This window comes from Faecalibacterium tardum (genome assembly GCF_040096515.1).
GTDB classification, from domain to species: Bacteria; Bacillota; Clostridia; order Oscillospirales; family Ruminococcaceae; genus Faecalibacterium; species Faecalibacterium tardum.
Map to the genome: position 1 here is coordinate 1 of NZ_JBBMEO010000006.1, position 57671 is coordinate 57671.

At 60.0% G+C, this 57671-nt stretch carries 45 protein-coding genes and 1 tRNA gene (1 of these 46 running past the window's edge); 21 read left to right on the forward strand and 25 right to left on the reverse strand.

Going from position 1 to position 57671, the window contains the following annotated elements; genetic code table 11:
• Positions 1-118: 118 nt before the first annotated feature.
• The 10 genes from WMO44_RS05890 to rpmH all read right to left on the reverse strand — a co-directional run bounded on the left by WMO44_RS05890 (position 119) and on the right by rpmH (position 10746).
• On the reverse strand, positions 119-913 hold the full coding sequence (locus WMO44_RS05890; RefSeq protein WP_113991691.1) for a ParB/RepB/Spo0J family partition protein: 795 nt from the start codon (positions 911-913) through the stop codon (positions 119-121).
• A 154-nt stretch (positions 914-1067) separates the two neighbouring features.
• Positions 1068-1775 carry a 16S rRNA (guanine(527)-N(7))-methyltransferase RsmG gene (rsmG, locus tag WMO44_RS05895; RefSeq protein ID WP_005924286.1) on the reverse strand — a complete coding sequence of 236 codons (708 nt, stop codon included), beginning with the start codon at positions 1773-1775 and terminating at the stop codon, positions 1068-1070.
• Between the two features lie 63 nt (positions 1776-1838).
• The gene (gene mnmG / locus WMO44_RS05900; RefSeq protein WP_316538000.1) at positions 1839-3713 is read right to left on the reverse strand and encodes a tRNA uridine-5-carboxymethylaminomethyl(34) synthesis enzyme MnmG; all 1875 of its coding nucleotides are present in this window, start codon (positions 3711-3713) and stop codon (positions 1839-1841) included.
• Between the two features lie 35 nt (positions 3714-3748).
• Positions 3749-5119: a tRNA uridine-5-carboxymethylaminomethyl(34) synthesis GTPase MnmE gene (gene mnmE / locus WMO44_RS05905; RefSeq protein ID WP_349152052.1), complete on the reverse strand. Its 1371-nt coding sequence runs from the start codon at positions 5117-5119 to the stop codon at positions 3749-3751.
• A 220-nt stretch (positions 5120-5339) separates the two neighbouring features.
• Positions 5340-7151 (reverse strand): 5'-nucleotidase C-terminal domain-containing protein, encoded by a 1812-nt coding sequence (locus WMO44_RS05910; protein ID WP_242651875.1) that lies wholly within the window; start codon positions 7149-7151, stop codon positions 5340-5342.
• Positions 7152-7375: 224 nt separating this feature from the next.
• Positions 7376-8521 carry an RNA-binding cell elongation regulator Jag/EloR gene (jag, locus tag WMO44_RS05915; protein WP_349152053.1) on the reverse strand — a complete coding sequence of 382 codons (1146 nt, stop codon included), beginning with the start codon at positions 8519-8521 and terminating at the stop codon, positions 7376-7378.
• Between the two features lie 19 nt (positions 8522-8540).
• Positions 8541-9602 carry a YidC/Oxa1 family membrane protein insertase gene (locus WMO44_RS05920; protein WP_242958507.1) on the reverse strand — a complete coding sequence of 354 codons (1062 nt, stop codon included), beginning with the start codon at positions 9600-9602 and terminating at the stop codon, positions 8541-8543.
• Between the two features lie 99 nt (positions 9603-9701).
• On the reverse strand, positions 9702-10004 hold the full coding sequence (yidD, locus tag WMO44_RS05925) for a membrane protein insertion efficiency factor YidD (protein ID WP_316545081.1): 303 nt from the start codon (positions 10002-10004) through the stop codon (positions 9702-9704).
• Positions 10001-10408 (reverse strand): ribonuclease P protein component, encoded by a 408-nt coding sequence (gene rnpA / locus WMO44_RS05930; RefSeq protein WP_055186809.1) that lies wholly within the window; start codon positions 10406-10408, stop codon positions 10001-10003. Before rnpA ends, yidD begins: the two co-directional genes overlap by 4 nt.
• A 203-nt stretch (positions 10409-10611) precedes the next feature.
• Positions 10612-10746 carry a 50S ribosomal protein L34 gene (rpmH, locus tag WMO44_RS05935; protein WP_005924258.1) on the reverse strand — a complete coding sequence of 45 codons (135 nt, stop codon included), beginning with the start codon at positions 10744-10746 and terminating at the stop codon, positions 10612-10614.
• Positions 10747-11121: 375 nt separating this feature from the next.
• On the opposite strand from rpmH, the gene dnaA reads away from it, so the two are divergent.
• From dnaA to WMO44_RS05975, 8 genes are all read left to right on the forward strand, one after another.
• Positions 11122-12444 (forward strand): chromosomal replication initiator protein DnaA, encoded by a 1323-nt coding sequence (gene dnaA / locus WMO44_RS05940; protein ID WP_005924255.1) that lies wholly within the window; start codon positions 11122-11124, stop codon positions 12442-12444.
• Positions 12445-12841: 397 nt separating this feature from the next.
• Complete coding sequence (gene dnaN / locus WMO44_RS05945) at positions 12842-13948, forward strand: DNA polymerase III subunit beta (protein WP_055186810.1); 1107 nt, start codon at positions 12842-12844, stop codon at positions 13946-13948.
• Between the two features lie 12 nt (positions 13949-13960).
• Positions 13961-14176 carry an RNA-binding S4 domain-containing protein gene (locus tag WMO44_RS05950; RefSeq protein ID WP_015537089.1) on the forward strand — a complete coding sequence of 72 codons (216 nt, stop codon included), beginning with the start codon at positions 13961-13963 and terminating at the stop codon, positions 14174-14176.
• Positions 14177-15298: a DNA replication/repair protein RecF gene (gene recF, locus WMO44_RS05955; RefSeq protein WP_349152054.1), complete on the forward strand. Its 1122-nt coding sequence runs from the start codon at positions 14177-14179 to the stop codon at positions 15296-15298.
• 90 nt (positions 15299-15388) lie between these two features.
• Positions 15389-15646, forward strand: coding sequence for an extracellular matrix regulator RemB (remB, locus tag WMO44_RS05960; RefSeq protein ID WP_118658649.1), 258 nt, complete (start codon positions 15389-15391; stop codon positions 15644-15646).
• A gap of 219 nt (positions 15647-15865) precedes the next feature.
• Complete coding sequence (gene gyrB / locus WMO44_RS05965; protein WP_055186813.1) at positions 15866-17860, forward strand: DNA topoisomerase (ATP-hydrolyzing) subunit B; 1995 nt, start codon at positions 15866-15868, stop codon at positions 17858-17860.
• Positions 17861-18019: 159 nt separating this feature from the next.
• Positions 18020-20602: a DNA gyrase subunit A gene (gene gyrA, locus WMO44_RS05970; RefSeq protein WP_349152055.1), complete on the forward strand. Its 2583-nt coding sequence runs from the start codon at positions 18020-18022 to the stop codon at positions 20600-20602.
• 618 nt (positions 20603-21220) lie between these two features.
• Positions 21221-21802: a manganese efflux pump MntP gene (locus WMO44_RS05975; RefSeq protein ID WP_349152056.1), complete on the forward strand. Its 582-nt coding sequence runs from the start codon at positions 21221-21223 to the stop codon at positions 21800-21802.
• 75 nt (positions 21803-21877) lie between these two features.
• Here the strand turns inward: WMO44_RS05975 and WMO44_RS05980 are convergent, their stop codons facing one another.
• The 9 genes from WMO44_RS05980 to glgB all read right to left on the reverse strand — a co-directional run bounded on the left by WMO44_RS05980 (position 21878) and on the right by glgB (position 33006).
• A complete protein-coding gene (locus tag WMO44_RS05980) occupies positions 21878-22564 on the reverse strand; it encodes a GntR family transcriptional regulator (RefSeq protein ID WP_349152057.1) in 687 nt (228 codons plus the stop codon).
• Between the two features lie 10 nt (positions 22565-22574).
• Complete coding sequence (locus WMO44_RS05985) at positions 22575-23261, reverse strand: RluA family pseudouridine synthase (protein WP_349152058.1); 687 nt, start codon at positions 23259-23261, stop codon at positions 22575-22577.
• Entirely contained in the window at positions 23258-23812 is a 555-nt protein-coding gene (locus WMO44_RS05990) for an NUDIX domain-containing protein (RefSeq protein WP_349152059.1), read from the reverse strand. Before WMO44_RS05990 ends, WMO44_RS05985 begins: the two co-directional genes overlap by 4 nt.
• Before the next feature lie 569 nt (positions 23813-24381).
• On the reverse strand, positions 24382-26409 hold the full coding sequence (locus WMO44_RS05995) for an ABC transporter substrate-binding protein (RefSeq protein WP_349152060.1): 2028 nt from the start codon (positions 26407-26409) through the stop codon (positions 24382-24384).
• A 277-nt stretch (positions 26410-26686) separates the two neighbouring features.
• The gene (locus tag WMO44_RS06000) at positions 26687-27997 is read right to left on the reverse strand and encodes a 4Fe-4S dicluster domain-containing protein (RefSeq protein WP_349152061.1); all 1311 of its coding nucleotides are present in this window, start codon (positions 27995-27997) and stop codon (positions 26687-26689) included.
• Between the two features lie 4 nt (positions 27998-28001).
• Positions 28002-28571 (reverse strand): trigger factor, encoded by a 570-nt coding sequence (locus tag WMO44_RS06005; protein WP_349152062.1) that lies wholly within the window; start codon positions 28569-28571, stop codon positions 28002-28004.
• A 16-nt stretch (positions 28572-28587) separates the two neighbouring features.
• Positions 28588-28959, reverse strand: coding sequence for an FKBP-type peptidyl-prolyl cis-trans isomerase (locus tag WMO44_RS06010; RefSeq protein ID WP_349152063.1), 372 nt, complete (start codon positions 28957-28959; stop codon positions 28588-28590).
• Between the two features lie 33 nt (positions 28960-28992).
• Positions 28993-30915 (reverse strand): hypothetical protein, encoded by a 1923-nt coding sequence (locus WMO44_RS06015; RefSeq protein ID WP_349152064.1) that lies wholly within the window; start codon positions 30913-30915, stop codon positions 28993-28995.
• Positions 30916-31050: 135 nt separating this feature from the next.
• Positions 31051-33006 (reverse strand): 1,4-alpha-glucan branching protein GlgB, encoded by a 1956-nt coding sequence (gene glgB, locus WMO44_RS06020; protein WP_349152065.1) that lies wholly within the window; start codon positions 33004-33006, stop codon positions 31051-31053.
• A 230-nt stretch (positions 33007-33236) separates the two neighbouring features.
• On the opposite strand from glgB, the gene WMO44_RS06025 reads away from it, so the two are divergent.
• The 8 genes from WMO44_RS06025 (at position 33237) to WMO44_RS06060 (ending at position 43990) form a co-directional block, all read left to right on the forward strand.
• A complete protein-coding gene (locus WMO44_RS06025) occupies positions 33237-34598 on the forward strand; it encodes an alpha-amylase family glycosyl hydrolase (protein WP_349152066.1) in 1362 nt (453 codons plus the stop codon).
• 177 nt (positions 34599-34775) lie between these two features.
• Positions 34776-35294: a transcription repressor NadR gene (locus WMO44_RS06030; protein WP_349152067.1), complete on the forward strand. Its 519-nt coding sequence runs from the start codon at positions 34776-34778 to the stop codon at positions 35292-35294.
• Between the two features lie 96 nt (positions 35295-35390).
• Positions 35391-35942, forward strand: coding sequence for a TetR/AcrR family transcriptional regulator (locus tag WMO44_RS06035; RefSeq protein ID WP_055186714.1), 552 nt, complete (start codon positions 35391-35393; stop codon positions 35940-35942).
• A 365-nt stretch (positions 35943-36307) separates the two neighbouring features.
• Entirely contained in the window at positions 36308-37723 is a 1416-nt protein-coding gene (locus WMO44_RS06040) for an extracellular solute-binding protein (RefSeq protein ID WP_349152068.1), read from the forward strand.
• A 34-nt stretch (positions 37724-37757) separates the two neighbouring features.
• Positions 37758-40793: an EAL domain-containing protein gene (locus WMO44_RS06045; RefSeq protein WP_349152069.1), complete on the forward strand. Its 3036-nt coding sequence runs from the start codon at positions 37758-37760 to the stop codon at positions 40791-40793.
• A gap of 61 nt (positions 40794-40854) precedes the next feature.
• The gene (locus WMO44_RS06050; RefSeq protein WP_349152070.1) at positions 40855-41793 is read left to right on the forward strand and encodes a GTP-binding protein; all 939 of its coding nucleotides are present in this window, start codon (positions 40855-40857) and stop codon (positions 41791-41793) included.
• Between the two features lie 54 nt (positions 41794-41847).
• Positions 41848-42972, forward strand: a complete 1125-nt coding sequence (locus tag WMO44_RS06055; RefSeq protein ID WP_349152071.1) for a Gfo/Idh/MocA family protein — start codon at positions 41848-41850, stop codon at positions 42970-42972.
• Positions 42965-43990, forward strand: coding sequence for a Gfo/Idh/MocA family protein (locus tag WMO44_RS06060; protein ID WP_349152072.1), 1026 nt, complete (start codon positions 42965-42967; stop codon positions 43988-43990). Before WMO44_RS06055 ends, WMO44_RS06060 begins: the two co-directional genes overlap by 8 nt.
• 224 nt (positions 43991-44214) lie before the next feature.
• On the opposite strand, the gene WMO44_RS06065 is transcribed toward WMO44_RS06060, so the two are convergent.
• Complete coding sequence (locus WMO44_RS06065; protein ID WP_349152073.1) at positions 44215-45237, reverse strand: threonine aldolase family protein; 1023 nt, start codon at positions 45235-45237, stop codon at positions 44215-44217.
• 296 nt (positions 45238-45533) lie between these two features.
• Here WMO44_RS06065 and WMO44_RS06070 point away from each other — a divergent pair.
• Positions 45534-45620, forward strand: a tRNA-Leu gene (locus WMO44_RS06070).
• Between the two features lie 134 nt (positions 45621-45754).
• On the opposite strand, the gene WMO44_RS06075 is transcribed toward WMO44_RS06070, so the two are convergent.
• The 5 genes from WMO44_RS06075 to WMO44_RS06095 are packed head-to-tail and all read right to left on the reverse strand — an operon-like array spanning position 45755 to position 52831.
• Entirely contained in the window at positions 45755-47158 is a 1404-nt protein-coding gene (locus WMO44_RS06075) for a hypothetical protein (RefSeq protein WP_349152074.1), read from the reverse strand.
• A gap of 1 nt (position 47159) precedes the next feature.
• Positions 47160-47954 (reverse strand): carbohydrate-binding protein, encoded by a 795-nt coding sequence (locus tag WMO44_RS06080; RefSeq protein ID WP_349152075.1) that lies wholly within the window; start codon positions 47952-47954, stop codon positions 47160-47162.
• 11 nt (positions 47955-47965) lie between these two features.
• On the reverse strand, positions 47966-49762 hold the full coding sequence (locus WMO44_RS06085) for a heparinase II/III domain-containing protein (protein ID WP_349152076.1): 1797 nt from the start codon (positions 49760-49762) through the stop codon (positions 47966-47968).
• Positions 49763-49776: 14 nt separating this feature from the next.
• Positions 49777-51039: a response regulator transcription factor gene (locus WMO44_RS06090; RefSeq protein ID WP_349152077.1), complete on the reverse strand. Its 1263-nt coding sequence runs from the start codon at positions 51037-51039 to the stop codon at positions 49777-49779.
• Positions 51014-52831: a sensor histidine kinase gene (locus WMO44_RS06095; protein WP_349152078.1), complete on the reverse strand. Its 1818-nt coding sequence runs from the start codon at positions 52829-52831 to the stop codon at positions 51014-51016. Before WMO44_RS06095 ends, WMO44_RS06090 begins: the two co-directional genes overlap by 26 nt.
• Before the next feature lie 344 nt (positions 52832-53175).
• Between WMO44_RS06095 and WMO44_RS06100 the strand changes: the two genes are divergently transcribed.
• From WMO44_RS06100 to uidA, 4 genes are all read left to right on the forward strand, one after another.
• Complete coding sequence (locus WMO44_RS06100) at positions 53176-54495, forward strand: ABC transporter substrate-binding protein (protein ID WP_097783700.1); 1320 nt, start codon at positions 53176-53178, stop codon at positions 54493-54495.
• 177 nt (positions 54496-54672) lie between these two features.
• The gene (locus tag WMO44_RS06105; protein WP_349152079.1) at positions 54673-55599 is read left to right on the forward strand and encodes a carbohydrate ABC transporter permease; all 927 of its coding nucleotides are present in this window, start codon (positions 54673-54675) and stop codon (positions 55597-55599) included.
• Positions 55600-55615: 16 nt separating this feature from the next.
• A complete protein-coding gene (locus WMO44_RS06110) occupies positions 55616-56476 on the forward strand; it encodes a carbohydrate ABC transporter permease (RefSeq protein ID WP_005920167.1) in 861 nt (286 codons plus the stop codon).
• 73 nt (positions 56477-56549) lie between these two features.
• Positions 56550-57671 carry the 5' portion of a beta-glucuronidase gene (gene uidA, locus WMO44_RS06115; protein ID WP_349152080.1) on the forward strand. Its footprint extends 675 nt past the window's final position, so 1122 of the gene's 1797 nt are visible here — the first part of the coding sequence; its start codon is at positions 56550-56552; its stop codon lies beyond the right edge, outside the window.

Sequence of the window (57671 nt, forward strand, 5' to 3'; positions counted from 1 at the left end):
ATCCGTGGCTCCAGCGCGTCGAAATCGCTGGTGGTTTTCTGGTTCTCTTTTGCCACCAAAAGAGAACATCCCTCGGCTACCACCTCCTACCCCGCAGCGCTGTTCCACATGGAACAATTCACTTCTCCGCAGCGGCGGTGGGGATGCGCACGGTGTACTCGATGTAGCCGTCCTTCTCTTCCCGGTGGGCGGTGGCGGGCACGCCGTTGTCGGTCATCAGGCGGATGGCGTGGTCGATGGTGTTGACAAAGATGCGCACGTCCCGCACCATGGAGATGCGGTGCCCGGCCTTGGGCGGGCTGTTCAGCAGCTGCTCGATGTAGCTGTCGGTCTGACGTGCGTTCAGGCGGCGCTTGGCGATGGTGATGAGCGCTTCGCTGCGGCGGTTCTCCGGCAGGCGCAGCACCGCGCGGGCGTGTCGTTCGGTGAGGTTGTTGTCCAGCACAAACTGCCGCTGATCTGCCGTCAGCTGCAACAACCGCAGCTTGTTGGCAAAGGTGGGCTGCGCCATGCCCAGACGCTTGGCGGCTTCGGCTTGGGTGCAGTCCCACAGCACCATCACATCCCGCAGCCCCTGCGCCTGTTCAAAGGGGTTCAGGTCGGCGCGCTGGATGTTTTCCAGCAGACCCAGCGCAGCGGTGCGGTCGTCGGCGTAGCTGCACAGGATGGCGGGGATGGTGGTCATCTTTGCCAGCTGGCAGGCGCGCAGCCGCCGCTCCCCTGCCACCAGCTCGTAGCCTTCTGCCGCCTTGCGCACCGTGACCGGCTGGAGCAGACCGTTCTCCCGGATGCTCTGCGCCAGCGCCGTCAGCTCCTGCTCGTCAAAGCTTTTTCGCGCCTGAAAGGGCGACGGGTGGATCTGGTCGATGGGCAGAGAGAGTAATTTCCCGGACGGTTTCTTGCGTTCAAACATGATGCTGCCCCTTTCCTGTGAAATAAACCTTCGGTTTTTCCACATTTCTCCGGGAAATCGTGGAAAACCTGTTCAGCCTCAGTGTAGCACACAAAGAAAGACCCCGCCAGAAATTTCGTTCGGCAGGGTCTTACAGGTTGCGTCAAATTATGCGTTATTTCAGCGGGCTTTTTGCAATTTTACCGCCGTTTCTGGGATATGCTGTCGGAGTTTGCGAAATCTTTTTGCACAAAATCAGCGTGCGGGTGTCGCCGCCGGGCAGGTGCAAAGTGCGGGTCTCGCGGTACTCGCCGCCCAGCTTTTTGATGGCCCCCCGGGCGGCGGTCAGCTCCTCTTCCCCGGAAGCACCCTTCATGGCAAGGAAGTTGCCGCCCACCTTTACCAGCGGCAGGCAGTATTCTGCCAGCATGGGCAGGGCTGCCACGGCGCGGGCAGAAGCCAGATCAAACTGCTCCCGCCACACCTTGCGGGCAGCTTCCTCGGCGCGCTCCTTGGCAAACTCCACCCCGGTCAAACCCAGCTGGGCACAGGCGTACTTCAAAAACTCCACCCGCTTGCCGGTGGGCTCCATGAGGGTCAGTTCCAATTCCGGCTTGAAGATCTTGGTCACGATGCCCGGAAAGCCTGCCCCGGCGCCCACGTCTACCATGCGCCCGGCTACTTCCGGCTGGCTGGCAAACAGCAGGCTGTCGAGGAAATGCTTGTCCTCGATGCCCTCCGGGTCGGTAATGGCGGTCAGGTTGACCTTCTGGTTGTAGTCTACAAGGATCTGGGCAAAGGCATCCAACTGATCCAGCTGGGTGCCGGTGAGGGCAATGTTCCATGTGGAACACTTTTCCTCCAACCGCTGTTTGTCGATCATAGTGTTGTCCTTTCTGTCAGGTGGTCGGGGTAGCACAATTGTTTATTTTATCGCAATTTCGTATTATTTTTGTTGTTTCCCTGCCAGTGCGATGCTCAGCTGCGCCACATCGGAGGGTGAAACGCCGGGGATGCGCCCCGCCTGCCCCAGATTGCGGGGACGGATGCGGGCAAGCTTTTCCCGGGCTTCCAGCGTCAGGCCGGTCAGGGCGGCATACTCGAAATCCTCCGGGATGAGGGTCTTTTCGTGGCGTGCCACCTCCCGGATCATCCTGTCCTGTCGGGCGATGTAACCGGCGTACTTGATCTCCGTTTCCAGCCGCTCCGCCAGCATGGGGGTGATCTCCTCGCCCCAGCCGATGATGCCCGCCACCAGCGGGTAGCTGATCTCCGGGCGGCGCAGCAGCTCCTCGGCAATGCCGCCCTCGGCGGCAGGGGCAAGACCGGCGGCTTCCATGGCGGCACGCAGGTCTGCGGTGCGCAGGTGTGCTTCGTGCAGGCGGCGGCGCTCGGCTTCCAAGATCTGCTGGGTGTGCTGGTACTTTGCCCAGCGGTCATCCTGCACAAGGCCGTATTCCCTGCCGATGGGGGTCAGGCGCTGGTCGGCGTTGTCCTGCCGCAGGGTCAGCCGGTACTCGCTGCGGCTGGTCATCATGCGGTAGGGGTCCATGACGCCCTTGGTCACAAGGTCGTCCACCAGCGTGCCCAGATAGCTGGTGTGCCGGGGCAGCACCAGCTGCTCTAAGCCCAGCGCGTTGCGGGCGGCGTTCAGACCCGCCAGCAGACCCTGCGCGGCGGCTTCCTCGTAGCCGGAGGTGCCGTTGAACTGCCCTGCTCCGTACAGACCCCGCACCACCTTGCTTTCCAGCGTGGCTTCCAGACTGGTGGGGTCTACGCAGTCGTACTCGATGGCGTAGGCGGGGCGCATGATCTCCAGATGCTCAAAGCCTTTGATGCTGTGGTAGAAGGCGTTCTGCACGTCCTCCGGCAGGCTGCTGGACGCGCCCTGCAAATACATTTCCTCGGTGTTCTCGCCGCAGGGCTCGACGAACAGCGGGTGACGGTCCTTGCCGGAGAAGCGCACCACCTTATCCTCGATGGAGGGGCAGTAGCGCGGGCCGACGCCCTCGATCATGCCGCCGTACAGCGGGCTGCGCTGGATGTTATCCAGAATGATCTTGTGGGTCTCCGGGTTCGTGTAGGCGATCCAACATTCCACCTTGTTGTGCATGGGGGCATCGGTCAGAAAGCTGAAGGGCTGCAATTCGCTGTCCGGGTCGCCAGGCTGGCATTCCAGCTTGGAAAAATCAATGCTGCGGCGGTGCACCCGGGCGGGGGTGCCGGTCTTGAACCGGCGCAGCGGCAGACCGGCGGCTTTCAGGCTGTCGGTCAGGGCGTTGGCGGCGTGCATGCCGTCCGGGCCGGAGGCATACCACGCATCACCCACGAAAATTTTGCCGCCGAGGTTCGTACCGGTGGCAAGCACCACGCACTTGGCGGTGTATTCGCCGTGCAGCTGGGTGACAACGCCCTTCACATGACCGTTTTCCACTTCCAGCGCCACCACCTCGGCCTGATGGATAGCCAGCCCCGGGGTCTGTTCCAGCGCGTGCTTCATGTATTCGTTGTAGCGGCGGCGGTCGGTCTGCACCCGCAGTGCGTGCACGGCGGGGCCCTTGCCCTTGTTCAGCATCCGGCTTTGCAGATAGGTGGCGTCTGCCGCCAGACCCATCACGCCGCCCAGCGCGTCCACCTCCCGCACCAGCGTGCCCTTGGCGGTGCCGCCAATGCTGGGGTTGCAGGGCATATTGCCGATGGCGTCCAGACTCATGGTAAAAACGGCCGTTTTTGCGCCCAGCACAGCAGCTGCATGGGCGGCTTCGATGCCCGCATGGCCAGCGCCAATGACGATGACATCATAATCTCCTAAGTGGTTCATATACTTTCGGGTTTCCTCTAATCAATGATTTGAATTTATTTCCCCACACAGAACCGCTCGAACACCTGTTCGATGACGGCTTCCGAGGCGTTTTCGCCGGTCAGGTCGCAGAGGGCGTCCAGTGCGTCATCCACGCAGACCGAAACGGCGTCCAGTCCAAAGCCGCCGGCGGCGGCATCCAGTGCACCGGCTACGGCGTCCCGGGCGCGGAGGGCAGCGGAAAGCTGCCGCTGCCCGGACAGGCTGGCGGCATGGGGGTCGATGCTGCCGGTGCCCAGCAGCCGCGCCACCGCAGCGGCGATGACTTTGCGGCTCCCCTCTTCCCGGCAGCAGACCGGCAGCACCATGGCAAAATAGGGGGCGATGCGCTCGGCATCAAACCGGGCGGGCTTGTCCTCCTTGTTGACAAGGGCGATGGCGGGGCGGCCGGCGCAGCGCTGCGCCAGCGCCAAGTCCTCCCGGCTGGGCGGCTCGGAGCCATCAAAGACAGCCAAAATCAACCCAGCTTCTTCCAGCTTTTTCCAGCTGCGGCGGATGCCCTCTGCTTCAATAGCGTCCTCTGTCTCCCGCAGACCGGCGGTGTCAAAGAGGTTCAGCCGGATATCTCCCAGCTGCACCGCCTGCTCCACCACATCGCGGGTGGTGCCCGCCACCGGGGTGACGATGGCGCGGTCGAAGCCCGCCAGCAGATTGAGCAAGGTGGACTTGCCCGCGTTGGGGCGTCCCACAATGGCGCAGTCCACGCCCTCGCGCAGCACCGCACCGGCATCGTAGCTGCGGATGAGGCCGTCCAGTTCCTCCCGCACTGCGCCCAGCACGGTGCGCAGATGGGCGGGGTCCAGCTCCGGCACATCCTCCTCCGGGAAGTCCACCCATGCAGCAAGATGCGCCTGCAGGGCGGTCAGCTGGGCTTTCTGAGCGTTGATCTTTTTCGCCAGCGCACCGCCCAGCGCCGCATTGGCCAGTGCGGCCCCCTGCCGCCCGTCTGCCGAGATCAGGTCCATGACCGCTTCCGCCTGCGTCAGACCCAGCTTGCCGTTCAAAAAGGCACGGCGGGTGTACTCGCCGGGGGCGGCAGGCTGTGCACCCGCCGCAAGGCAGGCTTCCACCAGACGGCGGGCCACCGCATTTCCGCCATGGCAGGAAAGCTCCACCACGTCCTCACCGGTGTAGCTGTGGGGCGCGCGGAAAAACAGGGCCACGCCCTCATCAAAGGCTTCTTCCCTGTCCACAAAATGCCCGAACAGCGCGGTGTAGCCCTTAGCTTCTTCCACTTTTTTTGCCGGGTTTGCCGGGTGGAACACCCGGGCAGCCACGGTATAACTCTCTGCGCCGGACAGGCGCACCACGGCAATGCCGCCTGCACCCGGTGCTGTTGCAATTGCTGCAATGGTCGCTTCCTGCATGGTTTTTTCTGGCTTCCTTTCCGCGTCCGGTCTGGCCGCTTGCTCCCATCTGCCCACAGCAGCGAGACCAATACAGTTTCATTGTACCACGAAATGCTGCGGAATGGTACTGTTTTTTCAACCAATTCCCGGGAAACGGTTGAAAATCCGCCTGTTTCTCACACAAAAAAGGGGCTTTCCGTCCCAACACGGAAAGCCCCTTTTTACAGGAAACTGATTTTTAGAACTTGGCGATCTCTGCCGTGGTGATGGCCTTGCCGGGCAGCGTGCGTGCATCGGCATTCTCATTCAGGGCCAGCTTGCCTTCGCGCAGCAGCTGCACAGCCTTCTGGTGATCGGCGGCCTTCCAGTTGTTGCCCACGATCTTCCAGTTGTTGTTCACGTGCGGCTCGATGGTGCCGCCCTTCACGGTGCGGATGTACTCGCCCAGCAGCTCGCGGATGCCGCCCACATCGCCGCGCACATCGATCTCCAGCAGCTTGGGCAGATCCTCACCGGGCAGGAAGATGTCCGCAGCCGTCAGCAGCTGGGTGGTGGCACGGTAGTTGTTCACTGCCACAACAAAGGTGTCGGTGTCCTTCACGGCCTTGCCGTTCGGCCACTTGAGGTTCTTGATGCGGTGGCCCGGCTCCTTGGAGACGTCCAGCTCGTAGTTGACGCCCTCAAAAGCATCGTACAGGTAGTAGCGCACCGAGGGGTCAAAGGCGATGGTCACTTCATCCGGCTTCCATGTCTTGAAGAAGGCTGCGGACCACTCCATAAAGCGGCGCAGCTGCTCGCCGGTCATCTGCAGCTTGTACAGGGTGTTCTGGTAGGTGTAGATGCTGGCCATATCGCACTTGCGGATGGTGCCTGCGCGCATCTGGGAGGTCATGGAGGTCAGGGCCGTTGCGGAGACCTGCGCACCGGTGTAGTACATCTGCACTTCGTTGATGAAGTCCAGCAGAGCGGTGTCCTGCACCATGGCCTGCGGCAGGCAGTCGATCTCGTTTTCGGGGGCCAGATCGCCGCCCTTCAGCTCGCCGATGGGGGTGACAGCATCTTCCTTGGCGCGGGTGTCGTAGGGAGCCAGCAGAGCGGTCAGCTCCGGATCGGGTTCGTACTCCTTGATCTGCAGGTTCTCCGAGGTGCGGTTCACAACCTTCCACTTGCCGTCCAGCTGGCGCTCCAGATAGACGTGGATCTCGGACAGGGTGGCACCGGCGTTCTTGTTCTCCACCACCAGCACGTTGTTGATCATCATGTTGGGGATGCTCCTGTGGCCGTGGCCGCCCACGATGACATCGAACTCGGGGCAGGCATTTGCCAGATCGGTGACGCCGGAGCCATAGACGCCGTACTCGTTCTCGGTATCCATGTGCATGACGCCGATCAGCACATCCACCTGATCCTTGATCTTATCGATGATCCTGCGGCTCTCGTCCACAGGGTTTGTGACCTTCCAGCCCTCCAGATTCTTGGCATCCCAGCGGATGATGTTGGGGGTGACCATGCCAATGACGCCGATCTTGACGGTGCCCTTTTTGATGATGGTGTAGCCGTCGGCCAGCGGGGTGCCGTCCGGTGCGTAAACGTTGCCGGTGAGTACCTTGGCCTTCTGCTGTCCCATGACCTTTTTCAGCACATCCATGCCGTAGTTGTACTCATGGTTGCCGGTGGTCCAGATATCATAGCCGATGGCATTCATGGCAGCGATCATGGGATGCAGGTCATCGTTCAGGAACAGCTCTGCGGAGTTGGCCTGAATGGTATCGCCTGCATCCACCACCAGCGTGTTCCGGGTGCGGCACTGCTTGATGGCGGTCGCTTGCTGGGCCACGCTGCCGGAAGCATCTGCCTTGTTGGCGGCGTAATCCCAGGGGTCGAACTTGCCGTGGGTGTCGCTGGTGGCAAGGATCTGCAGATCCATGCTCCACAGGGACTTGATGTCACAGGCGGCTGCAGAGGGTGCCATGCAGCTGGCGGCTGCGATGGTCGCGGATGCCCCTACACCACGCAGGAAGCTGCGGCGGGAAATCTTGCTCTGAGACATAGCTGATTACCTCTCTTTTCATCATTCTGTCTGTTCTTCACGAACAGAACGCCCTTGACTACAGTATAAATCCTTGACCAATTGTTTTACAATTGCCATTTGGGAGAAAGATTTCGGCAAAAAACAGGCAGTTTCTCCAAATTTTGAGAAGAATGACTTTAAAAACACAGGACCGGACAGCCTGCGGGCTGTCCGGTCCTGTTGCTTCAAAAATATTTTCGCTATTACAGCTCGATCTTGCCGAAGCTGAAATCTGCAAAGTCGTCCACCCGCTCGGTGCGCTTGGGTGCTACGGGTGCTGCGCTCTCGGCGTCGCGGGGGGCGTAGGTGCGCTCCGGCACACTGGACGGACGCGGGCCGCGGGGTGCACCGCTGCGGCTGCCGCGGTAGCCGCCATTGCTGCGGCGCTCGCCGCGATAACCGCCGTTGCGGTTGCCGCCGGGACGACGGCCATTCCGGTTGCCGCCACGGCCACGGCGCTCGCCGTAGGTATTCTCAGTCTGGGCATCCGGTGCGGTGGAGTAGATGACCACGCGGCGGTCACGGCCTTCGCCCTTGCTCTCGCTGCGCACACCCTCCATCTTGCTGATGGCAGAGTGGATGATGCGGCGCTCGTAGGGGTTCATGGGCTCCATGGCAAAGCTGCGGCCGGTCTTGCGCACCTTGGCACCAATGCGCTGTGCCAGTGCGGTCAAATCGCTCTCGCGCTTGTCGCGGTAACCTGCAACATCCAGACCCAGCTTGATGTAATCGCCCTCCAGACGGTTTGCCACAAGGCTTGCCAGATAGGACAGGCTCTCCATGGTCTCGCCACGGCGGCCGATGAGGGCGCCCAGCTTTTCACCGTCCAGACGGATGATGGTGGCTTCGCCCTTCTGCACGGCGCTGAAGGTCACGTTCTCCACGCCCATCAGGGTGATGACTTCCCGCAGATAGTCCACAGCGGCCTTCACCTTGGCGTTCTCTTCGATGACGATGGGCTCTTCCACCTCTTCTGCCTCCTCGGCAGCTTCGGCGGGCTGCTCGGCAGCGGGGGTCTGCTCTGCGGCGGGAGCGGCAGGCTCTGCCACAGCAGCGGGCGTTTCCTCTGCCACGGGGGCAGTCTCCTGCACGGGGGCGGCAGTCTCAACAGGCTGCTCTGCCACAACCTCCACCGGCTTTGCGGGTGCAGCGGCGGGGGCATCCGGCAGTTCCACGCGCACGCGCACCTTGGCGGGGGTGGTCTTTAAGCCCAGAAAACCGGTCTTCTGGGGCATTTCCAGCACTTCATAGCTGACATTCAGATCGTCGGCCTGCACGCCCAGCAGGGCGCAGGCTTTGGCGCGGGCTTCGTCCACCGTCTTGCCGGTGGATTCCTGTGTACGGATCATAAACCGTTTACCTCCCTTGTTACTGTTTATCCTGCTTGTCAAGCTCGCTCAGCGGCACGGTGCGCTCGTCCTTGTAGCGCTCGGCGTCCAGCTGACGGGCATACTCCAGCCGGCGCTTGTTCATCTCGCTGGCGGAAAGGTTCTTTTCCACGCTCTTGCCGGTCTTGGGGTCGGTCACCGTGATGGTGGTGTTCTTCACACCGCGCTTTTCCTGCTTGCGCTTGGCGGCGATCTCCGCTTCCACTTCCTTGCGCATCTTCTCGGGGTCATAGAACTTGCGCATGACCTGGGTCTGTGCGGTCATGACGATGTTGGAAATGACGTAGTACAGAGAGAATGCCAGCGGGTAGGTAAAGCAGAAGAACAGGTACATCAGCGGCATCATATACATGGTCAGCTTCATGCTGCCCTGCATCTGCTGGCCGGAGGCCTTCATGCTGATATGGGTGGACAGGAACATGGTGATGACCGACAGCAGCGGCAGCACGAGATCCAGAGAAAGACCCAGCTTCGGGATGCGGGTCAGGTCGATGCCAAAGAAGTTCATGTGCTGGCTGAACTCGGTGATGGTAGCGATCTGCTGTGCGCTAAAGCAGCCCAGCACGCCGCTGTTGCCGGCAACCACCTCGGCGATGATGTTGGTATCGCGGGTGATGGCGGTAAAGGAGATGCCGGCGGCGGTCATAGCCTCGCCTGCGCTGGCAAGTGCAGCGGCGCTGATGTGGAAAATACGCTCCAGCGGGTTATACACCACGCCGATAACACCGAACATGACAAGGAAATTCAGCAGCATGGGCATGCAGCCGGCCGTGGGCTTATAGCCAAAGTCCTGCTGCAGCTTCATCAGCTCTTCCTGCTGCTTTTCAGGCTTATTCTTGTACTTGGTCTGGATCTCTGCGATCATGGGCTGGAAAGCAGACATTTTCGCCATGCTCTTCTGCTGGCTGGTCTGCAGGGGGATCTTGACGATGTTGATGAGCAGGGTGAAGAGGATGATGTCCCAGCCGTAGTTCGGCAGCAGCTTGTAGATCCACTCCATGACATAGCCGAGAGGACCGCTCAGGATGTAAAAGAAGTTCATACCTTTGTCCATTCTGCCCCGGCTGTGGCCCGGGACGCATTATTTTTTTATCGTAGGACACGCCGCCCACAGTGCAGCGCGTCACAAGAAGCGAAAACTTTATCCCCTGTGCCGCTTTTCAAACAGCTTTGCAGGCTGCAAGTTACGGGCAGGGCTTTGCCAGCGACCGGGCGGCGGCACGGGGTCGTAGCCCCATCTGCCCAGCGGATTGCACCGGGCAATGCGCCATGCGCCCAGCAGGATGCCCTTTACACAGCCGTGGGTCAGGATGGCCTGCATGGTGTAGTTGCTGCAGCTGGGCGAAAACCGGCAGCTGCGGCCGATCCATGGGCTGAGGGTGTACTGGTAGATGCGGATGGGCACGCACAATGCCCTGCGGCAGAGCATTTGCAGCCGGTTCACGCGCGGGACTCCGGCTTTTGTTTGCGGGCAGGGGGCACGGTGGCGGGCGGCTTTGCGTCCGGGCGCTTGGCCTTATCCGGCAGACCGGCCTGTGCAAACAGCTTTGCCACAACGCTGCTCAGCTGCCAGCTTTTCAGTTTGGGGGTCATGCCCCGGGCCACGAAGATCAGATCGTAGCCGCCGATATTGTGATCCAGATGCTCGTCAATCGCAGCTTTCATCACGCGGCGGGCGCGGTTGCGCTGCACGGCGTGACCGATCTTTTTAGTGGCGGTCAGGCCCACCCGGGTGTTGCGGCCCCGGGTCTTGAGCACATACAGCACCAGTGCCGGGTTCACATAGGACTTGCCGCGGGCGTACACACGGCCAAACTCGCTGTTGCGGCGGATCGGACGATAACGCATAACATCGGCACCTCCTTTCGTCCGGGTGCACATGGGTGCACTCTTTAGCCAGTATATCAAAAATTTTTGCACTTTAAAAGCCCATCCGGGCATTTTTACGAAAAAACTTTTGACGGGTAAAAAAATAAGACCGCCAATGGGATATCAGCGGTCTTTTGTGCGCATATTCATTTCTGCGCCGGATCTCACCTGCAAGGCAGAGATCAGACAGTCAGGCTCTTGCGGCCCTTTGCACGGCGAGCATTGATGACCTTACGGCCGTTCTTGGTGCTCATGCGGGTCAGAAAGCCATGAACTTCCTTGCGCTGACGCTTCTTGGGCTGAAAAGTTCTCTTCATGGTTGTATCCTCCGTAAAAACTTATCCCCGGTATGGGGTCTTGATCGGTCCCAGATTGGGGACAGGCTTGCAATTCAACAGTATATCGCATAGTATGACGTTCTGTCAAGCATTTTTTGCAGTTTTCTGCAAACTTTTTTCTGATTTTTCTGTTAAAAGCTTTTCAACTTTTTCACCATTTTGCTGTGGAAAACTTTTTTCTACCAGATATTGTGGTCTTTTGGGCGTGTTTCCACAAGGGCGCTGCGGGGGCTTATCTTATGTATTATAAATTACATTATAGTAATATAGACGCAGGGAGATTTTTGTGGTATACTAACGTGGTATCAGCAGCATTGTTGAAAACTTCGACCGATTCAATGGAGTGGATGTTTTATGGATTCTTTCAAGGACGTTTTAGAAGCGGCCCAGATGTACTGCAAGGCGCAGATGGCCGAGCCAACGTACAATCTCTATATCGACGGGTTGGAGCCCATCAGCTTTGAGGACTCCAGCCATATCACCCTGTCGGTGCGCAACGATTTTATCTGCAAGATCGTCACCGACCGGTACCTTGGCCTGCTCAAAGAGGCCTTCAAGTCCGTGCTGGGCTTTGATGTGGACATCACCCTTGTGGTGCCCAGCACCCCGCCCCACGAAGTAGTGCTGGCCCAGCAGTACGAGGCAAACCCCGCCTCCCCGCAGGGCAACTACGAGTTCACCTTTGAAAACTTCATCAAGGGGCCGTCCAACCAGTTTGCGTTTGCTGCTGCGCAGGCTGTGGCGGCAAATCCCTCCGGGGCCTATAACCCCCTGTTCATCTACGGCGGCTCCGGTCTGGGCAAGACCCATCTGCTGACCGCCATTCAGACCGAGATCAAGCGCACCCACCCCGATTTCGTCATCATGTATGTCACCTGCGAGCAGTTCACCAACGAGCTGATCGCCGCCATCCGCGCCGGCAGCACCGAGGACTTCCGCATGAAGTACCGCGTGGCAGACCTTTTGCTGGTGGACGATATCCAGTTCATCGCAGGCAAGGAGTCCACGCAGGAAGAGTTCTTCCACACCTTCAACTCCCTGCATGATGCCCACAAGCAGATCGTTATCGCTTCCGATCGCCCCGCCAAGGAGATCAAGAGCCTGGAGGAGCGTCTGCGCACCCGCTTTGAGTGGGGTCTGACCGCCGATGTGCAGCCGCCGGATTTTGAGACCCGCGTTGCCATCGTGAAGCGCAAAGCAGAGCTGCTGCATCTGGATCTGCCCGAGGACGTGGCAGAGTTCATTGCCAACCACCTGAAAAACAACATCCGCCAGCTGGAGGGCGCGGTGAAAAAGCTGAACGCCTATTATATGCTGGAGGGCATCCAGCCGGTGATCAGCGTAGCGCAGAACGCCATCAAGGATATCCTCAACGAGACCCAGCCGGTACCGGTGACCATCGAAAAGATCATTGGCGAGGTGTCCCGCACCTTCAACGTGTCCCCTGCCGACATCCGGGGCACCAAGCGCAACGCCAATGTGGCCTCTGCCCGGCGCGTGGCCATCTATATCCTGCGGGAGGTCACCGGCATGAGCATGGAGGAGATCGGGCGGGAATTTTCCGGCCGCGACCACTCCACCATCGTCTACTCCCTCAAGACCATGGAGCGGGACATGAAGAACGATCAGCATCTGCGGGAGACCGTGAGCGATATCATCAAGAACGTGAAGGCCTAAACCGGGGAAAACCAGATAAAAGTCATACTCTTTTCAGGGTGTGACCCCAAAATATGGGGAGAAAACGGAACAAAATGGGGAAAATACGCCTATATCTTGTGGCAAAAAGGCGAAGCTTTCCACGCTTTCCACTTAGTTTTCAACATTTAACATCAGTTCTTCACATCGGCTGTGGAAAGAACCACCGTTCCCCACCTTTCAACATTTCCTTCACGAGTCTTCCACAACCCGGTGGAAATCCAAAGCCCCGCTTCCCGGCAAGACATTTCCGGGTTTTCAACATCTTCCCCACCCCCTACTACGGTTACTACAACAAGTTCAATATATTACTGCCTTCCGGCAGCAGCCCAAAGGGCAGGGATCAAGCCGGAAGTGTAAAAAAAGGAGAGATACTGTTTTGAACATCGTCTGCGATAAAACGCTGCTCAGTGCAGCCATCGACGGCGTTTCCAAAGCTGTCACCATGCGCTCGTCCATCCCGGTGCTGGAGGGCATTTTACTGAAGGCCGAAGGTTTTCAGCTCACCCTGACCGGCTACGATCTGGAAATGGGCATCGTGACCACCATCGAAGCCAACATCAAGGAACCCGGCGAGATCGTGCTGAATGCAAAGCTGCTCAGCAGCATGATCAGCCGGATGCCGGCAGGTCAGATCAGCATCGTGGCTGCGGATAACGGCAAGACCACCATCCAGAGCGGCGTGGCACAGTTCGAGATCCAGTCCATGCCGGCTACCGATTTCCCGGATCTGCCCAACACCGGCGCGGAGCAGACCCTGATCATCAAGACCGGCGTGCTGCGGGACATGATCGACCGCACCCTGTACGCCGTCAGTCAGGACGAGAAAAAACCCGCCCACACCGGCGAACTGTTCGAGATCGAGCTGGACAAGCTGACCATCGTAGCGCTGGACGGCTATCGTCTGGCCATCGTGGAGCGCCCCATCACTGCCGTGAAGGATATCCGCATCATCGTGCCCAGCAAGACCATGACCGAGGTCTCCCACCTGCTGGCCAACGATGACGAGGAGGACGTGCACATCAGTGCCAACCGCCGCTATGTGGTGTTCACCACCGCCGGTTACACCATCATGAGCCGCCTGATCGAGGGCGAATTTTTGAATTACCGCAACGTCATCCCCGCCGGAAGCCGCACCCGGGTGACCATCGACACCAAGGACTTTATCTCCACCATCGAGCGCGCCTCTCTGATTATTACAGAGCGTTTAAAAAATCCCCTCCGCATCTCCTTTACAGAGGGTAAAGTCGTGGTGCGCTGCCAGACAAACCTCGGCCGCGTGGTGGACGAGTTCAGCGCCGCCTGCGAGGGCGATGAGGTAGAGATCGGCTTCAATAACCGCTATCTGCTGGATGCGCTGCGCAACGCCCGCACCGAGCAGGTTCGCATGGAGATCAGCGGCCCGTTGAGCCCGGTGAAGGTGCTGCCGGTGGAGGGCAACGACTTTTTGTATCTGGTACTGCCGGTACGCTTTAAAAACGACTAAGGAGCGCGTTTTATGCAGAAGATTCTTATTCATACCGAGTTTATCAAGCTGGATGCCCTGCTCAAATTTGCCGGCCTGTGCGAGACCGGCGGCGAAGCAAAAGAGCTGGTGCAGGGCGGTGCTGTGAAGGTGAACGGCGAGGTGTGCACCATGCGGGGCAAAAAGTGCCGCGCCGGGGATATCATCGAGCTGGACGGGCAGAGCGTAGAGATCGGGCAGGGTCAGTAAATGCGTCTGCTTTCGCTGGAAGTACAGAACTATCGCAATATTTGTGCGGCACGGCTGGAGCCTGGGCGGGAGCTTACCGTCATCTGCGGCAACAACGGCCAGGGTAAAACGAACCTTCTGGAAGCTATCTGGCTGCTGACCGGCGGCAAAAGCTTCCGGGGCGGCAAGGATGCCGAGCTTGTGCGCCGGGGAGAAGCATTCGCGGTGCTGGAAGCCGACACCCAGCGGGACCGGCCGGAGGGCTGTGAGCCCGCCGAGCCTGCCCACATCCGCATGACCGTGGGCACCCCGGAGGCCGCAAAGCCCGGCCGCTATGCGGCGGTAAACGGCGCAGCGCCCAAGCGGGCGGCGGCACTGGCGGGCAGCTTTCCGGCGGTGGTGTTTGACCCCGGCCACCTGAGCCTTGTCAAGGGGGCTCCGGAGGGGCGGCGCAAATTTCTGGATGCTGCGCTGTGCCAGCTGTACCCCGGGTATCTGGCCAGCTACCGCCGCTATGTGCGGGTTTTGCAGCAAAAAAATGCGCTGCTGCGCCATTCCGCAAACGGACAGGAACGCCCCTATGCGGAAAAGCGCACCCTGCTGGAGGTGCTCAACACCGAGCTTGCCGCGCAGGGCGAAGCCTTGCAGCAGCGGCGGCGGGAGTATCTGACACTGCTGGCTCCCCGCGCCTGTGCCAACTACGCGGAGCTTTCCCACGGGGCAGAGCGGATGAGCATCCGCTACGCCGCCCAGTTTGCGCCGGGCGGGCTTGCCGAGCTGCTGCGTCAGCGGCAGGAGGAGGAGCTGCGCGCCGGGCAGAGCCTGTGCGGCATCCACCGCGAGGACTTGGAGCTGCTGCTGGACGACCAGCCCGCCCGGGTGTATGCCAGTCAGGGACAGCAGCGCAGCGTGGTGCTGAGCCTGAAAATGGCGGAAGCCGCAGCGGCGGCGCAGATCACCGGGGAGCACCCGGTACTGCTGCTGGATGATGTGCTGAGCGAGCTGGACGAGGGGCGCAAGCAGTATCTGCTCACCTGCATGAAGGAGAAGCAGACCTTTGTGACCAGCTGCGATGACACGGACTTTTTAAAGACCGATGGCGAGGTGTACCGCATGGACGGCGGGGTGCTGAACCGGGTTTGACAGCATGGATAAATGTTGTAAGCAACACTGCATAAAAGGCTGAATTTTCGTGGACTTTATGCAAACAAAAGACACGGGAGAAAATACAGTATGTATATTCATCTGGGGCGGGACTATGTTCTGAACGACCGTGATATCATTGGCATCTTTGATCTGGAGACCACCACCACCTCCCCCCGGGGGCGGGAGTTTTTGAACTACGCCCAGAAGAACGGGGCGGTGGTCAGCCTTTCGGACGAGCTGCCCCAGTGCTATGTGCTGGCAGACGGAGGGCTGGTGGATACGGTGTATCTTTCGGAGCTGTCCAGTGCCGCCATGCGCCGCAGAGCGCAAAAGATGGTGGAGTGAAATTTGCGGAAAACGGGCGGAAGATCCACAGAAAAAAGAGGGATGGGAAAGCCCCGGAACTGCCCGGAAAGCCGCACCGTGCCAGCCGGAACGCCCGCTGCGGGCAGCGCGTGAAAACACAACAAAACGGCGAGAAAAAAGTACACCATGGTGTACCGGTTCCCGCTTTGCTATAATTTGAAAAAACAAACGCAAAAATGAACAAAAGGGAGAAAGGATATGGCAGAAGAAATCATTACCAGTACAAATGCCGATACCGCGACCGACCACGAGTATAACGCCAGCGAGATCCAGGTGCTGAAGGGTCTGGAGGCGGTGCGCAAGCGCCCGGGTATGTATATCGGCTCCACCGGTGAGCGCGGTCTGCATCATCTGGTGTACGAGATCGTGGACAACGCCATTGATGAGGCGCTGGCCGGTTACTGCAACCACATCGAGGTCAAGATCCTAAAGGACAATATCATTCAGGTCACCGATAATGGCCGCGGCATCCCCGTGGACATTCAGGCCGACACCGGTCTGCCCGCCGTCACCGTGGTGTACACCATCCTGCACGCCGGCGGCAAGTTCGGCGGCGAGAACTCCGGCTACAAGGTGGCCGGCGGTCTGCACGGCGTGGGCGCTTCGGTGGTCAACGCCTGCTCCGAGTGGCTCACCGTCAATGTGCGCCGCGACGGCAAGGAGTACGAGCAGACCTTCCGGCGGGGCGACCCGGACGGCGCACTCAAGTGCATCGGCACGGTAGCCGAGGGCGTCACCGGCACCCGGGTCACCTTCAAACCCGACCCGGAGATGTTCAAGGACACCACCGTCTACGACTTCGACACGCTGGAAAAGCGCCTGCGGGAGGAAAGCTTCCTGAACGCCGGTGTCAAGATCACCCTGACCGATGAGCGCCAGCTGTACACCCCCGTGCTGGAGGATGGGCAGGAGGGCGAGCCCTGCTACCGCTCCGAGGTGATGTGCTACGAGGGCGGCATCAAGAGCTTTGTCACCTATCTGGGCGAAAAGCGCAAGCTGGAAGTGCTGCACCCCAACGTCATCTACCTCAAGGGACAGACCGACCGCGGCGTGGCAGAGATCGCTTTGCAGTACAATTCCAGCTATAACGAGCTGCTTTTGAGCTTTGCCAACAACGTCAACACCCCGGACGGCGGCACCCATGAAGAGGGCTTCAAAGCCAGCCTGACCCGCGTGTTCAACGATTACGGCCGCAGCCACGGCCTGCTGAAGGACAAGGACGAGAACCTGTCCGGCGCAGACGTGCGCGAGGGTCTGATCTGCGTCATCTCGGTCAAGCTGCAGGAGGCCGAATTTGAAGGCCAGACCAAGGCAAAGCTGGGCAATACCGAGATCCGTACCCTCGTTTCCAACATGGTCTACTCCAAGCTGATGGAGTTCTTTGAGGAGAACCCCGGCGTGGCAAAGGCCATTTTTGAAAAAGCTACCCAGGCCGCCCGCGCCCGCGCCGCCGCCAAAAAGGCCCGTGAGCTGGTGCGCCGCAAGAGCGCGCTGGAGACCAGCCGGATGCCCGGCAAGCTGGCAGACTGCCGCGAAAAAGACCCCAGCCGCACCGAAATTTTCATCGTCGAGGGCGACTCTGCAGGCGGCTCTGCCAAGATGGGACGCGACTCTGCCATTCAGGCCATTCTGCCGCTGTGGGGCAAGATGCTGAACGTGGAAAAGGCCCGCGCCGATAAAATTTACGGCAACGACAAGCTGATGCCGGTGGTGCTGGCGCTGGGCTGCGGCATCGGTGACGAGTTCGATATCTCCAAGCTGCGGTACGACAAGGTATTCATCATGGCCGATGCGGACGTGGACGGCTCCCACATCTGCACCCTGATGCTGACCTTCTTCTTCCGCTATATGCGCCCCCTCATCGAGCAGGGGCATGTGTATGTGGCACAGCCGCCCCTGTTCAAGGTGCAGAAGGGCAACACCATCAAGTACGCCTACAACGACGCGGAAATGGCCATTCTCTCGCAGGAGATGCCCGGCGCAAAGGTGAACCGCTACAAGGGCCTTGGTGAGATGAACCCCGAGCAGCTGTGGGAGACCACCATGAACCCGGACAACCGGGTCATCGTGCAGATCACCATCGAGGATGCCGAAAAGGCTGACGAAGCTTTTACCATCCTGATGGGCGATCAGGTGGAGCCCCGCCGCCGCTTTATCGAGACCAACGCCCAGTACGCAAAGCTGGACGTATAAGAAAACCCTCTCAGGCGCTCCCGCGCCAGCTCCCCCGAGGGGGGGAGCTTTAGGCAAAAAGATAAACTTTTCCTTCTCACGAAAAAAGCTCCCCCTTTCGGGGGAGCTGGCAATGCCGCAAGGCATTGACTGAGAGGGTCAAACCCTACGGAGGAACAAATGGAAGAAGATTATGTGATGATACCGGGCAGCGGAACCAAAAAGATCATCCGCGACGTCAAAAAGGAGATCGAAACGGCCTTCCTGGATTATTCCATGTCGGTCATCGTGTCCCGCGCCCTGCCCGATGTGCGGGACGGCTTGAAACCCGTCCACCGCCGCATTCTGTACACCATGCATGAGCGCGGCAACGACCCCAGCCATGCATACCGCAAATCTGCCGATACCGTTGGTGCGGTGCTGGGCTCTTACCACCCCCACGGCGACGCATCGGTCTACGATGCCATGGTACGTCTGGCACAGGACTTCTCGCTGCGCTATCCGCTGGTGGATGGTCAGGGTAACTTTGGTTCTGTGGACGGCGACCCCCCGGCTGCTTACCGTTACACCGAGGCCCGCATGAGCCGCATGGCGGTGGAAATGCTGACCGATATCGAGAAGGACACCATCGACTGGGACCCCAACTTTGACGAGACCAAAAAGGAACCCAGCGTGCTGCCCTGCCGCTTCCCGAACCTGCTGGTCAACGGCAGTCAGGGCATCGCGGTCGGTATGGCTACCAACATCCCGCCCCACAACCTGAGCGAGGTCATTGACGGCTGCATCGCCTATATCGACGACCCGGACATCGACCTGCCCGGCCTGATGGAGCACATCAAGGGCCCGGACTTCCCCACCGCCGGCATCATCATGGGACGCAGCGGCATCCGCGCCGCCTACGCCACCGGCCGCGGCAAGATCACCCTGCGCGGCCGCGCCACCATTGAGGAGACCAAAAACGGCCGCACCCAGATCGTCATTACGGAAATTCCCTATATGGTCAACAAGGCGCGCCTCATCGAACACATGGCAGACCTTGTCAAGGAAAAGCGCATCGAGGGCATCACCGGCCTGAACGATGAGACCAACCGCAAGGGGATGCGCATCGTGGTGGATATCCGCAAGGACGCCAACGCACAGGTCATCCTGAACCAGCTGTACCAGTACACTCAGCTGCAGGATACCGTGGGTGTTATCATGCTGGCCATCGACCATAAGGTGCCCAAGGTGCTCACCCTGAAGCAGATGCTGCAGAAGTATGTGGAGTTTCAGGACGAGGTGGTGCGCCGCCGCACCCAGTACGACCTGAAAAAGGCCAAGGAGCGCGCCCACATTCTGGAAGGCCTGAAGAAGGCTACCGACATCGTGGACGAGCTGATCGCCACCATCCGCGCCTGCAAGGGCGGCATGGCAGAAGCCAAAGCTGCCATCATGGAGCAGTTCGGCTTTGACGACCCGCAGGCAGACGCCATCGTTAAATTGCAGCTGGGTCGTCTGGCTGGTCTGGAAATCTTGAAGATCGAGGAAGAGCTGGCCGGCCTGCGCGCCAAGATCGAGGACTGGGAAGCCATTCTGGCGGATGACGCCCGGGTGCTTGCCATCGTCAAGGACGAACTGCTGGAAATGAAGAAGCGCTTCGGCGATGAGCGCCGCACCGAGATCCAGTCCGTGACCGGTGAGGTGGATATCGAGGATCTGATCGCCGAGGAGCAGTGTGTCTACACCCTGACCGAGGCCGGTTATATCAAGCGTCAGCTCAAGGCCACCTATCAGGCACAGCGCCGCGGCGGGCGCGGCATCTCCGGCATGACCCGCAAGGAAGAGGATATCGTGCAGGAGATGTTCGTAGGCTCCACCCACGACTATGTGCTCTTTGTCACTGACCGGGGCCGCCTGTTCCGCATCAAGGGCTACACCATCGCCGAGGGCAGCCGCACCAGCAAGGGCATGAACATCGTCAACCTGCTGCAGCTGGCTGAGGGCGAAAAGGTGACCAACATGATTTGCCAGAGCAAGAACGCTGAGCAGGAGGGCGGCTATGTGACCATGGTCACCAAGCAGGGTCTGATCAAGCGCACCCCGCTGGAACAGTACGCCAACATCCGCAAGAGCGGCCTGATCGGCATTGCCCTGAACGAGGGCGATGCCTTGGCATGGACCCGCCTGACCTCCGGCCACGATATGCTCATCGTTGCCACCCGCAACGGTCAGGCCATCCGCTTCAACGAGGAAAACGCCCGCCCGATGGGCCGTAACGGCCACGGCGTGCGCGCCATCCGTCTGGCGGAGGGTGATGAAGTTGTCGGCGTGTGCATCTGCCGCGAGGGCGGCACGGTGCTGACCGTGACCGAGAACGGCAAGGGACGCCGCTCGGATATCGACACCTACCGCATCACTGCCCGCGGCGGCAAGGGCATCCGCAACTACGATGTGAGCCGCGACAAGGTTGCCGCCGTGAAGATCGTGGACGATGTGGATGACGTGCTGCTGAGCAGTCAGGAGGGCATCATCATCCGCCTGCACGTCAACGAGATCCCGCTGCAGAGCCGCTACGGCTCCGGCGTGCGGGTGATGCGTCTGGGCGAAAACGACAAGGTGATGGTGCTGGCACGCACCGACCACGACGACGAAGCACAGACCGAGAAGATCGACGCTTCTGAGGCCGATGCCGAGCCCACCGCCGAGCAGCTGGCCGAGATGGAAGCCGCCGATGCTGCCGCCGCCACCGAAGCCCCGGAGGCAGACCCCGAGGAGAAGGAATAATCTGCCTGCGCAATGATATTTCCTTTCGTGGGACGATTTGGAATGCCCGCCGCGTGCGCTTTGGGCATTTTCAGCGGAAAATTTATTTTATATTTTCGGGATAGCGGAACGCCTGCGGGCGTTCCGCTATCCCATTTTCACGGGAGAAGATCGTGTTCCGCAGCGCCGCGCTTTCGTAGAAAGCGGCGCTGCAACTGCCGTTTTCCTCTACGACCCCTCCTGTGAAAATGCGTTTGGAGCGCTCCGCAGAGCGCGACAAACGCGAAATTATAAATGATTCTTCCGCTATTGATGTGCAGAGCGCAGCGGAGCACATTAAAAATCGTTTCACCGTCAGGTTTGTCTGGACTTCCCCTTGAAACTGTGCTAGAATAAACGAAATCACAATACCCGTGGGGGAGTAGCAGGCGCTTTGCAGAGCGCAGCAAGTCAACACAATGACCGCTTTCCGGTCTGGCTTGCTTTCATTTGCGAGACTCATGTGTTTTGGTGCGTGTTTGCTGCGCCCGTGCACATGGAGTGGATCTCAAAAAATCACCCGGTCCCGGACGTACAATGCGCCCGGGGCCGGGTTTTGTTTTGGTTTGGATTACGGTCAACAAACAGGAGGCAGACAGAATGGAATGGAGTTTTGTGTTTTTTCTCAACAGCGTTTTGCTGGGCGTGGGGCTTGCGATGGATGCGTTTTCGGTGTCCATGGCAAACGGCCTGCACGACCCAAAGATGACGAAAAGCACCATGGTGAAGATCGCGGGCACCTTCGGCCTTTTTCAGGCGGCAATGCCCATGATCGGCTGGGTGTGCGTGCATACCATCGTGGAGCTGTTTTCGTCCTTTGAGCGTTTTATCCCGTGGATCGCGCTGGCACTGCTGGGCTATATCGGCGGCAAGATGCTGGTAGACGGCATCCGCGGCGAGGAAGCCGAGGAAGCGGCAGAGCTCAGCGCCGGGGCGCTGTTCATGCAGGGCGTGGCTACCAGCATCGACGCCCTCTCGGTGGGCTTCACCATCTCGGAGTACGGCTGGCTGATGGCACTTACCGCCGCCATCATCATTGCGGTGGTCACCTTCATCCTCTGCATGGCGGGTCTGCGCATCGGCAAAAAGTTCGGCACACAGCTTTCCGGCAAGGGCAGTATCTTGGGCGGTGTCATCCTTATCGGCATCGGACTGGAAATTTTCATCACCGGGGTGTTTTGAATATCAAAAGCCCGGAGCGTCTGCGGACACTCCGGGCTTGTTATATCATCTTTGTTCCCCGTGGAACAATTTGACTTATTTCACGTTTTCCGGCTCGAAAAAGTCGGCATATTCCTTGGTCAGCTTGCTGCCAAGGCGGCGGATGCCGCCGTACAGGTGGCGCTCCACCAGCGGCTCAAAGGCGGCAAGGTCGCACCGCTCGATGGCGTTCAGCAGGTTGCGGTGGTCGGCGATCACCTCGTCCAGTCCGCCGGTGGTCATGGTGTCCAGCATACGGAAACGGCTGTAATCGGCGTGGGCGTTCTGTAAGGTGCTCCACAGGTACATCTTATCCATGGCGGCAAACCATGTTTCGTGCAGGCGGCAGTCCACCTCGTACAGCTTGTTATAGTCCGGGTTCTCGGCACGGGCAAGGGCCTCGTAGGCGTCCACCCGCGCACGGATCTGCGCCCGCTGCGCCGGGGTGGCGATGGGGGCAAAGTCCCGCAGAATGCGCCCCTCCACGGCGGTGCGCTCGTAGATCAGCTCGTCCACGATGCGCCGGTTCAGCCGGGTGACGGTGGTGCCCTTGTAGGGCACGATGCGCACCAGCCCATTTTCCTGCAATTTTTGCAGCACCACCCGGATCAGGGAGCGCGGCGCACCGAACCGGGCGCACAGCGGGTTCTCGCTCAGCGAAGAGCCGGGACGGATGGTCAGGTCGATGATCTCCCGCTCCAGCACGGCGTAAATTTCGGCATCAGTCTTGTATTGCTGTTCCATATCACTCACCTTATTCCAAAAACTCCTTCCACGGTGCGGCGGCGGGCAGGGGCAGAGAAAAGGCCATGGGCTTGCCGGTGTCCGGGTGCACAAAGCGCAGGCTGCAGCTTTGCAGGGCAATGCTGCCCTTCTGGCGGCTGCCGTATTTGCCATCGCCGTACAGCGGGTGCCTGCGGCTGGCAAACTGCACCCGGATCTGATGGGTGCGCCCGGTGTGCAGGGTGATCTCGGCAAGGCTGCTCTCCCCTGCCGTGGCAAGGATGCGGTATTCCAGCACCGCCTCCCGCACCCCCTTGCGGGGACGGCTGACCGGGAACACCCTGCCCTTGCGGCTGTCCTTGAACAGGTAGTCCCGCAGCACTCCGGCGGCGGGCAGCTGTGCGTCCGGCGCACCGGCAATGATCGCGCGGTACTGCTTGACGAACTGCGGCGCGGCGGCTTTGCCCTCGGCACGGCCATCCTGCACGGCGTAGGCGTCCTGACTTTGGGTCACCTGACGGCTCAGGGCGGCGGCAGCTGCCGGGGTGCGGGCATAGACCATCAACCCGGACACGCCGGTGTCCAGCCGGTGCACCACCCCCACAAAGGCATTGGGCGCGTTCCAGTGGGCGCGCAGCGCGGCGGGTACGCCCTCCTCGCTGGAAAGCCCGGCGGGCTTGTCCAGCACCACAAGGGCGGCATCCTCGTATAAGATCACAGCTTGCCCTCGTCCAGCAGAGCCTTCAGCTTCAGGATGCCCGCAATGGTCTTGCCGTCCTTGATCTCGCCGCTCATGACCATCTGATATGCCTTTTCCAGCGGCACCCGGTCGGGAGTCAGGAACTCGTCCGCATCAAGGTGCATCTTGGTCTCGTGCAGACCGGTGGCTACCCAAGTATAGATGACCTCGGTATCGTAGCCCACGGTGGGGTAGAATTCGCCCAGCGAGATGTAGTTATCGGCGGTCAGGCCGCACTCCTCTTCCAGTTCCCGCTTGGCGGCTGCAAAGGGGTCCTCGCCCTTTTCCAGCTTACCGGCAGGCAGCTCCCACAGCTGCTGCTGCATGGCATAGCGGAACTGCCGCACCATGCAGATGGTGCCGTCTGCAAAATAAGGCAGGATGCAGGCGCCGCCGTGGTGATGCACCACCTCGCGGGTAGCGGTCTTGCCGTTTTCCAGCAGTGCGGTGTCCTTGGTCAGAGTAATGACCCGCCCCTCGAACAGGGTCTCGCTGGAGAGAGTTTTTTCAAAGTGGATGGTATCGTTCATTTGTTTTACGCCCCTTTTCCGGCGTAGCGCCGGTTTTATGCTCTCAGTTTACGGCAAAGTACGGTTTGTTGTCAATAAAGATATGATAAATACAAGAGGGGGGGACGATTTGGAATGGCCTCCGCTTGCGCTCTGGCCATGTTCAGCGGAAAGAATATTTATAATTTCGCGTTTGTCGCGCTCTGCGGAGCGCTCCAAACGCTATTTTCACAGGTGGGGTCGTAGCCGGGAGCGGCAGCTCTTCGGGGAACAAACCCTCTCAGTCCGCTCCCGTTGGTCGCGTCCAGCTCCCCCGAAGGGGGAGCTTTTTGCCATCTCCCGGTCAGTAGAGCAAAACCTCCCCCTTTCGGGGAAGGTGGCATCGCGTAGCGATGACGGAGAGGGTTTGCCCGCTCCCCGCAGCGCCGCCGCTTCCGCAGGAAGCAGGCGCTGCAAATGCAGTTGACCGTTACGACCCCACCCGTGAAAATGCAAAGCCGGAGCGTCCGCAGACGCTCCGGCTTTGCTCTATTAAAAATATTCTTTCCGCTATTTATGCGCAGAGCAACGCGGAGCGCATTTAAATCGTTTTACCGTGCATCCCGGTTGGCGTTATACTCGTCCATGGAAACGTAGTGGTCGAGGATATGGATGCCCTTCAGGCGGTTCGAGGAGAAGCCGGTGGGGGCGTACTGCCCCTCCCACAGGTTCAGCCGGGTGGCGATGTAGGGCGGCACCGGCAGGCTGAGCGGGATGACCAGCGCATTCTCGATGAGGTACGCCTCGGCGTCGGCAAAGGCGGCGTACCGGGCGTCAAGGTCGGCGGTGATGGCCTTGGCCTTTTCTACCATGTCCATGTAGGTCATGACATAGTCGGCGGTCTCGCCGGTGATGATGCCGTCCTCTACGCCGGTGCGCAGAAAGGCGTAGCAGGTGCCCCGGTCGCCCGCTTCCTGATAGAAGGGGTACACTTCGGTCTCGGGGTCGGAGTAGTCCGCACCCCAGTAGTAGGACATGAACTCGTAGGCACCCGCGCGGCGCACTGCGTTCAAAAAGTTATCCGACGGCCCCTGCGTGATGATAATATCCACAAAGTCGAAACCGTCGTTCAATACGCCCTCCACCTGCTGCTTGAACACCTGACACTGCTTGTCCCAGTCCACCACGGCGGGGTTGTAGGGGTACTGTACTTTAATGGGGAAGGTAGCCCCCGCAGCGGTCAGCTCCTGCACGGCGGCGTCGCGGTACTGCTTGGCGGTGGCTTCGTTGAAGTGGTCGGTCACCTTGGCAAGCGCGCCGCATTCCGTGTAGTCCACGCCCTTGCTGTCGGCGCAGAAGGAGGACGGGGTGATGGTGTGCAGCTTGTAGTTTTCGTACCCTTCCGGCGCAGTGACCGCCAGCGTAACGGCGGGATTGATGGCGTACAGGAACGCCTTGCGGAAGTTGGTGCTGTTCACCGCCTTGGCCCAGTTGTCCGGCTGGTACTGGGCATCCACGCCGGTGGTGTTCCAGTTGGGGAACTGGTGGGCATAGGGCAGGAAGTTGAAGAAATAAAAGTAGCTCTTGCCGGTCTCCGGGCGATCCATGGACACCATATCCTTGGTGGTGTCATCTGCCAGCCAGCTGTCCAGAATATCCGAGCTGATGGTGGCCTGGTCAATTTCGCCGCGCCGCACCATCTCCGGGCCGCTGATGAGCGCCTCCTGATTGTAGATGTAGCGGATGGTGTCGATATAGACGTTGTCCTTATCGTAGTTTTCGGGGTTTTTCTTCATCACCCAGCTTTCCAGCGGGGTGTACTCCGCCAGATAGAACGCGCCGCAGTTGCAGGCGGTCTCGGCGCTGGTGCAGAACTGGTCGCCCAGCTCTGCCAGCATGGGGCCGTAGGCAGGCTCAAAGGGAGCGTAGTTCAACAGGCTCAAAAAGCCCGGGAAGTCGTAGTTCAAAGTATAGGTCAGGGTGTGCTCGTCCACGGCAGCCACGCCCACGGAGGAAAAATCCACGGCAGGGCAGGTGGTGGTGCTGCCGTCGGCGGCGGTCAGGGTGACGGTGCCTGCGGCGTCGATGGTGTAGGTGGTGCCGTCCTCGGCCACGGTGCCGTTGTTGGCGTTGTTGCGCCAGACGCAGTAGTTATAGTAGTCCTCAGCCCCGGCCACATAGGGGGTGACAAGGCTGGCGGTGCCGGAGGCGTAGTCCGGGTTTAGCAGATAGGCCAGCGCGTCCACAAAGTCCTGCGCGGTCACAGGGCCAAGCACCGCGCCGGTATAGTCCACCCAGTTCTCGTCCCGCAGGTGGAAGGTCCATGTCAGGGTGTCGGCGTCCCACTCCCAGCTGGTGGCAAGGCCTTCGCGGATCTTACCACGGCTGTCGTACTCCACCAGTGTGTCCACGCAATGGGTGCCGTGGTACAGGTCCGGGTCGGCAGAGCAGATGAGATAATTCAGGGTGGCGGGCTGGCGGGCGTACAGCACGGTGTAGGTAGCGCTGTCGCCGGTTGCGGCAGTGCCGCCCGCAGCGGAGCCGCCGCAGCTGCTCAGCAGCCCGGCAGCAGCGGTGGAAAGGGCTGCCGCGCCGCCTGCCTTGAGGAACTGACGGCGGGAAAAAGCATGATGCATCATAAAAAACCTCTTTCGCTCTTTGTAAAAAAAGAGGCAACGGAACCACATCCGTTACCTCTTTTGAACAGTCTGTCGGCTATTACTGGTAACTTTAAGCCCAGTATAGCATTGTTTGGGTGCAACGTCAAATAGTTTCCGCCGGGGCGGGGGCTGACCCCTCCCCGTGAAAATGCAATGCCGGAGCGTCCGCAGACGCTCCGGCATTGCTCTATTTAAAATAATTTTTCCGCTATTTATGCGCAAAGCAACGCGGAGCGCATTCCCAATCGTCCGGCTGTTACTCAGAGCGCGGCGCTTCGAGACTGGGCGCAGCCACATTGGCAGGGGTTGCGCTCTGCCCGGCGGGGATGGTATCGGGCAGGGCAGTGGCGGCGGTTTCCGCAGTCTTTACGGCAGCTTCGGCGGCAGTTTCTGCCGTAGCTTCCGCAGCGTTTTCTGCTGCCTTGGCGGCTTCTTCGGCGGCTTTGGCGGCACGCTCGGCCTTCAGCTGCTCGGCGCGCTGACGCGCTTCCTCCTGCCGCTTCTGGGTGCGCGCCTTGATGCGGCACACCGAGCACAGTCCCTCGGCGCTGTCCGGGGCAATGGGCTTGCCGCACTGCTTGCACAGGGTCTTGGTGCACTTGTGCAGCACCACGGGGCCAAGGGTGGTAAGCTGGTACAGCTTCATGCCGTCAAAGCCCTTGTTGGAGCACACGTTCATGCACACGCCGCACTCGCTGCACTTCCACGGGGTAAGCACCATACGGGTCTGGCCGTTGGGCATCTCCTCAAACTTCAAAGCGTTGGCGCGGCAGGCTTTTTCGCACCGGCCGCAGCCAAAGCAGTTGTCGGTGAATTTGGGCATATAGTAGCCGTACTGCAGGGGCGTTTCCATGGCGGCTTTCAGCTGCTTTGTGCGCTGGTGCAGCAGCAGGCGGAAGTCCACCCCGCTGTCCTCTTCGCTGCGCAGACCGGGCAGCATTTGCAGCAGCTTTTTGGTGCCGCTCTTGGAGCCGTGGCTCACCTGTTCCAGCATCTCGCGGCGGGTCAGCTCCTGCACATGGTAGGGGTACTCCTTTTCCTCATACGCCAGCGAGAACCGCGCTTCAAACATCGGCTGACCGAAAAAGTCCACAAGGCGGGTCAGTTCCTTACGCAGCTGCTCGGCGCACAGGTCGTTCTCGCACTGCCCGCAGGGGGTCAGGTCCAGCACGATCTTTTTGTTCAGCGCCAGATACGCCAGCGCCTCCCACGAGAGGGCACAGATGCAGCTGCGCACCACAGTGTTTTTGCGGGTGGATTTTTCACAGCCGATCCAGATGGTATCGTTGTCGGAATCCGCCGCAGCGGTATCCCGCTGCACCTGCTCCGGCGAGGGCGCAATGCAGCCGCTGCGGCAGGCGGAAACGCACAGCCCGCAGTCGGTGCAGGGGTCCCAGTCCTTGACGAGGTTCGGGCGGGTAAAGATCTCCTCGCCGTAGGGGCAGATGTCCTTGCAGGTCGTGCAGGGTTTGCGGTGGGGGTGCAAATTCCAGCACTGGCGGCGGTTGATCTCGGGATGGCTGGTCTTCATCAGGGCATCCATTGCAGTTCTGGTAAAAAAGCCCATGGTCTTACTCCTTTTCCACAACAGAGGTAAGGGCGGCGTGGTCGAGCAGGAAACGCTGCACCTTCTGGTTGGTCACGGCGGCGGCGATGGCGTCCCGGCTCAGCACCTTGCGGATCTCTTCTTCCGGGGTGTCGTGCAGCTTGGAAAGGCGGGCGATCTCGGCGTCCACCTCCTGCTGGGTCACGGTGATCTTTTCGGCTTCGGCAATGGCGCGCACTGCCAGCATTGCCCGCAGCTGGCGCTCGGCTTCCTTGCGGTAGCCCTCCCGCACCTGCTCCGGGGTCAGCCCGGCGCTCTTACAGTAGAGCTCCATGGTCATCTGGCTCTTGCGCAGCCGCTGGCGCAGCTGGGTCATCTGGTATTCGGCGTTCTGTGCCAGCAGCTCTGCGGGCAGTTCCACGGTCAGGTTCGCGCCTGCCATATCCAGCAGCGCCGCCCCGGCAATGCGGTCGGCGTTGGCTTCGTGGGAAAGGCGTTTTTTCTCCCGCAGGCTCTCCCGCAGGGCTTCCAAGTCCTCATAGCCCAGCGTCTTGGCAAAGGCATCGTCCACCGGGGGCACCTGCTTGCGCTCCACCGTGTGCAGGCAGATCTCAAACTGCGCCGTCCTGCCGGAAGTCGGCGGGGTAGGTGAAGTCGAAGCGGAAAGTCTCGCCCGCGCAGTGGCCGTACACCGCTTCTTCTGCGGCGGGCATCAGCTGCCCGGTGCCCAGCACCACGGTCACATTTTCCATCCGGCTGTCCGGGATGGAAGCCCCCTCCAGAAAGCCCTCGAAATCCAGCGTGACACGCATCCCACGGGCGGCGGGGTCGCCGGTGGGCACAAAGGGCGCATGGACACGCGCCATGTTGGCGAGATCCGCGTCCACGGCCTTTTCCGATACCGGGCGCACCCGGCGGGTGAAGGCAAGCCCCTTGTACTGCCCTAAGGCGGCAGCGGGCATGGTGTTTGCAGTCTGTTCCATAGTCGAACACTCCTTTTATATAGCAAAGCGGCGTTACAGCCCGCGGGCGGCCAGCCAGCTTTCTGCGATCTGGGAGAACATCTCCGGGTACTGGGCATCTTCTTCTTTAAAGGCGCTCAGGTAATATTCCACCTCGGCGCGGGTGGGGGCTGCGGTGCGCCGCCAGATCGTAAAGGTGGTGCCGTTGCCCATATCAAAGGTGGCTTCCTGTGTAAAGTACTGCTCCCGCACCGCAAGGAACCTCTCGTTCAGCTTGTGGGAAAGTTCGCCCTTGCCCACAAAGGTCTGGGGGAAGGGGTCGGCGGTGAGAACGTACTTCGCTTCAAAGAACTGCATGGGGAAGTTGTGGGTGCCCGGCACCGAGAAGCCGAAGGCCAGCTTATCGTTGATGGGCATTTCGGGCAGAAGGCAGTTCTTGAAGTGATCCGGGCAGTACAGCATATCGTGGGGGATCATGTAGCTGAGCTCACCCTCGGCGCAGTGGGTGTCGATCCAGTTGGCAATGGCCTTGATCTGCGGCAGATCCTTGCGGTCGTAGATCAGCTTGTCCAGCCGGATGAACTCCGACGCCGCCTTGAGGGGGAAGTGATCCACCAGAAAGCCCGGCAGGGCAATGGTGGTCAGGGGAGAGCAGCGCACCGAGGTGGCAAACACCAGCGTGAACACCCAGAACACGACCTTTGCCGCCCGGAAGCGGCTGATGCCCTCGGCCAGCGCCGCGGCGCCCAGCAAAAACAGGAGAAACCACCCCGGGAGGAACAGCAGCATCTGGTGGGAGCCGGTGTTCTGGATGCGGGTGAACAGCAGCATGCTCAGCAGGATCTCCAGCCCGGCAAGGCAGGGCAGCGCGGGCATTTTGCGCTTTTTCAGGCTGAACCACAGCCCCATGCCCACGAGCACAAGGTTCATCAGACCCATGCGGAAGAAATGCAGCGAGATCTCGGCCACAAAGCCGCCGCCGTTATAGTAGGAATAGCGCTCGGCGTAGCTGTAAGCGAGGATGCGGCTGACCATCGGCCACAGCAGGATCAGCATGGCCACCATGCTCATCAGGCCGAACAGCACGAGGTTGCGCACCTGCAAAAGCGCCTGCTTTTTCTGCCCGGCGCGGGCAGTACGCGCGCTGCTTACCAGCACCAGCACCGCGTAGGCAAAGTAGTAGCCCACCACAAAGTATAAGTACCACCGGCGGGAGAGGATGATGGCTGCCGTGGCGGCAAACAAAAGGCAAAAGCGCACCGGCTCCAGCTTTTCAAACCGGAAGTCCAGCGTGAGCAGCAGAATGCTGAAGCCGAAGATGAGGCCGAACCAGTCCGGCTGGCTGAGCATGGCGCTCATGCGCAGCCACGGGTAGGTGACCATCCAGGTCATGCCGATGAGGAAGTACCAGAAGCGGTTTTTCACCCGCAGCATCTGCCCCACTTTCATGGTAAGCCCTGCCAGCAGCACCAGCAGCATGGGCAGGATGCTGAACACCTGACAAAAGGCAAAGCTGTCGCCGGTGTGGTCGCTCAGGCAGAAGGGAAACTCCAGAAACAGGGTGATGAAGTTGGTATAGTCCTCGGCAAAGGAGCCGAAGATGTACTGGAAACCCGCCGCCGGGCTTTGCAAAAAGGCGGCTTCGGCACTGTACTGTTTGCTGATATAGTTAAAATAATCCCAGATGTAAACAAAGCTGCGGCGGCCAAGCGCCCAGAAAAAATAGACCAGCGCCGCCGCCCACAGGCCAACAATGATTGCTTTGTGGAACAGGTCGAACTTTACCCCCGCCACCCGCAGCACCAGCAGCACACAGGCAAACAGTGCCAAGTTGCACCACAGGCTCACCAGCGGAAAAAAGAACTTGCTGCCGGGCGCAGCCAGCGCAAAAACGGCCAGCAGCACCGCCGCTGCCGCCAGCGCCAGCGCAGTTTTCGCCGCAGCGGAAACGCGGGGCTTTGTAATGGGTTCGGTCATGGAACAAGACCCTCCTTGCAAAGTTTCATACCTTACAGTATAACAACTCCCCGGGGCACTGTCCAGCACCCCGGCGGCGAAAAATGCAGAATGTCCCGCCGCTTTCAAAGCAGACGGGACATTTTTGCATAAATATTACTTATCGGAAACTTCCGCAGCGGCCTTAGCAGCCTTTGCCGCCTTGCGCTTTTGCGCCAGCGCCCTGTTGGCGCTCAGGCGGGCGGCGTCCGGGTTGGGGGCTTCCGGGGTAAGCCGCAGCAGATAGCTGCCCATGGCGGGCAGGTCCAGCGTCAGGGTGTAGTCTCTGCCGAACACGCCGCCGTCGGTGGTGTGGAAGCTCTGCTTGCGGTGCGCCTTGTGCACGCCGCCCCAAGTGCCGGCTTCGGTGTCCAGCACCAGCTCTGCGCTGCACGGGAACTTGAGGTACAGAGGGAACTTTTTGTGGGCGTGGTTCTGCGTGTTCATCACGCAGAGCAGGTTCTGCCCGCGCCCCTTGCGCAGCCATGCGTACACACCCTCGGCGCAGCTTTCGTTTGCCACCCACTCAAAGCAGTCCGGGTTGTACTCGCCATCGTAGAGGGCGGGCTCGGAGGCGTAGGTGCGGCAGAGGGCAGCAAAGTACTTCTGGAAGGCATCGTGGAAAGGGTATTCCAGCAAATTCCAGTCCAGCTCCCGCTTTTCGTCCCACTCCCGGAAGTGTGCCAGCTCGTTGCCCATAAAGTTCAGCTTTTTGCCGGGATGGGTGTACATATAAAAATACAGGGTGCGCAGCTGGGCGCATTTTTCCGCGTAGCTGCCCCACAGCTTATCAATGATGGTCTTTTTGCCGTGCACCACTTCATCGTGGCTCAGCGCCAGCAGATACAGCTCGTTGTAGAAGTAGTGCATACTGAACAGCAGCTTGCCGTAGCAGCCCGGGCGCTCGCCGAAGGGGGTGGCAAAGTAGTCCAGCGTGTCGTGCATCCAGCCCATGTCCCACTTGTAGTCAAAGCCCACGCCCTCGTAGCGGGTGGGGGCGGTCACCTTTAAAAAGTTTGTGGAGTCCTCTGCCATGTAGATGCCGGTGGGCCAGCGCTCGTTCAGGCCGTGGTTCAGGCTGCGCAAAAAGTTCACCGCGCCCTGATTTACGCCGCGGTTGGGGTCGCCCTGCCAGTACAGCGCCCGGGAGATGGCGTCCATGCGGATGCCGTCGCAGTGGTACACGTCCATCCACAGCCCGGCGGCGCTGCTCAAAAAGCTGCACACCTCCCGGCGGTAGTAGTTGAAGTTGCAGGTGCCCCACTCGCTCTGTCCCACGTCGCTGTCGTACTCGTACAGGTAGGTGCCGTCAAACTTTGCCAGTGCGTCAGCGTTGGCGGCAAAGTGCACCGGCACAAAGTCCATGATGACGCCGATGCCCATGCGGTGGCAGGCGTTGACAAAGCCCGCGAACTGGGCGGGGGTGCCGTAGCGGCTGGTCACCGAGAAATAGCCGGTGGTCTGGTAGCCCCAGCTGCCGTCAAAGGGGTGTTCGGCCAGCGGCAGCAGCTCCACATGGGTAAAGTGGTGCTCCAGCAGCCACGGAATCAGCTCCCGCGCCAGCTCCTCGTAGTTGTACCACCCGTCCGAGCCGTCCGGCCGGGTTGCGCCGGGCTTATGCTTCCAGCTGCCGACGTGCAGCTCGTAGATGTTCAGCGGGCGGTTGCGGCATTTATCCCGCCGCTCCATCCACGCAGTGTCGTCAAAGGTGAAGTCCAGCTTTGTCAGCTTGCTGGCGGTGCCGGGGCGCAGCTCGGTGGCAAAGGCGTAGGGGTCGCTGCGCATCACGGTGCTGCCGTCCGCGCCATGCACGCGGTATTTGTACAGATCTCCTTCCGCAAGGCCGGGGATAAAGGCGCTCCACACGCCGGTATCGGCTTTTTCCATGGGCACACCGCGCTCCCAACCGTCAAAGCCGCCGCACACCTCCACGGCGGTGGCACCGGGTGCCCACACGGCAAAACGCCAGCCCTCGGCGCCGTTTGGGTCGGTGCAGGGGTGCGCACCCAGAATGCGGTAGGCATCGAAGCAGTCGCCACTGAAAAACGTGCGGGGGATCACAGGGTAATTCATGCAAAGATCTCCTTACTTCTCTATGTTGACCGGCGATGTGCGCCGGTTGTTCCAAGGTGGATTTGGGCAAACTATCCAAGAAAAACGGCTGTTTACCAGCATGATGGCCGATAATCTTAGCGAATCTTGACAAAAATCGGCAAATTTTCACATATTTGCCAAATCTTGTGGTATACTGTTGCTACTGCCGTGCAAGCGGCGCAACTTTTTAAGCAATAGAACGGGAGCGAATGACCATGGCTTGGTATGACGAAGCAGTATTTTATCACATTTATCCGCTGGGGCTGTGCGGCTGTGCGCACGAAAACGACGGCCAGCCCACCCCGGGCGCTTTTGCAAAGCTGGAAGCATGGGCAGCCCACGCGGCAAAGCTGGGCTGCACGGCTATCTACATCGGCCCGCTGTTCGAAAGCGGCTCCCACGGTTATGATACCATCGACTACCGTCTGGTGGACCGCCGCCTTGGCACCAACGAGGAGTTCAAGGCCTTTGTGGCAGCCTGCCACGCCCGCGGGCAGCGGGTCATCGTGGACGGCGTGTTCAACCATGTGGGCCGCGATTTCTTCGCGTTCCAGGACCTGAAGGCGAACCGCGAGAACGCCCGCTATAAGGACTGGTTCTGCGATGTGAACTTCTGGGGCAACAACGAGTATAACGACGGCTTTTCCTACGGCAACTGGGGCGGCTACAACCTGCTGGTCAAGCTGAACCAGCGCAACCCGGAGGTGCAGCAGTACCATTATGATACCGTCCGCTTCTGGGTGGAGCAGTTCGACATCGACGGTATCCGTCTGGATGCAGCTGACGTGCTGGATTTCGACTTCATGCGCGGGCTGCGCCGTCTGGCAAACGAGGTAAAGCCGGAGTTCTGGCTGATGGGCGAGGTCATCCACGGCGATTACAGCCGCTGGGCAAACCCGGAAATGCTGCACTCGGTTACCAACTACGAGCTGCACAAGGGCTTGTGGAGCGGACACAACGACCACAACTATTTTGAAATTGCCCACACCATGCGCCGGCTGCAGGGGCTGTGCCACGACACCCGGCTGTATCTCTTCTCGGATAACCACGACGTAGAACGCCTGCCCAACAAGCTGCGCAACCGGGAGCACATCCGGCATATCGCCATTCTGGTGTACAGCCTGTGGGGCATTCCGTCCATCTACTACGGCTCGGAGTTTGGCATCGAGGGCAAAAAGGAGTGGGGCAGCGACTGGCCGCTGCGCCCCTGCTTGGAGCTCAGTGACTACGCTGATGCAGAACGTACAAATCCTGTTACCAGTGTATACAAAGCGCTGGGGAAATGCAAGGCTGAGTTGCCGGAAATGACCTACGGCGAGGTAAAAGAATTGCAGCTTACTACCCAGTGCTACGCCTTTGCCCGGGTGCTGGACGGCAAGGCCGTGGTGGCGGTGCTGAACAACGGCGATACCCCCGCACAGCTGGAGTTCCAGCTGCCGGTGGAAACCGCCAAGGTCACCGACCTGCTGGCGGACACCGTGGGCGCGCAGGAGGTGCTGGTCTCTACCGAGTGGAACCGCATGAAGGTGCAGCTGCCCTCCAATTACGCCACCCTGCTGCGGCTGGAATAAAGCAACGCCTGCGGCGTGACCGGAGCGAAAGCCTTTACCCTTTGGGGATAGGTTTCTCCCTTTCGGGGGGAAGCCTTTGTTCAGAAAGCTGAGATTGGAATAACCTTGCACATTTTGCCGCGTTTTGCTACAATAAGGAGAGAAAAGTCGTTTTACGGAAAGGAAGCCTGACCCTCTATGAATGCAGCACAGCGCAGAGAATGCATCCTGACCCGGCTGAACAGCGCCGGTGCCCCCTTAAGCGCCAGCACGCTGGCGGCAGAGCTGGGGGTGTCGCGGCAGATCGTGGTAGGGGATGTGGCGCTGCTGCGCGCCGGCGGGGCGCAGATCGATGCCACCCCCCGGGGCTACCAGCTGCACCCGGCGGAGAAGGGCTATACCGGCATTCTGGCCTGTGTGCACCGCACGCAGGAGGAGATGCGCCGGGAGCTGTATACCGTGGTGGATCAGGGCGGCACGGTGGTGGATGTGGCGGTGGAAAACAGCCTGTATGGCGAGATCCGCGCCACCCTGAACCTGTGCAACCGGTACGATGTGGACAACTTTATCCGTCAGGCTGCGGATGCGCCTGAGAGCCTTTTGAGCCGCATGACCGGCGGCGTGCACCTGCACACCCTGCGCTGCCCGGACAAGGACACCTTTGCCCGCATCCGCGATGCTTTGGAGCAGCAGGGGCTTTTGTACCGCAAGGAGTGACCCTGCTCCGCTTATACCCAGTATAAAAAGGCTTGCGGGGCTTGTCTATCCGCAAAACCGGAAAAATGTTGGAAAATCAACAAAAAAGCAAAAGAGGTGGGTTTTCTGGATATCCGCATTGAAAAGACTGAGCGCGCCATCAAAGAAGCTTTTATGGAGCTGCGCCGCGAAAAGCCGGTGGAGAAGATCCGTGTCAAGGAGCTGTGCGACCGCGCCTGTATCAATAAATCCACATTTTACGCCCATTATCAGGATATCTATGCGCTGGCCAACGCCATGGAGGACGAGATGGTGCACGCGGTGGTGGAAAGTCTGCCCCGCCTGACCGCCAGCGATGTGAGCGAGCGTACCGAGTGGCTGACGCGGGAGATGTTCCGCGCCTTCACCGCGCATCAGGCCGAGATCAGCGTGCTATTCTCCGGCTCCCGGCAGGGGCTGTTCATCAACCGGGTGGAGCAGGCCATGTGCCAGTGCATCGCCCAGACCGACCCCACCTTTGAGGCGGACGTAGTGCGCAAGGTGGTGCTATCTTTCTGCGTGCAGGGGTGCTACTACACCTTTACCAGCTACTGCGGTCAGATGGACGAAAAACGCCTTGTGACTCTGCTTGCCTCCATTGCTCGCGCCGCGCAGCGGATACGGATGTAACGGGGCTGGTTTTGAATGCGCCCCGCGCATAAACAGCGGAAAAATTAGTTTTATTTTCGGGATAGCGGAGCGTCTGCGGACGCTCCGCTATCCCATTTTCACAGGGCAGGGTCGTAACCGAAAACGGGCAGTTGCGCCACTCCCATAAAAATACAAAGTCGGGCAGTCTGCGGGCTGTCCGATTTTTTGTTTTCACGGGGGACACACTTTGACAAAACTACCAAAAAATAAGACGAAAATTCGTCATCTACACTTTTTTACCAGATTTTTCAAGAAATAGTTTACACTATGCCGGAAACGGTGGTATTATATAAAATAGTGTAATATGGGGTAAAATGTGTCTGTATACTCCGGGAGGGAAAAGGATGAAGGACAAGATCTCGCGCCGCAGCTTTCTGGCGGCGGCTGCGGTCTCGGCAGCGGCACTGGCCGTGTCCGGCTGTGATGCAAAAATGAGCAAAAAAGAAGTGACCGACATCACGGTGTGGAACTACTACAACGGCGACCAGCTGGAAAGCTTCAACCGCCTTGTAAGCACCTTCAACGAGACCATCGGCAAGGCAAAGGGCATCCGGGTGACAGGTTCCAGTCAGGGCACGGTGAACGACCTGGAAGCCAACGTGATGGATGCTGCCGAGGGCAAGGTGGGCTCTGCGGAGATGCCCACCATTTTTGCCGCCTACGCGGATACCGCTTATAAGCTGGACCAGATGGGCATGGTGGTGGACCTGAAGGACTACCTGACCGAGGATGAAAAGGCCGCCTTTGTGCCCGGCTATATCACCGAGGGCGATTTTGACGGCAGCGGCAGCATAAAAATTTTTCCGGTGGCAAAATCCACCGAGCTGATGTTTTTTAACGATACCGACTGGCAGCGGTTCTCGAAGGACACCTTTGTGCGTTACGGTGCCCTTTCCACCATGGAGGGTGTGGCCGCAGTGGCCGAGCAGTACTACAACTGGTCCGGCGGCAAGGCGCTGTTTGGCCGGGATGCGATGGCAAACTATATGATTGTGGGCGCAAAGCAGCTGGGCTGCGAAATTTTTGAAGTACACAACGGCAAAATGACCCTGCACTTCGACCATGATGTGGTGCGCAAACTGTGGGATAACTACTATGTGCCCTTCGTCAAGGGGTATTTTGCTGCGAATGGCCGCTTCCGCAGCGATGACGTAAAAACCGGCGCACTGCTGGGCTGTGTAGGCTCCTGTGCCAGCGCCACCTTCTTCCCGAAGCAGGTGATGCCCGGGGATAATCAGGTCCACGATATCGAGATGAAGGTGCTGCCTGCGCCCCGGTTTGCCGGGAGTGAAAAGGTGGCGGTGCAGCAGGGCGCCGGCATGGTGGTCACCACCGGCACCGAGGCCGAGATCAACGGCGCAGTCACCTTTTTAAAGTGGTTCACCGAGCCGCAGAATAACATCGCTTTCGCGGTGGAGTCGGGCTATCTGCCGGTGACAACCGCCGCCAACGACATGGACGCCATCCGCGCAAGCGGGCTGGAACTGACCGACAATATGGAGCAGACCCTTTCCGGCGCGGTGAAAACGGTGCGCGAAAACGAGCTGTACACCCCTACGGCCTTTGCAGGCGGCAATGCAGTCCGCAAGATACTGGAATACAGCATGGGCGATCAGGCCAGTGCCGACCGGGACACGGTGCTGGAACGCATCGCCGCAGGCCAGAGCGCGGAAGCAGCCATGGCAGAATTTTTGACCGACGACTATTTTGAGGCGTGGTATCAGGCCACCCTTGCACAGTTACAGCAGTACGAGGGCTGACCGCCCGCAAAAAAGACGGAAAGGGGGCAGGGCGATGTTTGACGCATGGAAAGAGCGCCAGCGGCAGCGCTTGAAAAACAGACCGGAAAGAACCGTGTTCTACAATATTTTTGCCACCATGATGCTGGTGCTGGTGGTGGAGCTGCTGATGGCGGTCGCCAGCATCCTTGCCGTCAACGTGACCGGGCAGCTGGACGAAAACGCCAAGGATCTGCTTACCATGCGGGTGCGCAACCGCGCCAGCTATGTGCAGGAGATCCTGCGGAACGCGGAGGATCTGGATCAGCTGAGCGAGCAGATCACCGCCACCACCCAGCAGCTGCTGAAAAGCGGCGATATCTCGCTGGATACGCTGGATAACAGCAGCGAACAGAGCGATGCTTTGCTGGTAGCGCTTGCCCCGCAGCTTCTGGACACCCTGCGCACAAAGCAGGTGACCGGCATCTTTATCATGCTGAACACCCATGATCTGGACACCTGCGAGGTGGGCAAAAAAATGCCCGGCATCTACCTGCGGGATATGGACCCGGACGCCCGCCCTTCGGAGCGCAACAGCGACCTTTTGCTGGAACGCGCCAGCGCCACAGTGGTAAAAGAGCTGGCCATCGGCACGGATAAGGGCTGGCAGCCCGCTTTCCCCTATCAGGGAGATACCAAGGGCGGCATCCTGCGCACGGTGTTTCAGACCGCGTATAAGAGCGGTGCCAGCCTTTCGGCGGAAAGCTATGGCCGCTGGACCACCAACTCCTACTGTCTGGCAGGGGACGACCGGCACGCCATTGCCTACTCGATGCCGCTGATCCTGCCGGACGGCACGGTATACGGCGTGGTGGGCGTGGAACTGCTCACGGACTATCTGCAAACAAAGCTGCCCTTCACCGAGCTGGACGAGGACAAGGCAGGCACCTATTTTATCGTGACCACTACCGATGATGCGCTGACGGACGGCGTGCTCTCCCTGCGCAAGACCGTGACCTCCGGCGAGGATCTGGTAACGGCGGATGCACCGCTGGGCGTTTTGAACTGCCGCAGCGACGGCAACGGCGGCAACTGGGCGGAGCTGAACGGCAAGCGCTATTATATGGTGCTGGAGCCGCTGCTGGTGTATAACCGCAACGCGCCCTTTGCCGCCGAAAAGTGGTTTCTGGCCGGTACCATGGAGCAGTCGGTGCTGCTGGCTTTTTCCGACCGGGTGCGCGAGGTGCTGCTGGCTACCTTACTGTTCACGCTGGTGCTGAGCGTTTTGGGCAGCCTGCTGATCTCGGCACGGCTGGCCAGCCCCATCAACCATTTGTACCGCGAGGTGATAGACGCGCAGGAGAAAAAGACCTTCCCCCGCCTGTCACGCACGGCCATCCGGGAGGTGGACCGCTTTGCCGAGACCATTACAGAGCTGAACAAGGAGCTGGTGACCAACTCCACCAAGTTTTTGCGCATCATGGATATGGCCAGTGTGGAGATCGGCGGCTACGAGCTGCGCACCGACACCGGCAGCGTGTTCGTGACCGATAACTTTTTCTCCCTGCTGGGCAAGCCCGAGATGCAGGGCGAGCCGCTGAGCGTGCGCCGCTTTGAGGAGGTGCTCAAGGGCATCCGGGAAAAGAATCCCTGTGACCACACCGCCGAAGGCGACGAGCTGCTGACCATTCAGCAGCCGGACGGGGTGCGGTACATCATGCTGCGCAGAACCATCGAGGGGCACGCCAAGATCGGCCTTGCCGAGGACGTGACCGCCGCCGTGCTGGAGCGGAAGCGCATCGAGCACGAGCGCGATCACGATATCCTGACCGGGCTGTACAACCGACAGGCCTTCAACCGGGTGTGCACGGAGCTGTTCGCCGCGCCGGAGCGCATGGGCGTAGCGGCGCTGATGATGATGGACCTGGATAACCTCAAGCACATCAACGATACCTACGGCCACGACTGGGGCGACCAGTACATCCGCCGCACCGGTCAGTGCCTGCGGGACAATACCCCCGCCGGGACGGTCTGCGCCCGCCTTTCCGGCGACGAGTTCCTTGTGCTGTTCCACGGCTACCGCAGCCGGGACGCAGTGCGGGAAAAGATCGACTGCCTGACCAATGCCATGCAGCAGAGCGTGGCGCTGCTGCCCAGCGGCAACGCTTTGCACATCAGCCTTTCCGGCGGCATCGCGTGGTACCCGGACGATGGGCAGGACTGGGAGACCTTGAAAAAATACGCCGACTTTGCCATGTATCAGGTCAAGCACGCCGACAAGGGCCGGGTGGAGGAGTTCGACATTGGGGTGTACAACCGCGAAGCCTACGCCGAGCGCACCCGCAGGGAGTTCCGGCAGCTGCTCAGCAATGCGCAGGTGTTCTACTGCTTCCAGCCCATCTTCTCGGCGCGCAGCGGCAGGGTAGTCGCCTACGAGGCGCTGATGCGCTCCGACCTGCCCACCCTGCGCTCCCCGGCCACCATCATGAAGCTGGCGCGGGAGCAGGGGGCACTGTACGAGATCGAGCGCATCACCTTTACCAAGGCGCTGGAGACCTTCGACAGCCTGTGCCGGGCGGGCAGCGTGTCCGGGGATGCCATGCTCTTTGTCAACTCCATCGCCAACACCTGCCTGTCGCATGAGGACGGCAAATATATAAACAGCCATTGGCACGAGCTGTGCCGCCGCATGGTCGTCGAAATCACCGAAGAGGAAGAGATCGACTATGAAGCATTGGAGAGAAAGCGCAATGCACCGGGCTTTTCCGGGATGTTTGCACTGGACGATTACGGCAGCGGCTATTCCAACGAGAATACGCTATTGCAGCTTGCACCCCGGTTCGTCAAGGTGGATATTACCATCATCCGTGGCATCGACACCTCGCCGGACAAGCAGCAGATCCTGCGCAATGTGGTGGCCTACGCCCACCCCCGCAGCATGAAGATCGTTGCCGAGGGCGTGGAGACCGCCGCCGAGCTGCGCACGGTCATCGAGCTGGGCGCAGACCTTTTGCAGGGCTATTTTCTGGCACGCCCGGCCATTGTACCGGGGGATATCGCGCCGGAAGCGGCTGCGATCATCCGGGAGTTGCAGCGCCGGAAAAAAGACTGAAATATATGCCCTCCCGGGCGCTGCGGCGCTGGGAGGGTTTTTGCAACGGAGGTAAAAAGATATGGTTCAGGTGGATCTCATCACCGGCTTTTTGGGCGCAGGCAAGACCACCTTTCTGCGCCGCTATGTGCGGTACCTTGTGCAGCAGGGGCATAAGGTGTGTATTCTGGAAAACGACTTTGGCGCGGTGAACGTGGACGCCATGCTGGTGCAGGAGGTGCTGGGCCCCGGCTGCGATGTGGAGACCATCAGCGGCGGCTGCGACTGCGATACCCACCAGCGCCGGATGCGCACCAAGCTCATCGCCATGGCCATGCGCGGCTTTGACCGGGTGGTGGTGGAGCCCAGCGGCATCTTTGACGTGGACGAGTTTTTCGATATCCTGCGGGACGACCCGCTGGACCGGTGGTATCAGCTGGGCAGCGTCATTGCCATCGTGGACGCCCTGCTGCCGGAAACGCTTTCGCCGCAGGCAGAGTACCTGCTGGCTTCCGAGACCATGAACGCGGGCCGCGTGCTGCTGAGCCGCGCCCAGCTGGCAGCGCCCGCCCAGTGCGCTGCCGCCGCTGCCCACTTGGAGCGCGCACTGGAAGCCGCAAAATCCTCCCGCCGCTTTGCGCCGGGGGAGATCCTTGCCAAGGACTGGGATGCCCTGACCGATGCTGATCTTGCCGCCCTTGCCGCCTGTGGCTGCCGGCAGGCCAGCTGCGAAAAGTTGCATTTTGACCAGCACGCGGCCTTTACCTCCCTTTGCTTTCTGGAACTGCACCTCACCCCACAGCAGCTGCAGGCAGCTGCACAGAGATTGTTCGCAGCGCCCGAGTGCGGGCAGGTGTTGCGGGTCAAGGGCTTTGCGCCCGCCCCGGCAGGCGGCTGGCTGGAGCTGAACGCCACCGCCGCCGGCTGCACCCTTGCGCCCATCCCGCAGGGGCAGGAGGTAGTCATCGTCATCGGCGAGGGGCTGGACAAAGCCGCCATTGAAGCAAACCTGAAGGGGTGAAAGGCAGTTTTCCCCCATAACAAACCGCATTGTGGAAAAACAGGAGGGAACACCATGCAGGAAGTACGCGCAGCCGTTATTGGCACCGGGGTCATGGGGCGCAAGTATGCCCAGATGATCGCAGAAGGAAAGGCGGGCGCATTGCGCCTGACCGCCGTGGTCTGCCGCAGCGCCGGGGCGCAGCAGTGGGCAAAGGATACCCTGCCGGATACGGTGCGGGTGTGCCCCAGCGCCGACCAGCTGTACGATTATGCAGAGGAGTTTGACGCCGTGCTGGTGGTCACCCCGCACAAGACCCACCCGGCGCTGGTGATGCAGGCTTTTGCTCACGGCAAGCACGTCTTGTGCGACAAGCCCAGCGCAAACGCGCTGGCACCGGCGCTGGAAATGAACCGCGCCGCCGAGGAAAGCGGCCTTGTTTTTGCCATGATGTTCCATCAGCGCCGCTACAAAAAGTATATGCGGCTTAAAAAATTACTGGATGATGGGGTTCTGGGCGAGGTCAAGCGGGTGCAGCTGGAAAACAGCCGCTACTTCCGCACATGGATGTACCACCGCTCCGGCAGCTGGCGTTCCAGCTGGGCAGGGGAGGGCGGCGGCGCGCTGCTCAATCAGGGCCAGCACATTCTGGATATCTGGCAGTGGCTGTTCGGGATGCCGGAGAGTATTTATGCGGTAATACCATACGGCAAGTATAACGATTTTATGGTGGATGACGAGGCTACTCTGCTGATGGAGTACCCGCAGCAGCGCACCGCCACCTTTATTCTCTCCACCGGCGAGGGCAGCTACACCGAGCGGTTGGAGATCGTGGGCACCAAGGGCACCGCCCTGCTGGAAGAGGACACCCTCACCCTGCACACCTACACGCCAGACACCGAGACCTACCGCCGTACCGCAGACTGCACCGAGCGCCAGCAGCTTACCGAGACCACCACCACCGAGCAGTTTGCGCCGCAGGCTGAGCCCTACCCGGAGATGCTGGCAAACTTTGCGGATGCCATTCTGCACGGCACGCCCCTGACCGCCCCCGGCGTGGAGGGCGTGCGCGCACTGGAGCTGACCGATGCCGCCTACCTGTCCGCATGGCTGGGGGAGAAGCTCACCCTGCCGCTGGACGCAAACCGCTTTGAGCAGGAGCTGCAAAAGCATATTCAGGAGGAACAGACAAATGGCTAAGCTGCGGTTTATTGTAGTAGGCTCCGGCTGGCGGTCGCTGTTTTACTGGCGCATCGCGCAGGCGCTGCCGGAGCGGTTCGAGCTGTGCGCCATGCTTTGCCGCACCGAGGAAAAGGCCGAAAAAATGCACCGGGAGTACGGCGTGCCGGTAAGCACCTCGGCGGAGCAGTGCATTGCCCTGCACCCGGACCTTGTGGTGGTGGCAGTGAATAAAGCGTCCATCGCCGCCGTCAGCACCGAATGGCTTGCCCGGGGCTTTGCCGTGCTGTGCGAGACCCCGGCGGCACTGGAGGAGGACGCATTGCGTGCCCTCTGGCAGCTGCACCGGCAGGGCGCAAAGCTGCAGGTGGCAGAGCAGTACTGGCTGTACCCCACGCTGGCAAAACGGCTGGCGGCGGTGCGCAGCGGCGCACTGGGCACGCCGCAGTTTGCCCGGCTGTCGGTGGCGCACGGCTACCACGCGGTCAGTCTGGCGCGGCAGTTCCTGAACGCCGGGCAGCAGCCGGTGCGGGTGACCGGCCGCAGCTGGACGGAAAAGATCATCGAAACGGACTCCCGCTGGGGTGCGGTGCATAACGGCGCACTGGTGGAAAAGACGTTGCAGCAGCACACGCTGGAATTTGCGGGCGGCGGCACGGCGTTTCTGGATTTTAACGGCGTGCAGTACCACTCTTACCTGCGCAGCACCCACACCAGTGTGCAGGGAGAGCGGGGCGAACTGTTCGACGACACCCTGCGCTGTCTGGATGCCGCCGGGGAGCCGGTGTGCCGTCCGCTGACCCCGCTGCCCGACCCGCTGGCAGCTGCCGCCGCGCAGGCAGGGCTTAACGAGGACGAGACTGCCATCGCCTGTTTTCTGGACAGGATGCAGGGCTATCTTGCCGGTGGGGCAGAGGTGTACCCGCTGGCAGACGCCTTGCAGGACGCCTACCTTGCCCTGCTGATGGAGCGCGCCCTTGCCGCCCCCGGCCAGCCGGTGGAAAGCACCCCGCAGCCGTGGAATACAGAAGAAAGATAAAAAAGGCTCAGAAGCACCTGTCGGCGCTTCTGAGCCTCTTTTCACGATTGGAGCTGTGACGGCAAACAGCCAGTTCCCCGTAGCAGCCCTTTCCGTGAAAACGGGACAGCGGAGCGTCCGCAGACGCTCCGCTGTCCCAAAATTATAAATGTTTTTCCGCTAAAAATGCCCAAAGCAACGCGGAGGGCATTCAAATCGTTATACCCCCCGAAAGGGGCACAGGATCACATCAGGTCGATCAGTGCTTCCACCTCGTCCATGCGGGTGGCCCAGCTGGTGGCGATGCGTACCACGGTGTGGGTGTCGTCGAACTTCTCCCAGAAGCCGAACTTTGCCTTGCCTTCCAGCGCAGCCAGCTGGGCGTTTTCCAGCACAAGGAAGATCTGGTTGGTGGGGGAGTCCATAAAGAAGCGATAGCCCTTTTCCGCAAAACCGGCTTTCAGGCGGTTAGCGGTGATAATGGCGTTTTTGCTGATGGAGAAATACAGGCCATCGGTGAACAGCACGTCAAACTGGATGCCCAGCAGCCGCCCCTTTGCCAGCAGTGCGCCCTGCTGCTTGACCATGGTCATAAAGTGCGCCGGTGCGCCGTGGGGGAACACCACAGCCTCGCCGCACAGCGCACCCACCTTGGTGCCGCCGATGTAAAATACATCGGTCAGCCGTGCAAGGTCGGCCAGTGTCACGTCCGTGCCCTCGGCAGCCAGACCGTAGCCCAGCCGTGCACCATCGAGGAACAGCGGCATCTTGTATTCCTGACACACAGCGTGCAGGGCTTCCAGCTCTGCCTTGGTGTACAGGGTGCCGTACTCGGTGGGGTGGGAGATGTACACCATGCCGGGGAACACCATGTGGTCGTGGTTGTCGTCGGCGTAGAAGGTGGCCACCAGTGCCCGCAGCTCGGCAGCGTCCAGCTTGCCGTTGTGCTGCGGCAGGGTGATGACCTTGTGACCGGTGTACTCGATGGCACCGGCTTCGTGCCCGGCCACATGGCCGGTGGCAGCAGCCACTACGCCCTGCCACCGCTGCAGCATGGACGCGATGACGATGGCGTTGCTCTGGGTGCCGCCGGAGATAAACTGCACGTCGGCCTCCGGGCAGGCGCAGGCGGCGCGGATCTTCTCCCGGGCGCTGGCGCAGTAGGGGTCGGTGCCGTAGCCGGAGACTTTTTCAAAGTTGGTCTCGGTCAGCTTTTGCAGAATGGCGGGGTGTGCACCCTCGCAATAGTCGTTTTCAAAATACAGCATGGCAAAACGCTCCTCTATATAATTGTAAGAAAACAGTACCTCTATTCTACATCGCCGCGAAAACCCTGTCAAACCCAAAACGGCGCACGGTACACGCAATGCACCGCAAAAACGCTTACAGGATACCCGGTGCGACACGATGTTGACCAGAATCACAGCCTACAACAGTTTTTTACGAAAGTATGATTATTTCCAGAAATATGAAAAGTTTTTCAAAAAAGTGCTTGACAATTCTGCTGCATCTGGTATAATAACTATCGTTCCGAGCGTCACAGCTCACGAACACAACAGAATATGCGGATATGGCGGAATTGGCAGACGCGTTAGATTCAGGTTCTAATCGGGGCAACTCGGTGGAGGTTCAAGTCCTCTTATCCGCACCAAACAATGAAAATCCGAACCTTTTCTCGATAGGAGAAGGGTTCGGATTTTTTTTTTCGGAAAACAGTGCAGTCTTGCGCTGAAAAAAACAGAGCGTTCCCCGGCGGGAACGCTCTGTTTTTCGTTGTGAGAGGTCTTATTCGTTCAGCGCTTTCCACAAACCGTCTGCGGCATCAAACACTGCAATGCTATACCCGGCAAAGCGGCTCTGGACATCCACAGTCTGGCTGCCATCGGCGGCGGTGTTGTAACTGCCCAGTTCCAGCCCGGAAAGGGCGGGCTGGCTGCTCCACGGGATGAGCTTTGCCTGCCAGTCTGCGCCCAGCTTTTCGCTCAGCGCCCCATAGGCCTGTTCGAAGCCCTCCGGGTCATCCAAGATCCAAATTTTGCTTTCGCCGCTAGAAAGGTCGGTGTTCATCTGGGTGGCACCGGCCATCTGCCCGTTCATGTCGGTCAGGGCGGCATCGGCACTCCATGTGTAGTTGTTCACCTGCACGATGACCGCCCCGTCCCCGTTAGCATCCTCCGCATAGTCTGCCAGTGCAGTCTGCAAGCGCTGCACAGCCTCGTCCGGCAGGGCTTCTGCCGTGACCACTGCCACGGTATAGTCCGGGTCTACGGTGGTCAGCAGACCGTGCGCCACATACGCTACGCCCACAAAAACCATTGCCGCCACCGCCACGATGCCCCAGTTGTAATACCACCAGTTGGCGCGGGAGCATTTTTTCTGCTCCTGTGCGGTCAGGGGCTTATCCGGCGCTGCCGGGCGCGGGATGCTGCGCACCTCTACGCCGTACGCCTGCCGCAGCACCGGGAACAGGGTCTGCATGGCTGCCAGCCCCGGCAGCCAGAAACCAAACAGTACCGCCCAGAAGATGCTGACAGGGAACAGCAAGATCATGCCGCCGATGCCCGCCAGCATGAGAACGCCTGCCAGGACGCAGCGTGCCGGGGCGGCAGCCAGCAGCCTGCCCGCCCGGCGCAGCAGGCTGTCCGGGACGGGGACTTGCAGCGGCAGCACGGCAGCGCAAAGCGTAGCCAGAACTGCCAGCACCAGAAAATCCAGCGCCAGAAAAACGAGAATGGCAAGCCCGGGATAATACCCCTGCTTGGCGGCGGCTTCAAACACAAAGGCCGATACAAAGCACAGCAGCCCCAGCACCAGCGTGCCAATGCAGCCAAAGCCGCAGGCGGCTTTCCAATGGGCGGCAAGGGTCTGCTTTGCCCGGGACAGCCACTGGGAGGGGTCGTTCTGCAGGCTGCGCAGGGCACAGTCTGCCAGCAGCACCATGGCCGGGCCGGTCAGCAGACCGGTGACCGCGCTGCACACCACCGTCAGCGGCAGGGAGAGCAGGGTCACCCCCAGCGAGACCCCCAGCGCAGCGGGCAGGCAGAGCACGCAGACCATCAGGTTCGTGCCCAGCAGCTGGCCAAGGTCGCGGCCGACCATCTGGCAAAAGCGTGCAAAGCCTTTTTTCTCCGGCTCGTTTGGGCCTACGCCGTGGCCGTCCCGCCCGTAAAGGGCATTGTAGATGCTCATCTTACTTCACCTCGGTGCCAAAGGCTTCGATCTGGGTCAGGGCAGGGAAGGGAGAAGTCCCCTCAGCCTGAATGAGGTCTTTCAGCACAAGGCTGCGCACCCGCTTGGGCTCAAAGGTCACGCTCTGGGGTTTGGCGCTTTTCACCAGCGGGATGTCCAACCTGCTGCCGTCGGAAAATTCCACCGTGGCCTTTACCCAGTAGTTGTCGTGGGGAAAATCTGCCCGCTCGGTGATACGCAGCTCGTCCAGCAGTACTTCCCGGCCAAAATCCAGCGTCAGGGCAGCGTTGGGGTCGCGGTTGATGCCCCAGCTCTGATAGGGGTACTCGCCGTGGGCACTGTTTTCAAAAATGCCGTCGATGGCGTTGCGGGCGGCAAACACCGCCTCGCCGCGCGTTTCCACGTTGGCGCTGGCATGGGGGTAAAAACCGGTGTCGCCGTGCTCGTCATAGCAGTTAAAGGCCAGATTCCGCCGGGCGGCGATCTCCTCCGGCAGCGCCAGCCGTGCCCGGATGACATGACGGCTGCCCACAAAGCTCTTGGGCGAGTAGGTGATGGCCTGCTCCCCGAAGGGAATGTGGAAATTGATCTCCCGCTTGACCACATACACAAGGGATTCGGGCATGGTGTCCTCGAACTGGATGACGCAGTACTGGCCGGGGTGGTCGATTTCCAGTGCCACCCGGTCGCCGGGGTGGTATTCGTTGGTGTAAACAAGGGATACGGCGGTGTCGGCGTCACAGGTCATCAGGGTGTGGCCGACTTCGTCCAGAATTTTCAGCTTGATGGTCTCCATGGCAGTTCTCCTTAGTACAGTTCGAGGTTCAGCATTTTTTGGAAATGCAGGGTGATCTTATAGATGGTTTCCGGCCATGCGGTGCGCAGACGCGGGTCGGTGATGGGCACCGCTGTAACAGCAGCCGTTGCGGCGTCCGGGTCAAAGCGGATGCTGCCCAGTGTGCCCACCGCAAAGCCGTCCGCAGTGGGGACGGGTTGCTGCTCGGTGAGCAGGGTCAGGTCTACTGTGCCGGGATAGTCCGTTTCGTCCCGCAGGGTGATGCCCTGTTCGCTGACGGATACGCTGCGGCAGTAGGTGGTAAGCCCCGGGATGGGAGGGTACGCGCACGCCAGTTCGCCGGTGATGCTATTTTCAGTGGTCTGGATATCCCGTGCAGCGTATTCCGCGCCGGGCAGCTGCTGCACGCCGTCAAAGGTGGGCAGATTGTGCCATGCGCTCTGCATCGTCCAGATCTCATACCGCTGGGGGCTGAAGGTCTTTTGGGTGTAGCTTTCCACCCCGATATCGATCAGGAACGGTCTGCCGTCCTTGTATACGGTGATGCTGCCGGTATCATTGTGGTTGTGGCTGTCGCCGTTGGAGCCAAACTTTGCACCCAGCACCCAGCTGCCCTGCCGCGCGGCATAGACGCCCACGCTGGGGTACCACACCGTTAAATGGTGCCGGGGCGTTGCGGAGTATGCCATCATTTCTTCTTCTGCAAAGGCGGTGGTCAGCCGGTACCACAGGTTGATGTGGGTGCTGCCGTCCGGGTTCTGCAAATGGTCGGGGTCGGCATCGGCGCGGAAGTCTGCCGCCGCAAGGGCTTGCAGGGCATCGCTGCCCACAGCCTGCCCAAAGCGGTATTCCCGCGCACCGCACCGTCCGGCAAGGGGGCTGCAATCGCCAAAGTTCAGGTAGTAAGGGCCTTCCACATGGACATTGCGGATGTACTCCGCGATATTTTTGATTTTAGGCTCATGGAACAGGGGAGAGAAGGCCTCCGGCGCAATGCTGGACAAAATTTCAAGACAGCCCCACAGGGTCAGCCCGGCGTGGCGGTAATACTGCGCACCCTCGTTGCAGCAGCCGTCCGCGCCGTAGTCCTTTAAAAAGCAGTCAAGACTGTACGCTGCCTGTTTGACGGCAGCCTGCCGCTGCTGCTGTGTGGTGGGCAGCAGAAAGACCGTGAGCAGCACATTCTGGGTGCACCAGCTCGTCCAGTTGCACATAGGCTCTGCGCCGTTGCCCATCCACCAGAAGTGGCTTGTAAAATAAGGCGTCAGGATGCGGGCGTTCAGTTCCCGCTCCATCCGCGCCGTGATGCCCGGCGCGGCAGTATCCAGCTCATCGGGCAGTAAGTACCGGGTCAGCGCCAGCAAGGCGCCGGTCTCGGCGGCAAACAGATCTACGATGGGGCGGGTGGTGTCCGGCAGGGGCAGCTGCGGGGTGTCCCGCACATAGCTGTTGTGGGCGGGCAGCTGCCATGCGCTTTCCTCACAGATCGCCCATACGGTATCGGCAATGGCACCCAGAAAGCGCCCTTTGTGCTCCACACACTCGGCACTTACCAGCGCGCACAGCCGCGCCCGGCGGGAGAAGTAAGCCGTCTCCCATGGGGTGCGCCGCCCAGTGTGGGTGAAATCCAGCCAGAGCGAGAGCGGCAGGGGCGCAATGGGCGTTTGCAGCGCGGCTTCCCCCGCCTGCAAAAAGCGCTGCTTTGCCCGCAGGGGCAGCCCCTGCCATGCGGTGCGCTCTTTGGCAGGGGGGAATGGCCGGTAGCCGGGAAGAAATTCCGGCAGATGGGCAAGCTGTTCCTGTATCATAAAAGCCTCCGATTTTAAATACTTTGCTGGTATTCCCGCGGGCTGAGCCCCGTGACCTTTTTGAACACCTTGGAAAAATAGAAAGCGCTCTCGTACCCCAGTTTCTCAGCAATCTCGTATACTTTCAAATCGCCCTGTTCCAGCATCTCTTTCGCCGCAGCGATGCGGGTCTCGGTGATGTACTCCACAAAGCCGCTGTCGCCGTATTTGCCAAACAGCTGGCTGAGGTAGTTGGGCGAAAAATTGAACACAGCCGCCACATCGGCCAGCGTCAGTTTTTCCGAAAGGTGATTCTTAATATACTCCTGCACCTGTGCCACCACCTGCATCTTCCCGGCGGTGGCGTCGCCCTCGTTGACCTCCACGAACTGGATGGGCTGCTCCACCGTGAGCAGGGGCTGCAGGTGGGCGTTTTCCCGGCAGCGGCGCGCCAGCCCCAGCAGGGAGCCGGTGGGGCGGCCTACCGCCCAGAGCAGCCGTACCGTGAAATAGTTGTATAGAATTTGGCTGGCGCGTTCCAGCAGCGGGCGCAGCACCGTCCGGTAGTTCTGGCACTGGGCATCGGTCAGGCAGAACAGCACATTGCAGCGCATGGCATCCGCCCCGGTCACATAGCAGGGCAGGTAGTTTTGCAGGGTGGTCTCCAGCATCCGCCCGCAGGAAAAACTCAGCTTCAGCTGCTGGGCGGGGGTAAGGGCGGTGTTGGCGATGATCTCGCAGCTGGCTACAAGATAGGCGTCACTTGCAAGGTTCAGCTCCATGTGCTGCAAAGGCTGCTCCAATGCGGCTTCGTCCGGGAACAGCCCGGCGTACAGCCGCACGAAAAAACGCTCCTGATAGCTGCGCACACTCTCGGCAAGATTTTCCTGTGCCGACAATTCGCCCAGCAAAGCACGCTCCTTTTTTACCTTTTCGGCGGCCTTGGCAAGGGCGGTTTGCAGGTTCTCGGGGGTCAGGTCCAGCTTGACCAGATAATCCACCACCCCGGCACCCATGGCCTGCTTGATGTAATCAAATTCTTCAAAGCTGGTCAGCATGATAAAGGCGGGCAGGGCGCTGCGTTCCCGGCAGGTGCGGGCAAGGGTAAGCCCGTCCATCACCGGCATTTTTACGTCGGCAATGACGATATCCGGCTTCTCCCGCTCAATGAGTTCCAGCGCCAGCTTGCCGTTGCGGGCGGTGCCGCAGACGGTATAGCCCAGCTTTTCCCATTCCAGCATCCCCTGCAGGCCGATGAGCACCAGCGGCTCATCATCCACCAGTAATATCTGCAGCATGGCTGTCTCCTTTCTGTTGATAGGGCAGCCGGATGGTGACCTCGGTGCCCACGTCCTCTTCGCTTTCAATGGTCAGGCCGTAGCCCTCGCCAAAGGAATACCGGATGCGGCGGTTCACGTTCCACAGGCCGACATGACGGAACTTTTCAGCCTTTTCGGCACCCTCGGCGGGCTCGTCCAGAAGATGCGCCACCAGCTCCGGCGGCATGCCCACGCCGTCATCGGTAATGCGCAGCAATACGTCCCCGGTATCCGGGTCGGTGGAGATATCCAGCAGCACGCTGCCGTGGCCGCCCTTGGGCTCCAGCCCGTGGAAGATGGCGTTTTCCACCAGCGGCTGCAAGGTGAACCGGGGGATCATGCAGTCCCGGCAAAGGGTCTCACTTTCAATGCGGGAGACCTCAATCTCCAGGTCACCGCCGTAGCGGTACTGCTGGATGGTAAAGTAATCGTTGAGCAATGCCAGCTCCTCCTGCAAAGGCACCAGCTTCTGGGTGCCTTTGGAGATGCTCTTGGTCAGCCGCGCAAAGGCGGTGACCATCTCGGCAATGCCGGGTGCGTGTTGGATGGTGGCCATCCAGCGGATGCTGTTGAGGGTGTTGTAGATAAAGTGCGGGTTCACCTCGTTTTGCAGCATCCGGTATTCCAGCTCCTGCTTGCGGCGCTCGTCCTCCACCCGGCGGGTCATCAGGCTGTCCACGTTCTCTGCCAACTGGTTGATGCCCCGGCCGATGTCGCCCAGCTCGTTGTTCCACTCCACCGTGCGGTCCGGGGCAAAGTTGCCGCTGCCCACGGTCTCAATGCGCTTTTGCAGCGCCTCCACCGGGCGGGTGATGACCCACTCCAGCCAGTGCTGCATCAAAAAGCTCAGTCCCCAGATGATGGCAGTGCCAAGGGCGACCAGCCACAGGTACACGCCGTAGTGCAGCAAAAAGGTATTTGCGGGCAAAAGCTGTACCAGCGCCGCGCTGCGGCCGTTCAGCGTTACCTTGACTACATAATACTTCTGGCCGTCCAGCTGCACCTTGCCCTGCCATGCGGTCTGCTCTGTCACGCCGTTATTGCTGCCGGTGCGCAGGGTATAGTCCACCTCCCGCAGCGGGTTTTCAATCTCGGTCAGGCTGCCGTTTTCGATCTGCCACAGGCGGCTGCCCATCTCCCAGTACAACGCGCTGCCGTCGGTCAGGCTGTAACCTGCTGCCGGGTCGGTGATAATGGCAGTATCCAGCGCAAGGTAGGTGCTGCCCCGGTGCAAGGTGCCCTTGCCGCAGCGGACAGGCTGGCTGAGGGCGATGCAGCCCGGACTGCCGGGCAGCAGCGGGTCGGTGGTGAACTGCATCCCGTACCCCTTGGTGAGAAACTGATTTATGCTGGTGCGGTTGAGCGCCGCCGAGGAGTTCAGCGTGCCGAACTGCAAATGCCGGTCGTTCTCATTGGTAATAAAGAAGCGGAGGATATGGCTGTACAGGGTGCTGGAATAGTATTTTTCCTGCATGGCTTCGTAAGCGGCAATGGTCTGGGTACCATTGATATTTTCCTGCGTGATGTACCGCCGCACGGTGCTGTCGATGGAAGCCCAGTTCAAAAGAGCATCGGCGCTGTCCAGACTGGTCTCGATGGAGGTAGCCACCAGCCGCAGGTTGAACTCTGCCGCCTGCAGGGAGTTGGCGCGCACATATTGGTTGGAGAGGATGAACAGCGCCGCGCCCACGGCCAGCGAGGTAAGAAAGGTAAAAAAGCGCATTCCCCACACGATCTGCCGCCGCAGCGGGAAACGATGGCTGCTCTTCATAACGGTGCCTCCTTTCCGGTAATATTTTGCATTCTTTCCTTTATACAGTACTGATTCCGGCGCGGTTTGTCAACGACTTTTTTCATGAAAATTGTGTACTTTATACGCTTTTTTCTTGTGCCATGGATGTAAACTGTGCAAGAGAACAAGAAAGTGCAGACTCCAGTGTAAGAAAGTGCATCTTTTTTTAAAAGATACAGAAAAACTGCAACTCTTCCCGGAATTTTTCCATTCCGGTTTTTGCGTTTGTGCGGTATCCTAGTGTCAACAAAAGCGAGCGGCTCCCCGGCACGGGGGAGACCGCTGCACAGAACAAACACACTGCCCTGAAGGAGGACACACTTATGAAAAAGATCTCTCGTCGTTCGTTCCTTACCGCTGCCGCTGCCTGCGGCGCAGCTGCTGCTCTGAGCGCCTGTGGCGGCTCTTCCGCAAGCTCCACCGCTGCTTCCTCCACTGCCGGTTCCACCGCTGCATCCGCAGCCGCAGGCCCTGTTACCCTGCAGTGGTCAGTGTGGGATAAGGAGTCCACCCCCTACTGGCAGGCCATGGCCGACGGCTACATGGCAAGCCACAAGGACGTGACCATCGAGATGGTGGATCTGGGCTCCAGCGATTACATGACCGTTCTGGCTACCCAGCTGGCCGGCAGCGCCGATCTGGATGTCGTGACCGTCAAGGATATCCCCGGCTACGCAAACCTGATCAATCTGGACTACCTCAAGCCCCTGAACGAGGTGCTGACCCGCGATACCGGCGATTTCAACGGCACCATCGAGCAGCTGACCACCGATGACGGCAACTTCTACGCCGTGCCCTTCCGCAGCGACTTCTGGGTGCTGTACTACAACAAGGATCTGTTCGATAAGGCCGGTGTGGAGTACCCCTCCAACGACCTGACGATGGAAGATTACGATGCTCTGGCCCGCAAGATGACCAGCGGTTCCGGCGACACCAAGGTCTATGGCTGCCACTACCACACCTGGCGCTCCGCCGCGTCTCTGTTCTCCATTCTGGACGGCAAGAACACCATCATCGACGGCAAATACGACTTCATGAAGCCCACCTACGATATGGTCATTGCCCAGCAGAAGGACGGCATCTGCATGGATTACGGCTACCTCAAGACCTCTTCTCTGCACTACTCCGCAGCCTTTGAGAACCAGCAGTGCGCAATGGTCAACATGGGCAGCTGGTTCATTTCCACGCTGGAAGCTTACATGAAGGATGCCGAGACCAAGTTCAACTGGGGCATCGTCAAGTACCCGCACCCCGCCGGTGCAGAGGCTGGTTCTACGCTGGGCACTGTGACCAGCCTGGCCATCAACGCCGATTCTCCCAAGGCAGAGGCCGCTGCCGACTTCATCAACTGGTGTGTCTCCGAAGAGGGCGCACAGGCCATTGCCAAGACCGGCACCTTCCCGGCCTGCGGCTCCGATGCTACCGCCGAGATCATCAAGTCCACCGAGGGCTTCCCCGAGGACAGCAATTCTGTGGATGCACTGACCACCTCCAACGTCTATCTGGAAATGCCCTACACCCAGTACGCATCTGATATCGAGACCATCCTGAACGCCGAGCACGATGCCATTATGACCATGAGCGAGACCGTGGACGAGGGCATCCAGAACATGAACGATCAGGTTCCCGCAGTTCTCGGCTGATAAAGCGTTCTCCGCAATACGTTGCGGTTCTCCTTCTTCATCATTTTTAATCCCCATTCATTTTCCGATGAACGAGCACCGGAAAAAAGCCCTGTCTGAGCGGGGCGGGTATGCGCAGCGCCCGCTCCGCTCGTTTTTTGGAAAAGCTGTTATACTTCCGGGAAAGGAGGCTCTTTTATGGCGAGTGCTGCTGTCCAGAATAAAACTCCCCGTAAAGTGCTAAAAAAATCGACCCGCGATTCTCTGATCGCGTATTCCTTCATTGCGCCAAACTTCATTGGCTTCTGCGTGTTTACGCTGGTGCCCATGATGTTTGCCATTGCGCTGGCTTTCTGCGCATGGGACGGCCGCCACGCCATCGAGTTTATCGGTCTGAAAAACTTTGTAAAGCTCTTCACCACCGATAAAATTTTTCAGGCGGCTTTGAAAAACACCATCGTCTATGTCATCGGCACCGTGCCGCTGACGCTGGCCTGCTCGCTGGCCATGGCCGTGCTGCTGAACCAGAACGTGAAGCTGCGCAACTTCTTCCGCACTGTGGCGTTCTTCCCCTACGTTGCCTCGCTGGTGGCGGTGGCAGCGGTGTGGAACATGATCTTCAACCCCTCCATGGGTCCCATCAACATGATCCTGAACCAGTTCTTTGGCGTGGCAGTGGAAAACCTGCCCCGCTGGGCTGCCGGTAAGGACACCGCTATGATCACGGTCATCCTGTTCAGTGTGTGGAAGAACATGGGCTACTACATGGTCATCTATCTGGCAGGCCTGCAGGGCTGCAACCCGGACCTGAACGAAGCCGCCGAGCTGGACGGTGCAAACCGCTGGCAGCAGTTCTGGCACATCACCCTGCCGCAGCTGCGCCCCACCACCTTCTTTGTGGTCATTATGCTCACCATCTCCGGCTTCAAGGTCTACGATCAGATGTACATGATCACGCAGGGCGGCCCCGGTACTGCTACCATGACGCTGGTGTACTACATCTATAATGTGGCCTTCGTCAATACTCCGAAATACGGCTACGCAAGTGCAATTTCCATGGTGCTGTTCGTACTGGTGCTGATCGTTACCATCATCCAGTTCCGCGGCTCCAAGGGCGAGAACTGAGAAAGGAGGAAGAACCATGTCTGCTGCTATTATCAAGACCGAAGCCTCTCAGAAGCGCCGCAATTTCATCTCCAAGTTCCTGATTTATTTCTTCCTCATCGTCATCACAGCTTGTATGCTGCTGCCCTTTTTGTGGATGCTGTCCTCCTCCTTTAAGCTGAATAAGGACGTGTTCGGCTTCCCCATCCAGTGGATCCCCAAAAATCCCCGCTGGCAGAACTATGTGGACATCTGGACCCAGATCCCGCTGCTGACCTTTGTGAAAAACACGGTCAAGATCACCGTGGTGGTCACCCTGTTGCAGCTGTTCACCTCCTCCTTTGCGGCCTACGCCTTTGCCAAGATGCAGTTCAAGGGCAAAAACGCGCTCTTCCTCGGCTACATTGCCACCATCGCAGTGCCTTGGCAGGCCTACATGGTGCCCCAGTTCATGATGATGAGCTCTTGGCATTTGAACAACACCCATCTGGCCATTATGTGCCTGCAGGCCTTCAGCGCCTTCGGCGTGTTCCTGATGAAACAGTTCTACGAGGGCGTGCCCACCGAGCTGTGTGAGGCTGCCCGCATTGATGGCCTGAGCGAGTACGGCATCTGGTGGCACATCATGCTGCCCCTCAGCCTGCCCGCCCTGTCCACCCTGACCATCTTCACCTTCGTGAACACATGGAACGACTTCCTTGGCCCCCTGATCTACCTGACCAAGACCGAACTCAAGACCATCCAGATTGGTCTGCGTATGTTCATCACCCAGTATTCCGCAGAGTACGGCCTGATCATGGCGGCCTCTGTGGTGGCACTGATTCCGGTGCTGATCGTGTTCCTCTCCCTGCAGAAGTACTTCGTGCAGGGTGTGGCATCCACCGGCATCAAGGGCTAAACAAATCACCCGTAAGCGGGGCGTGGGCAGTACCCGCGCCCCGCATTTTTTGTAGAAATAGAGGGAAAGCGTTATGTTATATCCTGAACAGAATGAAGCGCGCATGAAGCTGAGCCTTGACGGCACATGGGCGTTTGCGCTGGGCAGCTGCGCGGAAGACCAGTTCGATCCCGCAAAGCCCCTGCCGGATGCCCAGCCCATCGCCGTGCCCGCCAGCTACAACGACCAGAACGACCAGACCACCGCCCTGCGCCGCCACTACGGCTGGGCATGGTATCAGCGCAAGGTCACCCTGCCCGCTTTCTGCGCCGGGCAGCGGGTGGTGCTGCGGTTCGGCTCGGTGACCCACACCGCAAAGGTATGGCTGAACGGCCAGCTTATTGCGCAGCACAAGGGCGGCTTTACCCCCTTTGAAGCAGACGTCACCGCCCTGCTGCGCCCCGGCGAGACGGTGCTGCTGACCGTCGCCTGTGACAACCGGGTGAACCACAGCACCCTGCCTGTGGGCAACGAGGACGGACAGCTGGCCTTCTTTGGCTCGGACAACGCGGGCATCCCCAGCGTGGAAGCCGCCAAGCGCACCGCCGCACCCCAGAACCGCCCCAACTTTGACTTTTTCAACTATGCGGGCATCCACCGCCCGGTGTGGCTCTATACCACCCCCAAAGAGTACATCGAGGATGTGACCGTGGTGCCCGCCGTGGACGGCACGGTGCAGTACGCGGTCAAAACCACCGGCAGCGCGCCTGTCCATGTCACGGTGCTGGATGCGGACGGCAAAGCCGTTGCAAGCGCCGAAGGTGCAGCGGACACGATCACCATCCCGGAGGTGCATCTCTGGGAGCCGAAGCCCGGCACGCCCTACCTGTACACCCTGCATATCACCTGCGGGGCGGACGTCTACGACCAGACCTTTGGCGTGCGCAGCATTGAGGTGCGGGGCACACAGGTACTTTTGAACGGCAAGCCGCTCTATTTCAAGGGCTTTTGCAAGCACGAGGACTTTACCGCCCATGGACGCGGCTTTGACCCGGTACTGAACGTGAAGGACGTGAACCTGATCCACTGGGCAAACGCCAACGCGGTGCGTACCAGCCACTACCCCTACGCTGAGGAGTTCTACGACCTGTGCGACCGGGAGGGCATTCTGGTCATGGACGAGACCCCGGCGGTGGGCATCGGCGGCGGGGCTGCG

Bases quoted from the DNA above. Each gene is read 5' to 3' on its own strand.
- jag (WP_349152053.1), bottom strand. From the start codon at position 8,521: ATGATCCGTACACAGGAATCCACCGGCAAGACGGTGGACGAAGCCCGC.
- WMO44_RS06075 (WP_349152074.1), bottom strand. From the start codon at position 47,158: ATGAGCATCTACAATGCCCTTTACGGGCGGGACGGCCACGGCGTAGGC.
- WMO44_RS05910 (WP_242651875.1), bottom strand. From the start codon at position 7,151: ATGTCTCAGAGCAAGATTTCCCGCCGCAGCTTCCTGCGTGGTGTAGGG.
- mnmE (WP_349152052.1), bottom strand. From the start codon at position 5,119: ATGCAGGAAGCGACCATTGCAGCAATTGCAACAGCACCGGGTGCAGGC.
- WMO44_RS06000 (WP_349152061.1), bottom strand. From the start codon at position 27,997: ATGGGCTTTTTTACCAGAACTGCAATGGATGCCCTGATGAAGACCAGC.
- WMO44_RS06085 (WP_349152076.1), bottom strand. From the start codon at position 49,762: ATGATACAGGAACAGCTTGCCCATCTGCCGGAATTTCTTCCCGGCTAC.
- WMO44_RS05990 (WP_349152059.1), bottom strand. From the start codon at position 23,812: ATGAACGATACCATCCACTTTGAAAAAACTCTCTCCAGCGAGACCCTG.
- mnmG (WP_316538000.1), bottom strand. From the start codon at position 3,713: ATGAACCACTTAGGAGATTATGATGTCATCGTCATTGGCGCTGGCCAT.
- WMO44_RS06045 (WP_349152069.1), top strand. From the start codon at position 37,758: ATGTTTGACGCATGGAAAGAGCGCCAGCGGCAGCGCTTGAAAAACAGA.
- WMO44_RS06015 (WP_349152064.1), bottom strand. From the start codon at position 30,915: ATGACCGAACCCATTACAAAGCCCCGCGTTTCCGCTGCGGCGAAAACT.
- WMO44_RS06105 (WP_349152079.1), top strand. From the start codon at position 54,673: ATGGCGAGTGCTGCTGTCCAGAATAAAACTCCCCGTAAAGTGCTAAAA.
- WMO44_RS05995 (WP_349152060.1), bottom strand. From the start codon at position 26,409: ATGATGCATCATGCTTTTTCCCGCCGTCAGTTCCTCAAGGCAGGCGGC.
- WMO44_RS06055 (WP_349152071.1), top strand. From the start codon at position 41,848: ATGCAGGAAGTACGCGCAGCCGTTATTGGCACCGGGGTCATGGGGCGC.
- WMO44_RS06090 (WP_349152077.1), bottom strand. From the start codon at position 51,039: ATGCTGCAGATATTACTGGTGGATGATGAGCCGCTGGTGCTCATCGGC.
- WMO44_RS05890 (WP_113991691.1), bottom strand. From the start codon at position 913: ATGTTTGAACGCAAGAAACCGTCCGGGAAATTACTCTCTCTGCCCATC.
- WMO44_RS05975 (WP_349152056.1), top strand. From the start codon at position 21,221: ATGGAATGGAGTTTTGTGTTTTTTCTCAACAGCGTTTTGCTGGGCGTG.
- recF (WP_349152054.1), top strand. From the start codon at position 14,177: ATGCGTCTGCTTTCGCTGGAAGTACAGAACTATCGCAATATTTGTGCG.
- WMO44_RS05980 (WP_349152057.1), bottom strand. From the start codon at position 22,564: ATGGAACAGCAATACAAGACTGATGCCGAAATTTACGCCGTGCTGGAG.
- WMO44_RS05950 (WP_015537089.1), top strand. From the start codon at position 13,961: ATGCAGAAGATTCTTATTCATACCGAGTTTATCAAGCTGGATGCCCTG.
- WMO44_RS06025 (WP_349152066.1), top strand. From the start codon at position 33,237: ATGACCATGGCTTGGTATGACGAAGCAGTATTTTATCACATTTATCCG.
- WMO44_RS06030 (WP_349152067.1), top strand. From the start codon at position 34,776: ATGAATGCAGCACAGCGCAGAGAATGCATCCTGACCCGGCTGAACAGC.
- glgB (WP_349152065.1), bottom strand. From the start codon at position 33,006: ATGAATTACCCTGTGATCCCCCGCACGTTTTTCAGTGGCGACTGCTTC.
- WMO44_RS06100 (WP_097783700.1), top strand. From the start codon at position 53,176: ATGAAAAAGATCTCTCGTCGTTCGTTCCTTACCGCTGCCGCTGCCTGC.
- dnaA (WP_005924255.1), top strand. From the start codon at position 11,122: ATGGATTCTTTCAAGGACGTTTTAGAAGCGGCCCAGATGTACTGCAAG.
- gyrA (WP_349152055.1), top strand. From the start codon at position 18,020: ATGGAAGAAGATTATGTGATGATACCGGGCAGCGGAACCAAAAAGATC.
- WMO44_RS05920 (WP_242958507.1), bottom strand. From the start codon at position 9,602: ATGAACTTCTTTTACATCCTGAGCGGTCCTCTCGGCTATGTCATGGAG.
- gyrB (WP_055186813.1), top strand. From the start codon at position 15,866: ATGGCAGAAGAAATCATTACCAGTACAAATGCCGATACCGCGACCGAC.
- rnpA (WP_055186809.1), bottom strand. From the start codon at position 10,408: ATGCGTTATCGTCCGATCCGCCGCAACAGCGAGTTTGGCCGTGTGTAC.
- rpmH (WP_005924258.1), bottom strand. From the start codon at position 10,746: ATGAAGAGAACTTTTCAGCCCAAGAAGCGTCAGCGCAAGGAAGTTCAT.
- WMO44_RS06065 (WP_349152073.1), bottom strand. From the start codon at position 45,237: ATGCTGTATTTTGAAAACGACTATTGCGAGGGTGCACACCCCGCCATT.
- WMO44_RS06060 (WP_349152072.1), top strand. From the start codon at position 42,965: ATGGCTAAGCTGCGGTTTATTGTAGTAGGCTCCGGCTGGCGGTCGCTG.
- WMO44_RS06080 (WP_349152075.1), bottom strand. From the start codon at position 47,954: ATGGAGACCATCAAGCTGAAAATTCTGGACGAAGTCGGCCACACCCTG.
- rsmG (WP_005924286.1), bottom strand. From the start codon at position 1,775: ATGATCGACAAACAGCGGTTGGAGGAAAAGTGTTCCACATGGAACATT.
- WMO44_RS06095 (WP_349152078.1), bottom strand. From the start codon at position 52,831: ATGAAGAGCAGCCATCGTTTCCCGCTGCGGCGGCAGATCGTGTGGGGA.
- remB (WP_118658649.1), top strand. From the start codon at position 15,389: ATGTATATTCATCTGGGGCGGGACTATGTTCTGAACGACCGTGATATC.
- WMO44_RS06050 (WP_349152070.1), top strand. From the start codon at position 40,855: ATGGTTCAGGTGGATCTCATCACCGGCTTTTTGGGCGCAGGCAAGACC.
- WMO44_RS06010 (WP_349152063.1), bottom strand. From the start codon at position 28,959: ATGGAACAGACTGCAAACACCATGCCCGCTGCCGCCTTAGGGCAGTAC.
- WMO44_RS06110 (WP_005920167.1), top strand. From the start codon at position 55,616: ATGTCTGCTGCTATTATCAAGACCGAAGCCTCTCAGAAGCGCCGCAAT.
- WMO44_RS06040 (WP_349152068.1), top strand. From the start codon at position 36,308: ATGAAGGACAAGATCTCGCGCCGCAGCTTTCTGGCGGCGGCTGCGGTC.